The following is a 55,782-nucleotide window of genomic DNA, read 5'->3' as shown; positions in this document are numbered from 1 at the left end:
TTCGCGAGCCAGCTGTCCACGAAGTCCCGTTCCGTCGGGCTGAAGGGGTACGCCTCCGCCTCCTCGGGCGTCGGGACGAGACCGGGCCGGCCCGTGCGCAGCCGCAGCATCGACAGCGCGCCCGTCATGACCTGACGGCGGGCCTCCTTCGGGGCCTCGTGGGCGAGCGCGGCGACGCCGATGAGCGCGTACGGCGCGTCGAGCACCTGTGAGGGACGGAAGGAGTCCCGGTAGAGGTCGAGCGCGGGGATCGTGTTCTGTGCCGAGAAGTGGTGGGCGAAGGCGAACGGCAGGCCGAGCGTCCCGGCGAGGCGCGCGCTGAAGCCGGAGGAGCCGAGCAGCCAGACCGGCGGGCGCCCGGAGGGCCCCTGCACCGGGCCGGGCACGGCGTGGATCCGGGCGTACGGGTGCCCGTCGGGGAAGTCGTCGTCCAGGAAGCGGGTCAACTCGGCGAGCTGCTGCGGAAAGTCCTCCGCGCCCTCGTTCAGCGTCCGGGTCCGGCGCAGCGCGGCGGCCGTGGCCCCGTCCGTGCCGGGTGCGCGGCCGAGGCCGAGGTCGACGCGGCCGGGGGCGAGGGCCTCCAGCGTGCCGAACTGCTCGGCGATCACCAGCGGGGCGTGGTTGGGCAGCATGACACCGCCCGAGCCGAGCCGGATGCGCCGGGTGTGGGCGGCGAGATGGGCCAGAATCACGGCCGGCGAGGAGGAGGCGACGCCGGGCATGGAGTGGTGCTCGGCGACCCAGTGGCGGTGGTAGCCGCGCCGTTCGGCGAGCTTGCTGATCTCGACGCTGGTGGCCAGCGCCTGGCCCGCGGTCCGCCCGCTGCCGACGGTCACCAGGTCCAGTACGGACAGCGGTACGGGCGAGTCCCCGTGTGCCGTGCCCCGAATCGCGTCGCTCACCGTGTGACGACCCTTCTGCCCATAGACGTACGTACGGAGGTGAGAACAGGAGGCTGTCTCCGCTTATTCCGCAGGAATGACCGGTTCAGCTTCGGGTAGCCGCGCGCCCATGCCTCGAACAACGAACCACATACGGCGGCGGACGGTGCTGTGGGGCACCGCGGCCGCTGCCGGTACGGCGACGGTCGGCGCGGCCGGCTGCGCCCGTGTCGCCTCGGGCGACACCCTCGGCCGGCTCAGATCCCAGGGCACCGTCCGCCTCGGCATCGCGGGCGAGGTTCCGTACGGCTACGTCGACGAGCAGGGCGCCTTCACCGGCGAGGCTCCCGAGCTCGCCCGGGTGATCTTCGGGCGGCTCGGTGTCCGGGACGTCCAGCCCGTGGCCACCGACTTCGCCTCGCTCATCCCCGGCCTCGGTTCGCAGCAGTTCGACGTCGTCTCGGCCGGGATGTACATCAACAAGGAACGCTGCGCGCAGGTGCTCTTCGCCGACCCCGAGTACCAGATGCTCGACTCCTTCATCGTGCGCAAGGGCAACCCGAAGAACCTCCGCTCGTACGAGGACGTGGTGCGTGCCAAGGCGCGGTTCGCGACCGGCAGCGGTTACGCCGAGATCGCCTACGCCGTCGCAGCCGGATACCCGGAGAAGGACATCGTGATCCTCCAGGACCAGGTCGCCGGCCTGAACGCGGTGGAGTCCGGCCGCGTCGACGTCTTCGCCGGCACCGCCCTGACCGCCCGGGCGGTGGTCCGCAAGTCCACCAGGGCCGAGGCCACCGCGCCCTTCGCCGCCGTCGTCGACGGAAAGCGGAAGGTCGACGGCGGAGGCTTCGCCTTCCGTCCCACCGACACCGCCCTGCGGGACGCCTTCAACACCGAGCTGCACCGCATGAAGAAGAGCGGCGAACTCTTCCGGATCCTGCGGCGCTTCGGCTTCACGGAGGCCGAGATGACCACGCTGACCGCCGAGGAGCTGTGCCGATGACCGCCGGACTCTGGCAGAACTGGGTCCTGCCCGGCATCTGGATCACCCTCCAGCTCCTGGTCGCCTCCGCCGCGCTCGCCGCGCTGGTCGCCTTCACCGTCGGCACCGCCCGCACCCACCGCTCCCCCGCAGTCCGCTTCCTGGCCGGGCTCTACACCGAGGTCTTCCGCGGCACGTCCGCGCTGATCCTCATGTTCTGGCTGTTCTTCGTGCTGCCGCCGCTGGCCGGCTGGCAGCTCGTCCCGATGTGGGCGGCGATCCTCGCGCTCGGCCTCTCCTACGGGGCGTACGGCGCCGAGATCGTGCGGGGCGCCCTGAACGCCGTACCGAAGGCGCAGCGCGAGGCGGGGGTCGCGCTCAGCTTCACCCCCTGGCAGCGGCTGCGGCTCGTCCTGCTCCCGCAGGCCGCGCCCGAGATGATCCCGTCCTTCTGCAACCTGCTGGTCGAACTGCTCAAGGGCACCGCCCTGGTCTCGCTGCTCGGCGTCGGGGACGTGTCCTTCGCCGCCTATCTGGTGCGGCTGGCGACCCAGGAGAGCGGCGGGATCTACACCGTGACCCTGGTCGTGTACTTCGTCATCGCGCTGGTGATCACCCGCTCGATGAAGGCGCTGGAACGGCGCACCAAGGCGAATCTGGGGGTGGTGGCCAAGTGAACTGGGACTGGTCCGCGGTGGCGGACTTCCTTCCGCGCTTCTGGGACGGCGTGCTCGTCACCCTCCAGGTGCTGGCGCTCGGCTCGCTGATCTCGTTCACGCTCGGCCTGGTCTGGGCGCTGGGCTTCCGGGCCCCCAGCAGGCTCGTGCGCTGGCCGGTGCACGCCGTCACCGAGTTCATCCGCACGACCCCCCTGCTCGTGCAGCTCTTCTTCCTCTTCTTCGTACTGCCGGAGTGGGGCGTGAAGCTCTCCGCCCTGGCCACCGGCACGCTGGCGATCGGGCTGCACTACTCGACGTACACCGCGCAGGTCTACCGGGCAGGTATCGACGCCGTACCGGCCGGGCAGTGGGAGGCGGCGAAGGCGCTCAGCCTGCCGCGCCACCGGACCTGGCTGACGGTGATCCTGCCGCAGGCCCTGCGCCGGATCACGCCCGCGCTCGGCAACTACGTCATCGCGATGCTCAAGGACACCCCGATCCTGGCCGGAATAGGTGTGCTGGAACTCCTCCAGCAGTCCCGGCTGGAATCGGCGGCCACCTTCCAGTACACCGAGCCGCTCACGGTGGTCGGTGTGGCCTTCGTCCTGATCGCGTACCCCGCCTCCCTCCTCGTCCGCACCCTGGAGCGCCGCCTTGCCCACTGAAGAGCTCATCCGATTCGAGAACGTCACCAAGCGCTTCGGCGACCAGACCGTCCTCGACGATCTCAGCTTCTCGGTCCGTCCGGGCAAGCACGTCACCCTGATCGGACCTTCCGGTTCCGGTAAGACGACCATCCTCCGGCTGCTGATGACCTTGGAGAAGCCCGACGCGGGGACCATCCGGGTCAACGGCGGGAAGCTGTACCCGGCCGACGAGAAGCACCGGCGGGAGGTGCGGCGGAAGATCGGGATGGTCTTCCAGCACTTCAACCTCTTCCCCCACATGTCCGTGCTGCGCAACATCACGGAGGCGCCGGTGCGGACCCTGGGGAAGAGCCGGGAGGAGGCCGAGGCGCGCGGGCGCGAGCTGCTCGACATGGTCGGTCTGGCCGACAAGTACGAGGCCAGGCCCGCCCAGTTGTCCGGTGGGCAGCAGCAGCGGGTCGCGATCGCGCGGGCGCTCGCGATGGAGCCGAAGGTGCTCCTGCTCGACGAGGTGACCTCCGCGCTCGACCCGGAGCTCGTGGCCGGCGTCCTGGACCTGCTCAGGGAGATCGCCGCAACGACGGACATCACCATGATCTGTGTGACGCACGAGATGAATTTCGCCCGCGACATCTCCGACGAGGTCCTGATGTTCGACGCGGGACGGGTGATCGAGTCCGGTTCTCCGGAAAAAATCTTCTCCGCTCCGGAGCACGCGCGTACCCGTGAGTTTCTCGGCGCGGTGCTCTGGCCTCAGACTCTCTTAAGGTTCTTTGACCGTGGCATATGCCAGGGTGGTGCGCCCCAGCGTATGACGCTGGGGCGCCGCATCATTCTCGCCAACAGCCGCCCCGAAAAGGGAGCTTGACGGCTATCGTGGTACGGAAGCTTGCGGTCACAACCTGGTAGGGGGAAACCGTGGCGCTGAAGCCCGAGCCCACCGCGCCGTTCCACTCGGTGCAATACGCCCTGCGCGTCCTTGAGACGGTCTCACGGCACGGTGGCGGGGTGACGGACGTCCAGATCGCTCGTGAGACCGGTCTGCCCGTCGCCCATCTGTCGTCCCTGCTGCTGATGCTCCGCCGCGAGGGGTACGTCGAGCAGGTCGCCGACGGCGCCTATGTGATCGGAGACTCCCTGGTCCTGCTCGGTTCCGGCCTGACCCGTCGCGAGGCCCTGGAGGGCAAGCTCCAGGAGACGCTGACCGAGCTGCGCGACTCCGTCGGGGCGGCGGTGTACATCAGCCGGTACATCGACGGCGAGGTGAAGATCACCCAGTTCGCCGCAGGCCCCCGCACGCCCGCGGTCAACGAGTGGGTGGACTTCCGCTCGGCCGCCCACGCCAGCGCGGTCGGCAAGTGCCTGCTGACGCAGCTGGACCAGAACGGCCGCCGGGACCACCTCTCGCGTCACAAGATCGCCCGGCTGACGTCCCGGACGATCACCAACGAGAAGGTGCTCTTCTCCAAGCTGGACAGCCAGCCGCCGACCGTCCCGGTGCTCGACCTCCAGGAGTACGCGGTGGGCACGGTCTGCGCGGCGGTGCCGCTGACGGCCGGGGCGGCCGTGGGCTGCCTGGCGCTCTCACTGCCGATCGAGCACGCCCACCGGCTGCGCTCGGCGGCCGACACGCTGAACCGCAGGGCCGCGCCGGTGGTGCTCTCGCTGGCGATCTGAGACCCGTGACCCGGTCCTCGGAGTGGTGGTCGGAACCACTCCCGAGGACCAGGTAGTATTTTCTCTGTCAGCAGGCGCCGCTAGCTCAGTTGGTTAGAGCAGCTGACTCTTAATCAGCGGGTCCGGGGTTCGAGTCCCTGGCGGCGCACAGACGGAAGAAGCCCCTCGCGGAAGCGGGGGGCTTCTTCGTGCTCCCCCTTCGTGGCGTCCGCCGGTCACGCCCTGAGGTAGGTGAGGACCGCGAGGACCCGGCGGTGGGTCTCCTCCGCGGGCGGCAGATCCAGCTTCCCCAGGATGTTGCCGATGTGCTTCCCGACCGCCGCCTCCGTGACGAAGAGCCGGCGGGCGATCTCCCCGTTCGAGTGCCCCTCGGCGACAAGACCGAGGACCTCCCGCTCGCGCGGGGTCAGCGCCTCCAGCGGATCGCGGCGGCGGCGCAGCAGCTGCCGGACGACCTCGGGGTCCACGACCGTGCCCCCGTCGGCGACCCGGCTGAGCGCGTCCAGGAACTCCTCGACCTGGCCGACCCGGTCCTTGAGGAGATAGCCGACCCCGGTGCCGTCGCCCGAGTCCAGGAGATCGGCGGCGTAGGTCCGCTGTACGTACTGGCTCAGGACGAGGACGGGCAGCCCCGGCCGCTCGGCCCGCAGGGCGACGGCGGCGCGCAGCCCCTCGTCCTGGAATCCGGGCGGCATCCGGACGTCGGTGACGACGACGTCCGGGTCGTGCTCGGTGACGGCCGTGCGCAGTCCGTCCGCGTCGCCGACGGCGGCGACGACCTCGTGGCCGAAGCGGGCGAGGAGACCGATCAGCCCCTCACGGAGGAGGACGCCGTCCTCGGCGAGGACGACTCGGAGAGCTCGGACAGCGCTCGGCACGGGATCTCCACTCGTAGGACGGTCGGCCCGCCCGGCGGGCTCATGATCGTCAGTGTGCCATCGAGGACGGCGAGCCGGTCGGCGAGTCCGGTGAGTCCGCTCCCGGCCCGGGCGTCCGCACCGCCCCGCCCGTCGTCCTCGATGCCGACGCACAGCCGCCGGTTCGCGTACCGGGCGGTGATCCGGGCCCTGGTGGCGCCGCTGTGCCTGCCGATGTTGGCCAGCGCCTCGCAGACGGCGAAGTAGCCGGCGCTCTCCACGGCGGCGGGCAGCCGGGGCAGGTCGATGTCGGTGTCGACGGGGACGGCGGAGCGGTCGGCGGCGTCCGCGAGGGCCGCGCCGAGGCCGTAGTCGGCGAGCACCTGCGGGTGGATGCCGTGGATGAGTTCCCGCAGCTCGGTCAGGACCCGCCCGGCCTCCTGGTGGGCCCGGGTGAGCTGGTCGGCGAGCGGCCCCGGCGGGGCGTCGAGCCGAGCGATCCCGAGGGTCATGGTGAGGGCGACCAGACGCTGTTGGGCTCCGTCGTGGAGATCGCGCTCGATCCGCCGCCGCTCGGCCTCGAAGGCGTCGACGAGCCGGGCCCGGGAGGCGGTGACCTCGCCGATCCGCCGGCGCAGCTCGGCCTCACGGGGTGCGAGCAGGGCGCGGCTCAGGGCGGCGCGGGCCCCCGCGAGCGCGGCCAGCGGATAGAGCAGGGCGACGAGGAGGACGGCCCCGAGCAGGGCGGCGGCGAACGCCTGCGGATAGGAGGTGACCAGGTACGCCTTGACGACCTTGGCCTCCCGGCCGTCGACGGCGAGCTGGAGGGGCGCGCTCATCAGGGCGGCGGGCAGACCGAGGCCCACGGCGAGGACGATCAGGTCGAGCGGCCACAGGACGGTGGCGTGCAGGACGGCGTACGCGAACTCCCGCCAGGTGGCCTGCTCCCGGAGGCGGACGCGGAGCCAGGCCGGCAGGCCGGGGGCGTCGGGGAGACGGTGCGGATCGGTGGCGGGGTCGAGGTCGACGAGCCGGAGGCGGCGGCGTTCGACGGAGCCGAGGGCGACCCCGGCGAGGAGGAGCAGCGGGAGGCCGACGAGGACGAGGGAGAAGAGGGCGAGCAGCAGCAGGACGCCCAGCGCGGCCGCTCCGGTGACCACCCCGGTCGCCAGATAGCCGGCGGACCGCCAGGGCCAGACGGTCCGCGGATACCGGGCCCGGGTGAGGGCCTGCCAGGGAGTTCGGGGCGACATGGGGTTCACCGTAGGGGGCGGCCGCCGGGCGGGGCCATCGGTCTGGTGGGTGTACGGGGGTATGGCCGGCCCTACCCGGGGAGGCCGGGGCCTCGGGGTGAGCGGCCGTGGGCGGCGTACGCGGCGCGGATCCCGGTGAGGGCCTCCGGGGTCAGGGGCTCGTAGGGGCTCCCCGGCTGCGGGCGCCACCAGACCGGGTCCTCGCAGAGGAAGGACTCCCGGCGGAGGGACACGCGATGGATCTTGTTCGTGGCGGTCAGCGGAAGCCTCGGGACGATGCGTACGAACCGCGGGGGCATCTTCGTACCCAGGTCCGGCTGGGCGGCGAGGAACTCCTCGAACGCGCCCGGGTCGAAGGGGCGGTCCCCGGAGCCGTCCCCCGGGTCGTGCGCGCGCAGGGCGATCGCCGTCATCACCTGGTCGCCGGCGACCGGGTCGGGTATCGCGTAGACGGCGACGCCCGCCGCGCGCTCCCAGCGGGACAGGATCTGCTCGATCACCGCGGCCGCGAGGTTCTCGCTGTCGACCCGCAGCCGGTCGTCGTCCCTGCCCGCGAAGTACAGGAAGCCCTCGGCGTCGCGGTAGAAGAGGTCACCCGTCCAGTACCAGCCTCCGCGTAGCCGGGCGGCGTCCGCCTCGGGGTTGCGCCAGTAGCCCTCGAAGGGGTTCCGGCCGCGGTTGACGAGTTCGCCGATGGCCGCGGAGGCGTTGAGGAGCCGGCCGCCGGGCGCGAGGAGGGCGGCCTCGCACTCCTCGCCGGTCTCCGGGTCCACCACGGCGAGGTCGTCCCCCGGCGCCGCCCGCCCGATGGCTCCGGTCGGGGTGTCCGGGGTCCGCTGGATCGCCGCGCCGCCCTCCGAGGAGCCGTAGCCCTCCACGAGCCGGGCCCCGAACCGTGCCTCGAAGCGGGCCGCGTCCACCGCCCCCGCCTCCGTGCCGAAGCCCAGCCGCAGCCGGTGCTCGCGGTCGTCCGGTCGCGGCGGGGTGGCCAGCAGGTACTGGACGGCCCGGCCGACGTAGGTGAAGTAGGTCGCGCCGAACTCCTGGACGTCCGGAAGGAACCGGGAGGCCGAGAACCGGTCCCGCAGCGCCACGCCCGCGCCGGCGGCGAGCGCCGGGGCCCAGTCCGCGATGACGGCGTTGCCGTGGAACATCGGCATGCAGATGTAGTGGACGTCCTCGGGCCGTACGCCGAAGTGGTGGACGAGCGAGCGTCCGGCGGCCGCGAGCCGGCCCTGGCTGCAGATCGCCGCCTTGGGGGCGCCCGTCGAGCCGGAGGTGAAGTAGAGCAGCATCCGGCTCTCGGGGCGCACCGGACGGGCCGTGGCCTCGCCCGGCTTCGCGCCCTCGAAGGGGGTCAGGAGGTCCCGGTAGGCGTCGGTGTCGGTCACCAGGACGCGTACGCCGGGCAGGGGCAGCCCGTCGAGCAGGGGAAGGTACGCGCGCTGGGTGACCAGGACGCGGCAGTCGGTGTGGACGATGTCGCGGGCCAGCTCGGCGCCGCGCCGGGTGGGGTTGATGCCGGCGACGGCGGCCCCGGCGAGGGCCGCCGCGCTCAGCCAGAGCGGGAACTCCGGCGTGTTGTCGAGGAGCACCCCGAGGTGCGGCTCGGCACCCCGGGGCAGCAGATCGACGAGCAGCGCCGCCCGGGCGGCGGCTCCGGAGGCGATCTGGTGATGGGTGAGGACGGTGTCCCCCGTCCTCAGCCCGACCCTGTGGTCGCCCCATTGCCGGCGCACGAGCTCCGCCACGGTGGGTTCGGTCATACACCGGACGGTAACTGACGCTACGTCAGAACTGAACATCCGAGCAGGCGTAGAACGCGTTCGCGGTGTCCGCGACCGTCCAGACCGCCAGGATGAGATGCCGTCCGGTCTTGCCCGCCGGGATGGTCCCGGAGTGCGAGAGCGTGGCCGGCGGCTGTGCGTTGTTGTACGGGACGGTGAGGAACGGCTGGGGATCGAGCGAGGCCCTGGTGAGCTTCTGGCTGCCGTTCCAGCCGTTCTTGGTGATGTAGTACTTGAAGTCGGTGGTGCTGTGCCGGGCGGTGAACTGCCAGCGGAAGGTGTGGCTCTGGCCCGCGGTGAGCCGCGTGGTGGGCCAGGCGCCGCCCCGGGGGTCGTCGAGCTGGGCGAACTGGGAGTTGCCGCCGGCACAGATCGTGCCGTCGGCGGGTCCGGCGCCCGGGAAGCCCTTACGGCCCTCGACCGACTGCGGCTCCCACTGGATGTTGCCGCAGTTGGTCACGGTGCCGTTGGCGCAGAGCTTCTGACGACTGATCGGGGAGTCGGTGTAGCCATGGCTGCTGGCGCTGCTGGTGGCGAAGAGGGAGGCGCCGGCGACGCCGAGCGCCACCGCCGCCACGCCTATCTTTTTGCGCATGCTGTCGCTCCTGGTGAACGTGGGGGAGTTCGATGAGCCGTGCTGCACGCGTGCGGGTGGTGCGGGTGGTGCGGGTGGTGCGGTCGAGCGTGGTGCTGTCACGCGGGTGGTTCGCTTGTGCGGTAGTGCCTATTCCGGTCTAGACCAAGTACCAAGGTATTGACGGAAGTTGAGCATGTCCATACCAGTCACGCGCCTTCCACCGGCCCGGTACGGCCGGTGTAGAACGCCACCGTCAGGTCCTTGACCAGCGCCTTGCGCTCGTAGTCGTCCAACTCGACGAGACCACGCGTGGTCAGCCGGTGGACCACGTCGTCCACGGCGTCCACCACGGAGGTCAGCACGCTGTCGCGGTGCTTGGCGTCGATCGCGGCGATCCGGCGCCGCTGCATCGCCGCCGCGAGCTCGGGTGCGTACTCGATACGGGTCGGCTGCGCCGAGAACACGTCGATCCCCACCGGGGCGCACTCCGCCGAGAGCATCCGGGTCAGGGCCTCGCCGACGGCCTCCGCGTCGCGCAGGGTCGGGGCGTCCTCGTGGAAGGCGTCGGCCGGGAGCTGGGACAGGACCCGGGCCATGGCCGCCTCGACCTGCTCGCGCAGGTAGTCCTCGTGGCCGTCGACGCCGAGGGCGGCGCGGACGGTGTCGCGGATCCGCCAGACGACGAGGACGACGACGTTGAGCGCGGTGCCCTTGGCGTCGACCGCGGAGAGCGGCTCGCTGCGCCAGTGACGGAGGCGGATGTCGACGCGGCGGCGCAGGAGGAGCGGGCTCATCCAGACGAGACCGGTGCGGCGGACGCTGCCGCGGTAGTCGCCGAAGAGGGTGAGGACCCAGGCGTAGCCGACGCGACCGCGGCCGAGACCGCCGAGGGAGAAGAGGGTGAGCAGGACGCCGAGGGTGAGGAGGGCCCACTGACCGAGGTGGATGCCGTTGTACGGACGCGGGGGCAGCCGGAGCATGCGCGTGAACGGGTCGGGGACGGCCCCGACCCACCACACCATGGCAGCGCACCCGGTGAGCGCGAGCGCCCCTGCGACGACCCCGGTCCACCCGGGCAGCACGGCCCCGTCCCGCTCGACGAGCTTCGGGTCGGCGGTGGGCGCGGGCCGGGAAGGCTCGGGGCGGGTGGGGGCGGGGATGACGGCCTTGGGCGGGGCGGGTGCGACGGGTGCGGGCATGGCGACGGTGGCGGGGCCGCCGTCGTCGTCCGCGCGGGAGTCGGCGTCGGCGTCGGGCTGGTCCCGGAAGAGCAGGTGCACGGGGATCGACCCGGTCGTCTCGGCCCCGATCACGTTCTTCCGCCGTCCGACGGGCCGGGCGAGCACGGGCGCCTCGGCGACGACGGGCACGGCGACGACCCCGACCTCGCCACGGACGATCCGGTGCAGGTCGGGGGCGTGCTTGGGGCGACCGCCCGCTGCACGGGATCCGGCCTCCGGCCCCTTGGGCGTCGCCGCCTCCGCGGCGCGCGAGGGACCGGGCTCGCCGTTCGCGGCGGTCGGTGCGGGGGCGGCGGAGGCTTGCGGCGTACGGGGGGCGGTCGCCGAGCCGCCATGGGCGCTCGGTGCGGTGGCGGCCGAGGCTTGCGGCGTACGGGACCGCGCCGCGTCACTCGCGGCAACCGGGCCGGTGGCCCCCGGGGTACGGGGGTCGGACTCCGGCGAGGCGGGGAGCGGACCCGGGCCCTTGCCCGCCGCCGGGCGGGGTGCCCCGCCGGGCGTACCGGGGCCCGTCTCCACAGCGCCCGCGACGCGCGACGCCGTCGCCCCGTGGGCTTCCGGCGTACGGGGGCCGGTCGCCGAACCGCTCGTCACACCCGGCGCCGTGGCGGCTGTCCCGCCGGGGGATCCCGGCGTACGCGGTCCGGCATGCGGACCGGCTGGGGCACCGGACGGGCGGGCTGCCGCGTCCGTGACGCTCACCGGGGCGGAGGCGGCGCCGAGGGCACTCGGCGTACGAGGGCCGGCATCCGCGCCGGTGGGAGTGCCGGCCGGGTGGGCCGCCGCTCCCGGCGGGCGGGGGTCCGTCGCCGAACCGCTCGTCGCACCCGGCGCCGTGGCGGCCGTCTCACCGGGGGATCCCGGCGTACGGGGGCCGGCATCCGCGCCGGTGGGGGGCATCGGCGCCTCCGGGCGGGCTGTCGTGCCCTCAGGAGCCTTTGCCCCGGGGGCATCCGGGGCGGGCAGGGGCTCCGAGGCCCCGCAGGCGCCCGGCGCACCTGAGGGGGCGCCCGCACGCGCCTCGGAACCGCCCGGGGCCAGCGCGTTCGCGCCGGTCGGGGCCTGTCCCGTCGCCGGACCGGCCTCCGAGGCCACCGCCACCGCGTTCGCGTCGGCCGCACCGGTCTGGTCCGCCGGGCGCTGGACGGCCTGCGTCCCGTCGGGCCGGTCGGAGCCGCCCTCCTCGGCGGGCTCCGGTGGGCGGAGCGACGGTCTCGGGCCGCGCGGCTCCGCCGTCAGGCGCCGGGCCGTGCGGGCCGCGTCGCGGCTTGCCGCCGCGCCCGAGTCGGGCGTTGGCGTCGTTGCGGTCATGGGGTCCACCTCATGCTCTCGGGGTCATCGGAACAAGCGCCGCCAGGTCTCCGGGCCCGGGTAGCCGTCGGCCGCGCCGCCGCGCCATCCCTGTGCCCGCTGGAACGCCTCGACATTGCGACGGTCCGCCTCGCTCCAGCGCGGACCGGGACCCGACAGGTAGTGCTTGCCGTAGCCCCGCTTCACCAGCTGTTTGCCCAGCTTCTCCACATATGCGCTGGATTGGCCCGGACGGAAGTAGCCACGCCCGGGGAACCCCGGCACATTCGCGCTCGGGCCCCCCGAACCACTCGAACCGCCGATGCTCCGCCCCTTGCCGGTCACCAGCACGCGCCAGGTGTGCGGCCCGGGCATCCCGTCCGCCTTTTTGCCCTTCCAGCCCTGCGCCCGCTGGAACGCCGCCGTCGCCTGCCGGTCCGCCTCGCCCCAGCGCGGCCCCGGGCCCTGGCCGTAGTGCTTCTTGCCGCCGTTCCGGATGAGCAGCTGCCCGAGCCGGGTGACGTGCGCGTTGTTCGCGCCGGGGCCGAACATCGCCGAGCCCGGGTACACCGTCGCCGCCGCCGAGCCGCCACCGGTGCCGCCGCTGACCACGCCCTTGTAGCGGTAGGCGACGTAGCGGTCGGAGTCGACCCAGTACGCCAGCGGCGTCGCCTGCCGGCGCGTGCGCGGCTTGGTCTGCTCGTACGCGATGTACGACGTGTGCGTGTAGTCCGTCCAGCCGCCGAAGAGCGTGACGTGCGAGCCCGTCGTCGGGTTCGCCGGGTTGTGGAAGAGCAGGATGTCGCCGGCCTGGAGCTGTGTGCGGTCGATCCGCTCGGCGAAGCGGTCCAGGCTGCCGGTCCACTCGTTGCCGCGCAGGTTCCACACCATCGAGATGTAGCCCGAGCAGTCCTGGCGGTAGCCGTCGGACCAGTACCGCTCCATCGAGTACGGGACCTGGGCGTTCACCCACCGCTTGGCGCGGTTGACGATCTCGGCGCGGGTGGTCTTCCGCAGGGACTGGCCGGTGATCTGACTGATCGTCGGGGCGGCGTCGGGGGACGGCTGCGGGCCGGGGCCCGGTGCTCCGTGCAGCGGTCCCGCGCCGCCCTGAGGGGTGTCGGGGCTCGGTCCGGCGGCGGCCCGCGAGGCACCCGCCCCCTCGGCCCCGGTCGCCGTGCCCGCCGGTGTGACGGGCGTCACCGGGTCCGGCTGCCGGGCGAACGCACCCGCTCCCCCGCCGCCGAGGACCACTCCCGCCGCGGTCACCAGCACCAGCGCGCGGCGCGCTCCGTGCGCCGCCGGGTGACCGCCCGCCCGTACGGGCAGGCCAAGGGCGAGATCGCGCCGCCGCTGGGCGCAGCCCGCGCAGCCGCAGTCGGCCGCGGGCTCGAACTCCTCGAAGACCGGCACGCTCATGCGATTCCCCTCCACACTCGTCAAGATCTTTTGACCCTTGTGCACGGGCGTCAGTGTCTCAACTGTCTGGACATATCGCATTTTGACGGATCGAAGGCCTGATACGACCATCCGACAGGCCGATAGGGACCGGTAATGGTCCGGAGCACCCTCGAACGTCGGGTAGAGTTACGCAGGTCAGCAGGCGCCGCTAGCTCAGTTGGTTAGAGCAGCTGACTCTTAATCAGCGGGTCCGGGGTTCGAGTCCCTGGCGGCGCACGCAGAGTCGAGGCCCCCTCACCATCGGTGAGGGGGCCTCGACCGTTTCCCGCCCCGACACCGTCCCGACGACTCGCCTCGGACGCCGGGTTGAACCGCCCGTCCACGGGACCGTCCACCCGACCGTACGGAATCCGGTCGATCTCATCGTGTCGCGGGGAAATCTGGGCCCGGGCCGGACGCCCGTTCTACAGTTGCGGAACCCGAACCTCCCGCGGCAGCGCCGGGCTCCTCCCGCAGCCCGTGCGCCCGCGGTCGAGGACCGGCCCGGCCGCCGGGCGCGTGGTCCGCCAGGCGGACCCGATGAATCAGGTGCCCGCCGGCCGGGCCCGGGTGACCGGGCGCGGACCCTCACGCCCCCGCGGTCACGCCCGGCTCGCCCCGGTGAGGTACGCGGAGACCACCACGTTCGCCGTGTACGTACCGGATTCGCGGTCGAAGGTCCCGCCGCAGGTGATCAGGCGCAGCTCGGCCCGACCGGCCTCGCGCTGCCCGTACACCTTCCGCGCGTCGAAGCCCTCCCGGGGGAAGACCCGCACGTCGTCGACGGTGAACTCCGCGATCGAGCCGTCCGCGCGGGTCACCTTGACGACGGCGCCGGGGCGTGCGGCGCTCAGGCCGTAGAAGACGGCCGGCCGGGTCTCCGTGTCGACATGGCCGACGAAGAGGGCCGCGCCCTCCGCGCCCGGCCGCGTACCGGGGCGGAACCAGCCGACCGACTCGGGCATCTCGTACGGCGGCGGGTCCACCGCCCCCGTACGGTCCAGGCCGCGCCCGACGACCGGCGCGGCGATCCCGAGCGACGGGATCTCGACCCGGCGGGGCTCGGCGGGACGCAGGGGCGGGTGAGCCGGGGGCAGGGACGCACCGGCAGGGCGGCCGACCGCGGCTATGTCGCCGGTGGCGGGGGCGGAGGCGCCGCCGGGTCCGTCGGTGATCCCGCGGCCCCAGAGCCAGAGCCCCGAGAGGAGGACCGCCCAGGCCACACCGGTCAGCATCCGCCCGTTGCCGGGGCCGGCGGACACCTCAGTCGCCCGCCCCGCGACGGCGTGCGCTGCGGAAGGCGACGGCCACCGCGGCGATCGCGGCCATCCCCAGGCCGACCAGGGTGTACGGGGTGCCGAGGCCGTTCTCGCTGGTGGTCTGGGCGACGCCCGGCGCGACGGGTTCGGCCGGGACCGCCCGGGCCGCGCCGCCGCCACCGGCCCGGACCGGGGCGTACGGGCTCGGGTGATGCGTGGGCCGGTGGGTCGGCTCGTGCGTAGGCCGATGGGTCGGCTCGTGCGTGGGCCGGTGGGTCGGCTCGTGCGTGGGCTCGGGCTTGTGCTTCTCGACGTGGAACACGCCGGCGTCACGGTGCTCGCGGCCGTCGCAGACCACGCTGACCTTGTACGTACCGCTCTTCAGCCCCGACCTGACCGTGGTGTCCCCGAAGAGGACCCGGTCGCCCCCGCCCCGGCCGGTGAGCTCGGCGTCGGCGACGAACGCCCGGGACGTGGCTGCGCCGGTCGTGCCCTTGCAGCCCTGGACGCGGACGTCGACATCGGCGCCGGGCCGGGCCGTGGACGGGGTGACCGTGGCCCTGACGCCGTCCCCGGCGAAGGCGGTACCGGCCGTGGGCGCCAGCACCAGGATGGCGGCCGCCCCTGCGGCACGGAGAGCAATGGGACCTGAACGCATCGTGACCTCCTGATACTGGCAGGGTCACCCGTTTCGGCTGCTCTCGCATCCGCAGGGGGCCGGCTGGGCGTCCGACCTGGGGATTTCTAGACGCGGTCCACGATGTCGGCGATCGACTTGACGATCTTGGAGGGGCGGAACGGGTAACGGTCCACCTCCGTCTGCGTCGTCAGACCGGTGAGGACCAGGAAGGTCTGCATGCCCGCCTCCAGACCGGCCAGGATGTCGGTGTCCATCCGGTCGCCGATCATGGCGCTGGTCTCGGAGTGGGCGCCGATGGCGTTCAGGCCGGTGCGCATCATAAGCGGGTTCGGCTTGCCCGCGAAGTACGGCTCCTTGCCGGTGGCCTTGGTGATCAGCGCGGCGACGGAGCCGGTGGCCGGCAGCGGGCCCTCCAGGGAGGGGCCGGTCTCGTCGGGGTTGGTGCAGATGAAGCGGGCGCCGGCGTTGATGAGCCGGACGGCCTTGGTCATGGCCTCGAAGGAGTACGTCCGGGTCTCGCCGAGGACCACGTAGTCGGGGTCGTGGTCGGTGAGGACGTAGCCGATGTCGTGCAGCGCCGTGGTCAGGCCGGCCTCGCCGATGACGTACGCGGTGCCGCCGGGGCGCTGGTCGTCGAGGAACTTGGCGGTGGCGAGCGCCGAGGTCCAGATGTTCTCCACCGGCACCTCCAGGCCCATGCGGGCCAGGCGGGCGTGCAGGTCGCGGGCGGTGTAGATCGAGTTGTTCGTGAGAACCAGGAACGGCTTCCCGGTCTCCCGCAGCTTCTTGATGAACGCGTCGGCGCCGGGGATCGGGACACCCTCGTGGATGAGGACTCCGTCCATGTCGGTGAGCCAGGATTCGATCGGCTTGCGCTCTGCCATGTGCGGGGACTCCTGCCGTACAGAAATCGTGCGGTGTGCTGGGGGCGCCGCGACAGCGCTGTGGCGACGCCCCCAGCCTAATCAGGAAGCCGTGACCTTGACCCCGTCGATCACCCAGTACCAGTTGTTGGATCCGGTGTAGCGGAAGCGGAAGCTCACACTGGACGCCCCGGCGGGGACGTTCACGGTGAGGGACTGCGGCTGGGAGACGACGTCGGAGGTGTAGCTCTTGACGACCGTCGGCGTACCGCCGTTGAAGGAGGCCAGGACCTGGGCGGTCTGGCTGCCCTCCTGGCGGTAGAAGGTGGTGAAGTCGAGGGTCGCCCGCGTCTTGCCGGAGACGCTGTACGCCGGGGTGACCAGGGTCGAGTCGTACGTACCGGAGAAGGACTTGTCCGCCCACTCGTCGGAGTCGGCGACGGCGAAGACGCCCCGGGAGCGGACGTTGAGCTCGCGGGACTGGTCGCGCTGGGTGCGGGACCAGAACTCGTCGGTGGCGAAGGCCCAGCCGCGCCACTCGGTCATGCCGCCGGTCCCCATGGCGTTGTTGATGACGGACCAGCCGCCGGGCGCGGTGTGGGTGAAGCCGAGGACGCCTGCGGGGATGCCGGTCTCGTCGACGCGGCCGGTGAGGGAGGGGTGCAGCGCGTCGAAGGGGTCGGTGGAGCGCTGCTGGACCGGCTTGCCGTCCAGGCCCCAGGACGGGTCGGGGGTGATGCCCAGCTGGTGGAAGACGGTGGCGGCGACGTCGACGAGCCGGGTGTCGATGGGCCGGGCGCCGGCGGCGATGCCGGGGCCCTGGGCGAGGACGAAGGTGCGGCGCTCCTCGATGGCGGAGCCGCCGTGTCCGCCGCCGTCGGTGTGGCCGTGGTCGGTGGTGACGATGACCGTCCAGCGCTCGGAGGCGTAGGAGGGGCGGGCCTTGATGGCGGCGAGGAGGCGGCCGAGGTAACCGTCCTGGACGGCGATGGCGTCGAGGTACTTCTGACTGGCGGCGCCGTAGGAGTGGCCCATCTCGTCGGTCTCGCCGAAGTAGACGAAGAGGACGTCCGGGTTCTGGTTGCGGAGGATGGACTCGGTGGCGTCCGTGATGACCTTGTCGTTCACGGCGTAGTTGTTGTCGTACACCAGCTTGGCGTCGGCGCCGGGGGTGACCGTGCCGTGGGTGTCCAGCTCGGGCCAGTCGACGGCGGCGAAGAGCGAGAGGCCCGGCCGGACCTGGTGCAGCCGGGCGAGGAAGCCGGGGTAGGTGGCGTAGTTCTTGCCGGCGAAGGTGTTGTCCTTCACGCCGTGCTTGTCGGGCCAGACTCCGGTGGAGATGGTCGACCAGCCGGGGCCGGAGGAGGTGGCGGCCATCGGGTTGGCGTAGAGCAGCGACAGGCCGTACGTGCCGTTCGCCATCATCGACTTGAGCGTCGGGGCGTCGGCGGCGTCGATCCGGTCGTGACGCAGCCCGTCCATGCCGACGACGAGCACCTTGTCCTTGCTGGTGCCGTTCGGGAGCGTGGGGGCGGCGGCGTGGGCGGCGGGCGCGACGGCCGTACCCGCGGCGGCGAGGGCCGCGGTGGCACCGGCCGCGGCGAGCACGGTGCGGCGGGACATACCGGTGGACATGCCAGTGATCGGCATCTTCGGATCCTCCGTGGAAGGGGGTGAGGACGCGCCAACGCCCCCGATTCCTCGGAGGCGTTGGTCCGTACCCGTTATCATTCCGCTACATGCGGAGGGATTCCAGGACCGTGCGGTGAACTCTTGGAAGCCCGTGGTGAGCTTCCGGTGTCAGCTGCCGGTTGCCGTCTTCCACGCGTCGACGTACGTGGTCAGGTTCTTGTCGATGTCGGCCCAGTCGGGCTCGAAGACCTCGACGCCCTCGATCAGCTCGGCCAGCTCGATGGCGTTGGCGTCGGTCGCCTTGATGTCCTTGCGGGCCGGGAAGCCGCCGCCGATCGCACTGACCTCGCGCTGGGCCTGCTCGCCGAGCATGAAGTCGAGCAGCTTCTTGCCGTTCTCGGTGTGCGGCGCCTTGTTCACCAGTCCGGCGGCGTACGGCAGGGCGAAGGTGGTGGGCCTGCCGCCGTCCTTGGCCGGGAACCAGATGCCGAGGTTCGGCATGGACTTGGACTGGGCGAAGTTCATCTGGACGTCGCCGTTGGCGACGAGGATCTCGCCCTTGTCGACCTTGGGGGCGAGCTTGGAGGTGGAAGAGGACGGGCCGACGTTGTTGGCCTGGAGCTTCTTCAGGTACTCCATCGCCGGCTCCTGGCCGCCGAAGTCGTTCATCGCCTTGATGACGACGGCCGTGCCGTCGCCCGCGACACCGGGGGTGGAGTACTGGAGCTTGTTCTTGAACTTCCCGTCGAGGAGCTGCTCCCAGGTCGTGGGGGCCTCCTTCAGCCGCTGCTTGTTGTAGACGAAGCCGAAGTAGTTGTTGACGACGGAGGTCCACTTGCCGTCGGCGGCCTTGTTCCCGCCGTCGACCTGCTCGGAGCCCTTCGGGGTGTACGCCTGGAGCAGCCCCTTGGAGTCGGCCTGCTGGATGAAGGGCGGCAGGGTCACGATGACGTCGGCCTGGGTGTTGTTCTTCTCGCGGACGGCGCGCTGCACCATCTCGCCGGAACCGCCCTCGACGTACTTGACCTTGATGCCGGTCTGCTTCTCGAAGTCGGCGAAGACCTTGTCGTACCAGCCGTCGCCCTTCTCGCCCTTGAGGCCGTCGGCGCTGTAGACGGTGACGACCTTCTCGTCGGAGGCGGCGGAGGAGCCGCCGCAGGCGGTGAGGGTCGCGGCGAGGGCGAGGCTGCCGGTGAGGGCGGCGATCGGCTTGAGGATTCTGGACGAGGTACGCATGACGTCGTTCTCTCCTGGGTGGTTCAGCGGTAGGAAGCTCTGGTACGGATACGGGAGACGGCGAGCAGGACGAGCAGGGTCGTGGCCATGAGGACCACGGCGAGCGCAGAGCCGGTGAAGAGGGAGCCGCGGTCGGTGGCGGTGAAGATCAGCACCGGCAGCGGCAGCCAGTCCGGCGGGTAGAGCATCATCGTGGCGCTCAACTCGCCCATGGACAGGGCGAAGCAGAGCCCGGCGGCCGCGTTGAGCGACGGCAGCAGGAGCGGCAGCTTCACCCGGAGCAGGACGTACGCGGGGCGGGCGCCGAGGCTGGCCGCCGCCTGCTCGTACATCGGGTCGAGACGGAGGATGGCGGCCGAAACCGACTGGTAGGCGAACGCCGTGACAAGGACGGTGTGCGCGAGGATCACGATCCAGCGCGTGCCGTTCAGGAGCACGGGCGGCTGTGAGAAGGCGACCAGGACGGCCAGGCCGACCACGACCGAGGGCACGGCGACCGGCAGCATGAACAGCGCGTCGAGCACGCGACGACCGTTCTTCCGCAGGGCGTGGGCGGCGATCGCGGCCCAGGTGCCGGCGGTCAGCGCGAGCAGGCTCGCGGTGACGGCGGTGACGAGGCTGGTGGTCAGCGCCTGGAGGGACTCGCCGCGGACCGCGGCCGCGTAGTGCTCCGCGGTCGGCCCGGAGGGGAAGGCCCCGGACCAGTTCGTGGAGAACGAGGCGGCCAGGATCACCAGGAGCGGGAGGGCGAAGAGCGGCACGAAGAGGACCGCGAAGAGGGTCCACACCGTCCACCTGCCCGTACGGCTATGCACCAGCACGACGGCTCACCACCCGGTAGAGGCCGTAGAGGCCCACGGAGATCGCGACGTTGACGACGGCGACGACACAGGCGGCGGCGTAGTCGGACTCGAGGATGGCCTTGCCGTAGACGAGCATCGGGAGGGTCGTGACGCCCTTGGCGCCGGTGAAGAGGACGATCCCGAACTCGTTCAGGCACATGACCAGGACGAGGCTTCCGCCGGCGGCGAGCGCGGGCAGCGCCTCGGGCAGGATCACCTGCCGGACGATGCGCAGCGGCCTCGCCCCGAGGGAGGAGGCGACCTCCAGCTGGGCGGTCTCCATCTGCGAGAACGCGGCGAGGAGCGGGCGCATCACGAACGGCGTGAAGTACGTGATCTCGGCGAGGAGGACACCCCAGGGCGTGGTCAGGAACTGGAAGGGCCCGGCCTCGGCGCCCGTGAGGTCCGTCCACAGGCCGTTGGCCATGCCGACCGTGCCGTAGAGGAAGAGCAGGGCGAGCGTGATGAGGAAGGACGGGAAGGAGAGGAAGACGTCGATGAACTTCGACACCGCCTTCCCGCCGGGGAACGGCACGAACGCGATGACGAGCGCGAGCACGAACCCGAGGACCAGGCACCCGGCGGTGGACCCCACGGCCAGCCACACGGTGGTGACGAGCGCCTCCCGGAAGGCCTGGGAGCCGAAGACGTCGGCGTAGGCACCGGGGGCGAGGGACTCCTGGACGACGAGGGCGAGGGGGTAGAGGAAGACGAGAGCGAGCACGGCGACGGGGGGCAGGGCCCAGACCCAGGCGGGCACCTTCCGGGAGCGCGTCACGGGCGTCCGCTCCGCGGGGGCGGGGCGGACCGGGACGACGCCAGGTGGGCGCTCAGCCGTCATGACCAGCCCCTTCGGGTCACCCATCGGTCACCCCGGCGCCCAGCAGCACCCCGTCCTCCGGCGCGAAGTGCAGCGTGACCTCGTCGCCGAGCGCCGGCGTCTCCCGCAGCTCGCGTACGTCCGCCTTCATGCGGTGCCCTTCGACGTCGACGTACAGCCGGTGAGTCGAACCCCGCCACTGCACCTCGGCGATCCGGCCCCGCAGCGCGTTCGGGCCTTCGCCGAGGCCGACCAGGTGCGGGCGTACGCAGAGGGTGGCCGCCGCGCCCGGGGCCACGTCGTCCGTGGCGACCTTCAGCTCGGCGCCGCCGAGGGAGACCGTGCCCGTCCCGACCGTCACCGGCAGCAGGTTCGCGTTGCCGACGAACGACGCCGTGAACTCCGTACGCGGACGGCGGTACAGGTCCTGCGGCGTGCCGCAGTCCCGGAGCCGGGCCCTGTCCATGACGGCGATCCGGTCGGCGAGGGTCAGCGCCTCGACCTGGTCGTGGGTGACGTACAGGATCGAGACGTCCGGCAGCTCGCGGTGGAGCCGCGCCAGTTCGGCGAGCATCCCGGAGCGCAGCTGCGCGTCGAGCGCGGACAGCGGCTCGTCGAGGAGCAGGACGTTCGGCCGGATGGCGAGCGCCCGTGCGATCGCCACGCGCTGCTGCTGTCCGCCGGACAGCTCGCGCGGGTAGCGCTTGGCGTAGGCCGCCATCCCGGTCATCTCCAGGGCCTCGGCGACCCTGCCGGGGATCTCGGCCTTCGGCGCCTTCTGCGCCTTCAGACCGAAGGCCACGTTGTCCTCGACCCGCATGTGCGGGAAGAGGGCGTACTGCTGGACGACCATCCCGATCCCCCGCCGGTGCGGCGGGAGGGCCGTGACGTCGCGGTCGCCGATGAACACCCGCCCGGAGACCGGCCGCACGAACCCGGCGACGGCGCGCAGGGCGGTGGTCTTGCCGGAGCCGGAGGGCCCGAGGAGGGCCATGACCTCACCGGGTTCGACGGTCAGGTCGAGGGAGTCGAGGACGGTGTGGTTGCCGTACGCGACGGAGACGGAGTCGAAGCGGATGCCACTGCGCCGCGCGCCGGTCACGGCGGTGCCGGTCACGGCGGCCCCGACGGCGGTGCCCGTGGCGGCTGCGCCGGGCGCCGTCACCGGTCCGCCTCCGCTCGTGGCGGCCGCGCCGGGCGCCGTCACCGGTACGCCTCCGCCCGCGCCATCGCGCCCGGCAGCTCCGCGACCGAAGCGAGGACGTGCGTGGCGCCGTGCTCCTTGAGCGCGGCCTCACCGTGCGCCCCGGTCAGCACGCCCGCCACGATCCCGGCCCCCGCGCGGACCCCGCTGAGCATGTCGTACGAGGTGTCGCCCGCGACCGCGATCCGCCGGACGTCGTCGACGACTCCCGTACGGAGGAAGGCTCCGAGGACCATGTCCGGGTACGGGCGCCCCCGGCCGCCGGCGTCCGCCGGGCAGAGGGTCAGCTCGACCAGGTCGCGCCAGCCGAGCGCGTCGAGGATGGCGTCCTGGGTGACGCGGGCGAACCCGGTGGTCAGGACGACCGTCCTGCCCTCCTCCTTCAGCCGGCCGATCGCCTCGGCCGCGCCGGGGACCGGTGCGATCAGGCCGCCGGCCACCAGCTCTCCGTACGCCTCCTCGAAGGCCACGTTGGCCTGCCGGGCGCGGGTCTCGTCGCCGCCGAAGAGGTGGCGGAAGACGGAGATCTTGGACTCGCCCATGGTGGCGCGGACGTAGTCGATCATCGTGGCCGCGTCCTCGCCGAGACGCTCGGCGGCGGTGGCGAACGCCCTCTCGACGAGGCCTCCGTCGGCGACGGTGGTGCCTGCCATGTCCAGTACGACGAGGTCGTGCCTCAGGTTCTCGGTCACGGTGTTCACCAGCCCAGTTCGTTCGCGGTCGTCTCGGCGATGGCGGGCGAGCAGGTCATGCCGCGTCCGCCGGGTCCTGTCACCAGCCACACGCCTTCGCGGACCTTCTGGCGGTGCACGACCCGGCCGGTGTCGGTGCACTGCGCGTACACGCCCGCCCAGCGGCGCCGGATCCTCGGCAGCGGGCGGCCGAGGAAGGACTCGACGACGCGGACGAGGTGCTCGTAGGGGTCTTCGAGGGTGTCGAAGGCGAAGGGGTGCTCGTACTCGTGGGTGTCGCCGATGGTCAGCCCGCCGTCGAGGCGCTGCACCATCAGGAGCTGCATCTTGTGCGCGGCGGCGGTCGGGTCCTGCGCCTGGCCCGCGTTGAGGGCGTCCAGAGCGTCGGACCGGTACGCCGGGTAGTAGCGGAAGGAGTCGGCGTCGGCGACGGAGGTGGTCAGCGGCTCACCGAGCGGGTCGGTCTGCATCATCTGCAGCCGGACCCGGCGGACCGGGATGTCCCCGGCGACCTCACGGACGAGGCCGCCGAGCGCGGCTCCGGTGCACAGGACGACCGCGTCGCCGGTGTGGACCTCGCCGCGGTCGTCGCGGACCGAGGCGTACGCCCCGCCTTCGGCGCCGGAGACGTCGCGCACCTCGCGGTTGGGCAGGAAGGTGTACTTCCCCGAGGCCAGCAGGGCCTCTCGCAGGGCGAGTTGTGCCGTACGGGGCTCGACGGCCGCGTCGCGCTCGCACCACAGGGCGGCCTGGAACGCGCCCCGCAGGGCGGGGTTGACCTGGCGCGCCTCGTCGGCGGTGAGCAGCTTGTAGCCGCGGGCGGCCGCGTCGGGCCGGGCGAGGGCGGCCTCGGCGACGGCCAGTTCGAGGTCGTTGCGTACGGGGGTGAGCGAGCCGATGGCCCGGAAGCCGAGCCCGGGGACGCGGGCGCCGATGCCCTCCCAGAGTTCGCGGGCGCGCAGCGCGGTGTCCAGCTCCTCTCCGCCCGCGCGGCCGCTCACCCATATCTGGCCGAAGTTGCGGAGCGAGGCGCCGCGCGCCTCGGCCTCCCGCTCGATGTGTACGACCTCGTGGCCGCGTTCCACTGCGTGCCAGGCGTGCATGGTTCCCACCACGCCGGCTCCTACGACGATCACCTTCATGCCGTTCACGGTCCTGGCGACGGGTGACCCGGGGCGATCGGGAGGGCGACGGGACGGTGAACGGGGCGACAAGGTTGGCCTAGACCCGTTACGTTTCTGTTATCCATGGCGGTCGTCGCCCCGGGATCGGCGGCCGGCTGCCGGGTCAGCCCTGGCGCCCCAGGTGCGCGGTGAAGCTGAAGCGGTCGCCGCGGTAGAGCGTGCGGACGCGCTCCAGCGGGCGGCCGGAGGTGTCCCGGGAGATCCGGTGGATCAGCAGCATCGGGAGCGCGGGCGGAGTACCGATGAGCAGGGCCTCGCGAGGGGTGGCCAGCACGGTCTCGATCCGCTCGTCGGCGTCGCCGAAGGTGATGCCGAGCTTCTCGCTGAGGTAGCGGTAGAAGGAGGAGTCGGGGTCGAACTCGCCGTCCAGGCGCGGTGCGCGGGCCACGGAGACGTACGTGCTCTCCAGCCCGACCCGCTCGTCGTCGGCGAGCAGCACGCGCTCCATGTGCCAGACGGGCTCGCCGCGCCGGACGCCGATCTCGGGCGCCAGGGTGTCGGGGCACGGGAAGCGGTCGAGCGAGATGAGGGTACGGCCGGGCCTGCGCCCCTGCCGCCGTACGCCTTCGGTGTAGCTGGCGAGCGAGAGCGGCTGCTCCAGCTTGGGCCCGGCGACGACGGTCCCGCGCCCCTGGCGGCGCAGCCGCCCTTCGAGGAGCAGCTCGCGCAGGGCCTGACGGACCGTCTCGCGGGAGACCTCGTACCGGAGGGCGAGGTCCCGCTCGGTGGGCAGCAGCCCGCCCTCACCCAACTCGTCGATCAGCGAGGCGACCTTCGCCTTCACCGCGTAGTACTTGGGGATGCGGCCGTGCTCGGGGATGCCGGAGCGGATGGGGGCGCCAGGTGCCTGGTCGTTCGGGTAGTCCACGGGTGGATGCTCGCAGATGGGAATGAACGCGAAGGTGTACGGCGGGTGGCCTGACGGCTCCGGGCGGGGCCGTTCGCGCCCCGCGGGCCCGGGGCCCCGTGCCCGGGTCCGCGTCGTCCTACCGGCCCGTCCGGCGTCGGCGGCGGATCTGTGCGAGCTTCAGGGCGGCGCCGGCGAGGAGCAGGGCGCCGGACACGGGCACGAGAACGGCGGCGAACTCCTTGCCCGTGAGGGCGAGTTCGGGCGTCGCGAGCGTCGGCGGGAGGGTGCTGTCCGCGCGCGGCGGGGTGGTGGTCGGCCTGGGGGTGGGGCCCGCCGTCCCCTCCGCGTTCCCCTCGCCGTTCTCCTCCGTGTTCCCCTCGCCGTTCTCCTCCGTGTTCCCTTCGCTGGTCGCCTCCGCGCCCTCGGGCGCGATGGTCAGGCGGAAGTCGTCGGACTCACCGACCCAGTCGCCGTCGTCGCCCAGTCGCTGCACGATCGCCGCGTTGGCCACGACCTCGTTGGGGGCGGTGCCCTCAACGAAGGCAAGCCGGACGCTGACGGTCACCGTGCGGCCCGCGGGGACGGCGAAGCCGGAGAAGCCGGTGAACACACCGACGTTCTCGTCCTCCTCGGTCGCCTCGAACGCGACCGGGCGCCAGCGGCGGGCAGCGGAGTCGTAGAAGTCCAGCCGGATCTGCGCGGGCCGGAGGACCCGGTCGCGGTCGGCGAGGGCCAGGACGGGGTGGATGCTGTCGCAGGCCTCGGTGGTGGTGTTGGTGAGATCGACCGCGAAGGTCCGGAAGCCGTCGCCGGGAACGTACGCGCGGGGGCCGCCGTGGATCCGCGTGTCGATCGGGAATTCGGGGTCCGTGGCCTTGCCGCAGGTGGGCGGCTGGTCCTGGCGCTCGGTTCCGGGCCCGGGGCTGGGGCCGGGGTCCGCCACCGAGGGGGCGACGGCGAGCGCGAGGACGGCGGTTCCGGTCGTCGCCGCGGTCACGCCGAGGGCGAGGGCGTTGCGCAGTCGCATGGGACGGGTGCCTTTGCTGCTCGCGGGCGTACGGGACGGCCGCGACGCTGCCATGCCGACACGCCGGGGGCGGGGAGCGGCGCCGCAGGTACGCCCGGACGGCCCGCGCGATCCGCCCGATCAGCCTATGTTCGGATGATCGGAACGCCGCCTCCCGAGAGCCAGTACGAGACGACCAAAACGCCCTCCCGAAAGCCGGGCTACGCCTCAAACCGCCGGAGCTACGTCCCGAAAGCCGGGGCTACGCCCCACACCGCCGGAGCTACGTCCCGAAGCGGGGCACGCCCCAAACCCCCCGGGGCTACTTCCCGAAAGCCGGCGCGAGGACCAGCTGGGCGGCGCCCTCGGCGACGGTGTACGGGGTCACGGCGACCTCGACGGGCAGCCCGAGCCCTGCCAGCACCTCACGGGTGCCGTGCGTGAACTCCTCGGGCGCGGCCAGGACGACACGGCCGCCGAGGACGACACGGTCGATGTCGAGCAGCCGTACGAGGTTCGCGGCGCCCGTGCCCAGGATCCGCGCCGCCTCGGGCAGGTCGCCGCCGGCCACGGCCGCCAGGCACAGGACCTCCAGACAGCCGCGGCCGCCACAGCCGCAGAGCGGTCCGTCGAGCTGCACGGTCTGGTGCCCGAACTCCCCCGCCCCCGTCCTCGCCCCGCGGTGCAGCGCGCCGCCGAGGACGAGACCGGAGCCGAGCCCCGTACCGAGGTGGAGGTAGGCGAACGAGTCGGGCTCCGGGGCGCGGAGGGCGAGGCCGAGGGCGGCGGCGTTGGTGTCCTTGTCGAGCTCGACGGGCAGCCCGAGCCGCTGCGCGAGGAGCCCGCGCAGGGGCACCCCCTCCCACTGCGGATGACCGGTGACCCGTCCGGGCACACCGGTGAGGTGGTCGAGCGGTCCGGGCATGGCGAGGCCGACACCGAGGAGGGCGGGGGCGGGGACCTCGGCGCCGTCCGGCAGCGGGGTCACGGCCTGGTCCGGCGGCGCGCCCGGTACGGCCGACGAGCCGAGGGCGGACACCTCCGCCGCGACCGCGTCCAGTACCGCCTCCGTACCCGCCCCGAGATCGAACGGCGTCCGCCGCAGCGCCACCCGCGCCCCCGCCAGGTCGACCAGGACGGCGGTCAGTTCGTCGCGGTCCAGGTGCACGCCCACCGCGTACGCCGCCGAGGGGACCAGGCGCAGGAGCGTGCGGGGCTTGCCGCCCGTCGAGGCGCGTCGGCCGGCCTCCCGCGCCAGTCCTTCCGACCGCAGCCGGGCGGTGATCTTGCTGACCGCCTGCGGGGTCAACCCGGTCAGCTCCGCCAGCTCCAGCCGGCTGATCCCGGCCTCGCCGGCCGTCCGCAGCAGGTCGAGCACCAGCGCCGCGTTGTGGCTCCGCAGGGCGGGCAGGTTGACTCCCGCGACGCCCCTCGCGCTCCTCGTACCGCTGACACTCCTGTTCACCACCCCATTCTCCCCCTCGCTTGCACTTTGGCAACAGCGTTGCTTAAGTGGGATTCATGACTGGCTCCCTGACTGGCACCGACACCGCCCCCCTCCGCGTCGGACTCGTCGGCTACGGCCTCGCGGGCTCCGTCTTCCACGCCCCGCTGATCGCCGCCACCGAGGGTCTCGTCCTCGACACGGTCACGACCGGCAACCCGGAGCGCCAGGCGCAGGCCCTCGCCGCGCACCCCGGCGTACGGACGGCGGACTCCCCCGAGGAGCTGTGGGCGCGGGCGGACGAGCTCGATCTGATCGTCGTCGCCTCCCCCAACAAGACGCACGTCCCGATCGCCACCGCCGCCCTCACCGCGGGTCTCCCCGTCGTCGTGGACAAGCCGGTCGCGGGTACGGCCGCCGAGGCGCGTGAGCTCGCCGCCCTCGCCGAGGAGCGGGGCCTGCTCCTGTCGGTCTTCCAGAACCGCCGCTGGGACAACGACTTCCTGACCCTTCGCCGGCTCATCGCCGACGGCTCGCTCGGTCACGTCCAGCGCTTCGAGTCCCGGTTCGAGCGCTGGCGGCCGCAGCTCAAGGGCGGCTGGCGCGAGTCCGGCGCCCCGGAGGAGATCGGCGGTCTCCTCTTCGACCTCGGCAGCCATGTCGTGGACCAGGCCCTGGTGCTCTTCGGCCCCGCCGTGCGCGTCTACGCGGAGTCCGACGTCCGCCGCCCGGGCGCCGAGACCGACGACGACACGTTCATCGCGATCACGCACGCGAACGGCGTGCGCTCCCATCTGTACGTGAGCGCCACCACCGCCCAGCTCGGCCCCCGCTTCCGCGTCCTGGGGTCGAGCGCCGGATTCGTGAAGTACGGCCTCGACCCCCAGGAGGCCGACCTGCGCGAGGGCCTGCTGCCGGCGCCGGGCAAGCCGTGGGGCGTGGAGCCGGAGTCGCTGTGGGGCCGGCTCGGCGCCGGGGAGTCCCCGCTGACCGGCGGCGGCATCCCGGTCGAGACGTTGCCGGGCGAGTACCCGGCGTACTACGCCGCGGTCGCCGCCGCCGTCCGCGGCGACGGTACGAACCCGGTCACCGCCCACGAGGCGGCGGCCGCCCTGGACGTCCTGGAGGCGGCGAAGCGTTCCGCCCGCGAGGGAATCACGGTGACGCTGTGAGCGAGATCGCCACGCTGGAGGCCGACGAGGCCCGCCTGGTCCTGCCCCGGTTCACGTACGAGGACGCCTGGGCCCTGGGCTCGCTCCTCGTCGAGCTGGCGCGCGAGCGCGGCGCGCCGGTGGCGGTCGACATCCGGCGCGGCGCGCAGCAGCTCTTCCACTGCGCGCTGCCGGGTTCGAGCGCGGACAACGACGCCTGGATCGACCGCAAGCGGCGGGTCGTCGAGCGGTACGGCGAGAGCTCGTTCCTGGTCGGCGCCCGGTTCCGGGCCAAGGGGACGACGTTCGAGCAGTCCTCGCGCCTCGACCCCGATCGGTACGCCGCCCACGGCGGTTCGTTCCCGGTCGCGGTGGAGGGCGCGGGGGTGATCGGCTCGGTGACGGTGTCGGGGCTGCCGCAGGCCGAGGACCACGCGATGGTCGTCGAGGCGCTGGGGCGGCTGCTCGACGACCTCACGAGGTAGGGGCTACGCGTCCTTGAGCTCCTGGCGCTGACGCCCGAGGCCCTCGATCTCCAGCTCCACCACGTCACCCGCCCGCAGATACGGCTTCGGTTCGGGCTGCCCCATCGCGACGCCCGCCGGGGTGCCGGTGTTGATGATGTCGCCGGGGTACAGGGTCATGAACTGGCTGACGTACCGTACGACCTCCGCGACGCCGAAGATCTGGTCCGAGGTGTTGCCGTCCTGCTTGAGCTCGCCGTTGACCCAGAGCCTGAGCGGGAGCGCCTGCGGGTCCGGCACCTCGTCGGCGGTGACCAGCCACGGGCCGAGCGGGTTGAAGGTCTCGCAGTTCTTGCCCTTGTCCCAGGTGCCGCCGCGCTCGATCTGGAACTCGCGCTCCGAGACGTCGTGGGCGACGGCGTAGCCGGCGACGTGCGCGAGGGCCTGCTCGTCGGAGTCCAGGTAGCGGGCCGTGCGGCCGATGACGATCGCCAGCTCGACCTCCCAGTCCGTCTTGGTGCTGCGGCGCGGTACGAGCACGGTGTCGTCGGGTCCGACGACCGTGTCGGCGGACTTCAGGAAGACGACCGGCTCGGCCGGGGTCGCCGCACCGGTCTCGGCCGCGTGACCGTGGTAGTTCAGCCCGATGCACACGACCTTGCCGATCCGGCCGACCGGCGGGCCGATCCGCAGCCCGGTCGCGTCGAGCGCGGGCAGCACGCCCGCCCCGACGGCGGCCCGGATCCGGTCGAGCGCGGACGTGTCGGCCAGCAGGCTTCCGTCGACGTCGTCGACCAGGGCCGACAGGTCGCGGAGCGTCCCGTCCTGGTCGAGCAGGGCTGGACGCTCGGCTCCCGCCGGACCGACTCGCAGCAGCTTCATGGTCTTCTCCCTGTGGTCGAGGTGGGCCCGGGGAGCGGGCCCTGCAGAGCCCCGGCCGATGGAGTGCGGCCATCGGAGATATCGGAGGGTTGGTCGATCCTCCAAGAGTTTCGACCACTCGGCAAGACCCCGTTCACGGACTGGACCCTTACGCCTGAGTAGCCAGGGCCTCCATGGGGCGCGGGTCCCGGAAGAGGAAGGCCCGCTCGACGACGGTCCAGGTGGTGCTGGTGACGACGTAGAGCGCGGCGGCGAGCGGGACGACGGCGACCGTGATCAGGGTGGCGAAGGAGAGCAGCGGCATCACCTTGTTGATCGTGTCGGCGCCGGGCGTCGCCGGCAGTCCGGTGGTGAGCGGCTGCGCGGCGAGCTGCCGCTTCGTACGCCGGAAGTTGAACGCGGCGACGGCGGCCACGATCGCGAAGAGGACGAGATAGACCTGGCCGGCCGGGCCGAAGACCCCGCCGTGGGCGAGGGCGTCGGCCCAGTGGTCGCCGAGCGGGGCGGCGAAGAGGGTGTGTCCGGCCATGCGGTCGCCGGCGAACAGGTGGTACATGAGGAGGAACGCGGGCGCCTGGAGCAGGCTCGGGAGGCAGCCGGCGAAGGGCGAGACCTTCTCCTTCGCGTGCAGCTCCATGACCTCCTTCTTGAGACGCTCGGGATTCTTGGCGTGCTTGGCACGCAGCTCGGCGAGTTGCGGAGCGATGCGGGTGCGGGCCTTCTGGCCACGGGCGGAGGCCCGCGAGAGGGGGTGGATGGCGAGCCGGACGAGCATCGTGAAGAGGACGATCGCGGCGGCGGTCGCGGTGGTGGCGAAGAGCGGCTGGAGCAGGTCGGCGAGGCGCTCGACCAGGGTGGCGAAAACGGACATGGAGCCCTCCGAGGGGTCTCGTCGTGCCGGAAGAGGAAGATCTCGGCATGACGGATCCGCGCAGGTACTGGGGGGTGCGGGTACTCGGTGTGCGGGTACCCCTACGCGGCCGTCGGGAGGGCCCGTCCGGGTGCCCGGGGCCTGCGGCGCCCGGAGGCGTCGGGGTCGCGCTGCGGCAGGAAGGCGGTGCGCCGTTCCCGGTCGCGCAGGGTGGTCCGTACCCGTGTGGGAGGCACGGACGGGGCCGCGGGGGCGCCGATGAGGGCGCAGACGACGGTGGTCGCGGCGAGGGCGACGGCGGCGGAGACGCCCGACCCGTCGGAGAGGAGCAGATCGGCGAGGGCGAGGAGGAAGAACAGGGGGGCGAGCACGCGCAGGGCGAGTTCCCTGACCATCACGCCTCCTCTCTCCGTCTCGTCGTTCGTCTCCTGACGTTATACACGCTTGGCCCAGACGATAAGCCGGTAGGCGGAGCTGAACTCCGGGGTGCACGTCGTCAGGGTCAGGTAGGAACCGGGGTCGGAGTAGCCGTAGGAGGGCTTGACGAGCGAGCGGGGTACGGGCTGGATGACGCCGGTGTCGCGGGGAGCGGTCCGGGCCAGTACCTGGTCGACGACGTAGGTGTACTCCCGGTCCCTGGTCCGGATACGGATGGTGTCGCCCGTGCGCAGCCGGTTGATGTACCGGAAGGGCTCGCCGTGGGTGTTGCGGTGCCCGGCGAGGGCGAAGTTGCCGGTCTGGCCGGGTCCGGCGGTGTTCGGGTAGTGCCCGACGTAGCCGCGGTCGAGGACGGACCGCTTGCCGATGCCGCGGGCGATGGGGGCGGTGAGGCCGATGCGGGGGATGCGGATGATCGCGTACGCGGAGGAGGGCGGGCGCTCGCCGCGGCCGGGAGGCGGCGGGGCGAGCGTCTCCGTCCCGGCCTCGGCCCCGTCCTCGGCCGGGGGCTGCGTCGGCGTGACCGGTACCTCGGGAACGACGGGTGGTGATCCGGCCCACTCCCGCTCCAGGACGCGCACCTGCTCGCCGGCCTGGGCCCGGGCCTGCTGGTTGGTCCACCAGAGCTGGTGGACGACGAGGAGCAGGAGGACGACCCCGCAGGTGACGACGGCTTCGGCGCACACCCACAGCACACGGGCGGGCGTGCTCCGCACCCCGCGCGTCTGGACGACGACCGGCACCCTGCCCCGCACCCTGTCCCGCACGCGGGGCACGATAAGCGCTGACGCGCCAACTCTCCAGGGCCGTACAGCAGTACGGTGTTCAGCATGCGCCCCGACACGCCTGCCGCCCACGCCACCGAAGCCGAGCGCCTGCTGCGCACCGCCGACCTGTATCCCGAGGACCGGGAGGCCCTGTCCCTCCGGGCGGCGGCCCACCTGGAGCTGGCGGGCGACCGCGCGGCGGCGACGGCGCTGTACGACTCCCTGCTCTCCGGCCCTTCCGAGGACCCGCACCTGATCAGGGCGCTCAAGGCGGCGAACCTCTGGGAGTACGGCCACGAGGCGGAGGCGCGGGCGATCATCGAGGGCCTCAGGGCGTCGGCACCGGCGGACGCGGCGCCGTGGGAGACCATGGCGGAGACGCTGGAGGCCCACGACGAGCTGACGCTCGCGGAGACGGTGGCGACGGAGGCGGCGCGCCTGCTGGCACCGGAGTCCGCCCCGGCGGACCTCCCGCACCCGACGCAGTCGCTGCTGCTCACCCGCCACCGGATCCGCCGCATGCTGGCGCTGCCGCACGACGACTGGGACAGCCTGGCGGACGACCTCCACACGGCGGAGGTCCCGCTGGACGAGCTGCACGACCCGAAGCGCCTGTGGTCGCTCGGCTCCTCGGACCCGGCGGAACTCCAGGCCGAGATCACCCGCCTCCGCAGCGAACTGGGCTCGTACCGCACGGCCCTCTCCCGCCCCTTCCCGGTGGCGGTCCTCCACTGGCCGGAGGCGGAACTGGACGAGCTCGTGGCGGCCTACCCGGAACTCGAATCCGAGTACCCCACCTACCGCGCGCACCTCACGGACATCGAAGCCTCCCTCCGCGAACTGGCGACGGCAGGCACCCCCAACCTGGGCATCGTCCCGGCGACGGTCCCCTCCTACGAGGCCTTCGCCGCCTCGGAATCCTCCTCCCCGGCAAACGCGGACCTCCTCCCCCAGTACGCCACAACCCTGGCGGCACGAGGCCGAGCGGCATCGTGGCCGCCGGCGAGGGGGGCGGAGTGCTGGTGCGGATCGAAGAGGACTTACGGGGAGTGCCACGGGGGCCCGGGGGCCTGAGGGCCGACCACGAACAAGCACATCTGGCCATTTCCGATGCCCTGTCACCAATGTCGGCACCGTGCAGTACCGTCACGGTTGACCTTTGACGTTCGACTGGCCGCTCGTCCCCCCACGCAGGTCCAGTCCCCTGTGTGCGAGGAAGACCGATGCCCTACGAGCCAGGCGCCGGCTGGCAGTACGACGTTCCTACCAGTGGCAGCAAGCGTCTCCCCCCTGCCGCCCGCTATATGGAATCCCTGACCCACCAGGGGTACGGCTTCGAGGCGGCCATCGCCGACCTCGTCGACAACGCCATCGATGCCGACGCGCACAACGTCGTCGTCAGCTTCCTCAGGGATGACGACAGGCTCGTGAGCCTGCTCGTCATCGATGACGGGCGCGGTATGAACGATGAAACGCTCGACATCGCCATGACCGTGGGCGGACGCCAGGAGTACGCAACGACTGCACTCGGTCACTTCGGCGCCGGCCTGAAGGCGGCTTCGCTCTCCCATGCCGATGCTCTGACAGTCATCAGCAGGACCAAGCGCAGCCCGTCAACGGGCCGACGCTGGGTAACTGCCCAGGCTCAGTCGGACTTCACGTGCGACATCGTCGAGGCCCGTTACTGTCAGGACCTGATCGACCGCTACGACGGTGTCATCGGCTGGCATGGCACGATCGTCCGCTGGGACGGCGTGCGCCCCTTCTCCACCGTTACCACCGGTCAGACCGATCGCTACCTCAACGAGACGATCGAGCGCCTGGAGACCCACCTCGGCCTGTACCTGCATAGGTTCCTCAGCCGACCGGACTTCCACATAGACATCGTCGTGGAAGACGTTCGCACCAGAGCCGAACTCGACCACCGCGGTATCGAAGCAATCGACCCCTTCGGCTACCGCGTGCCAGGACGCGCCAGCTTCCCGCGGGTTTACACGGCCCCCATCGAGGGCGTGGGGAAGGTTCCCATGACCGCTCACATCTGGCCGCCCAAGTCTCCGCTTGTCGCGTTCCGCGGCATCGGACCCCTTGCCGAGCGCCAAGGGTTCTATATCTATCGGCATGATCGGCTGGTGCAGGCGGGTGGCTGGAACGGCACACGCACTGGCGAGACCCACCACAATCTCGCCCGTATCGCCATCGACCTGCCATCTCAGCCCAATGACGTCTTCTCCCTGACCGTCAAGAAGGACGGCGTCAATGTCACGCCTGCGTTCGCACGCGGCTTGGAGCAGGCCGCCGATGACGCGGGGAACACCTTCCTTGCGTACCTCGCCGACGCGGAGACGACCTACCGCGAGGCAGCCCGCCGCTCGACAGAGATCCAGCGCAAAGACGTTGTTCCGCCCGGCAAGGGCCTGCCTCCGAAGCTGAAGCGGACCCTTCGCGATGAGCTGCCGCAGCTAGAAGGCGAAGACCCCGTCACCTTCCGCTGGGAGAACCTGCCGCCGGAGGTGATGTTCGACATCGATCGTGATGAGCACGTGGTGCGCCTCAACAAGGAGTACCGCCAGGCGTTCAACGGCGACCGGCGGGCCGGCTCCAACGACGCGCCGGTACTCAAGGGAATGCTCTACCTGCTGTTGGAGAAGAACTTCCGCCTGGGCAGGTCAAGCGCCCAGCGGGACGACGAGATGGCGCTGTGGAACAGCGTCCTCGTGACAGCCATCCGCTGCGAGTTGGAGCGCTGAGGAACAGCCCATGACTGAGCACCTGCTGAACCTGCACATCGACGTGCTTGGCGCGATGAGCCGAGGCCCGAAGAACTTCGCGCGGGTTGCCTTCGCCGTATCGGAGGAGGAAGAGCCCTCAGACGCGCACCTTGGCCTCTTCCAGGACACCTTGTTGTCCGGAAACCCCGACCTCAAAGCTCTCTGGAGCCGTACCTTGACGGGCTGGGACGGCGCAGAGGCCGCTGACTGGTCCGACGCTCCGCCCAGCACCGAGCAGCGACGCTCCGATACGTACGAACGACTCGGCTTCAGCCACGAGCTGTGCAAAGTTCTCGACGCGGCGGTTCCTGTGGACACCGGGCAGCGGCCCGTCGTCATCAGCACGAAGTTCCAGCCCTGGTACACGCGTGAGAAAGCAGCAGCGCGAGCCTTCTACTGGTCAGCCTACGAGCGGCTACTACGGGACAAGGGCTGGAGCGACGCGGCTGTCGCCAGCCTCGACCAGGCATCCCACAACGTGGTGGAGCGCCTCTCGGACCCCACCAGCACGGATGCCTACGGTGCGCGGGGGCTCGTTGTCGGTTACGTTCAATCGGGCAAAACCGCCAACTTCACCGGGGTCATCGCCAAGGCCATCGACGCTGGATACCGTCTCGTCATCGTGCTCGGCGGCACATTGAACCTGTTGCGCAGCCAGACGCAACGCCGACTCGACATGGAGCTGATAGGTCAGGACAACATCCTCAGAGGTGCCGATCCTACGGACCTCGACGCCCTGGTTGGCATTGACTATCAGGACGACGAGGACTGGCCCCACAAGTTCGTTTCCCACGGCGGCCGGCCATCCGCCTGTGGCGCCTTCGACATCGAACGCCTCACCACGCGTGACGATGACTACAAGGGTCTGATGCAGGGGATTCGCGCCCTCGACATCGAGAAGCTGGATCGCACGCTTCCCCTGTTTGACCCGGCGAACCTCCACCACGCAGCGGCGCGCGTCATGGTGGTCAAGAAGAACAAGGCAGTCCTCCTCAAACTGGTCAACGACCTCAAGAAGATCGGTCCCATCCTCGGCGAGATCCCAGCCTTGATCATCGATGACGAGTCTGACCAGGCGTCAGTCAATACCATCGATGCAAGCAAGCAGCCCGAGGGGAAGGCCACTCGAACAGCAATCAACGGGCTGATCTCTCAGCTCCTCAAGCTCATGCCCCGGGCGCAGTACGTCGGCTACACGGCAACTCCATTCGCCAACGTCTTCGTCGATCCCGATGACGCGGAAGACATCTTCCCTCGTGACTTCCTGATCTCGCTTCCCCGCCCGGTCGGCTACATGGGTGTACAGGACTTCCACGACCTCGACACCACCATTCCCTATGACCAGCGAACTCTCGCCGACTCCCAGGAGAAGGCTCATGTCCGCGGCATTACTGCGGACACGGGTGATCGCCTCTTGGAGGCTATCGACGCCTTCGTGCTCGCTGGGGCTCTCAAGCTCTACCGCATCGAGAACGGTGCTGCAGAGAACAAGTACCGCCACCACACGATGCTCGTGCACGAGTCTGTCCGCATGGCCGACCACGCAGACCTCGCACTGCGGCTGAACACCATGTGGCATTCGTCGTACGGGAGCTCTGGGGCGCATCAGCGCCTCGCGGACCTCTTCAGCTCTGACTTCCTGCCAGTCTCCCAGGCACGTGCGGATGACCTCCTTGCCCCAACGTCCTACCAGGAGCTCCTGCCCCACATCAGCCGGGCGCGCCAGCTCATCAGCTCCGGCGGCAATCCGGTGATCATCGTGAACGGCGACAAGGAGCGGGACTACCAGCAGGCCGACCTTGACTTCGACCGAACCCCGCATGTCTGGAAAATCCTTGTCGGCGGAACCAAGCTTTCCCGGGGCTTCACGGTGGAGGGACTGACGACCACCTACTATCGCCGCAAGACTCAGCAGGCTGACACCCTGATGCAGATGGGCCGGTGGTTCGGGTTCCGATCGGGCTACCGCGACCTCGTGCGCCTCTACATCGGCCGGGAAGAACCGTTTGGGAGGGACAAGACCCTCGACCTGTATGAGGCGTTCGAAGCGATTTGCCAGGACGAGGAAGCCTTCCGCTCCCAGCTCACCCAATACGCGGAGCTGATCGACGGGGAGCCCCAGCTGACTCCGTCCCAGATACTGCCTCTGGTCTCCCAGCACCTGGCGCTGGTCAGACCTTCCGCACGGAACAAGATGCTTAACTCCGAACTCGTGGAGATCCGGTCTCCTGGCAAGCCCATCGAGCCCGCCGCCTACCCCCGCAGCCCCGAAGCCATCAGGCGCAACATTGAGCGTTGGCGCCCCCTGCTCCACATCTTCAGCAGCGAGCCGCAGACACTCACCCTGCCACCAGACGAAGGCAGCCCACTTACTCGCACCTTCCAGGCCAAGGTCGCGCGTGTGCCGCACTCGAGCCTGATCGGCGTGCTCAGCCAGCTTGAGTGGGAGGGAGACAATCACTTCACCCCTCACCTCAACTACCTGGCCCAGCTCGATGGAGGCTTGGCGAAGGTCGATGACTGGGTCCTGGTCTCGCCCCAGACAACACTCAGCCGACGCGTGGAAGCCACTGTTCTGGGCTCAGCACCTTGTTCTCTGGTCAGGCGAAAGCGGCAGCTCGGAAAGGTGTCCTTTGGCCGCATATCCGGTCTGGAGCATCGACGTTGGGCTCAGACACTGATCGATAACGCACATGCGGGCACATTCGACAGCCAGTCGGCCGAAGTGGCGATCGGCGCACGAACCGGAGTAGTCCTGCTCTACCCCGTCGTCGAGGCCGACCACGACGTCGAGCTGCAGTCTGCCGTCAGGGCAGGAGCTGCAGACACAGCGAGGGTCATCCTCGCCTTCACCGTCATCCCACCCACGGCAGCGAACAACCCTTCCCGTCGTCTTCTGCGATACCAGGCAAAGCGATCCGGCAGCTGAGGCATGCGGGGCGTCGCCATGCCGCCGACAGGCGACGCCCCGGACCCCTACGTCCCGCCACCGCGTTTGAGTTCACAGACAGGACCTGTCACGTGCTCCCCATGGATGTCTCCGCCGCCATCAACATCCCGAACCAGGCCACGCTGAGCGAGGACCCGGAGCTAGCAGCAGTACATTCCCATCTTCGCCTGCTGCCCCGCGCCGAGCAGCGTTTCGCCCGCACCCTCCGTGACACCATCGACCAGCTGCTCAACGGTGAAGAAACGGGACGATACGACTGGAGCACGCTTCATAAGACGGAGAAGACTCACGCCGGCACCCTGGTCGAGATCAAACTTCAGCGCGAGTTTCGGTTTGATGACGGAATCGACATGGACTATAAAATAGCCGGAATCGAAGTGGACTGCAAGTATTCGCAGCAGTTCGGTGGGTGGATGATTCCGCCAGAAGCCCGAGGTCACCTCTGTCTACTCGTATGGGCGAACGATGAGGAAAGTCGGTGGAGTGCCGGTCTTTTCCGAGTCAAAGACGAGTGGCTGAACCGAGGCAATAACCGCGACCTGAAGCTGACAGTGAAGGCCAACTACCGCGACAAGATCGCATGGCTCTGGCGTGATGCGGAGCTGCCGGAGAACACGCTGCTCCATATGCGGCCGAGTGACCGGGAGGCAGTCTTTTCGCATAGCTCAGGTCAGGCACGGCTCAACGAGCTCTTCCGGCGGGCACAGAGACGCCCTATCGGCAGGAACGTGGTTCGCACGGTCGCCCAGCAGAAGGACTACATGAAGCGGGTTCGCGGAAACGGTGGGTCCCGCTCAGCCCTGCGCAGCGAAGGAATAGTCATTCTTGGCGACTACGAGAGCCACAGGGCGATCGCGTCGCACCTCGGCATTGACCCGCCCAGGGAGGGCGAGTTTGTGAGTGTGCGAGTCGCGAGGATCAGGGAGCGCCAAAGTTCTCGGCCTGTAGCCCTCCTGGACGGCGAGTACTGGGCTGTTGCGACAGCCAAGGACCCCGTGGAGACAGCACCCTCGCTGCCCACCCACAAATCCATCACATAATACTGAAATCTCTACTGCCCCGCCCGCGGAAAGATGAGCATGACGCTAGACCCTCAGTATAAGAAACTGATCGATCAGTACGCCGACGACGCGGAAGCCGTGAGCGCCATCATCTTCGGCTTGTGCTGGCCGAATTTTTCTGCTCTGTCGGAAGCGGCGAGACTTCCCCTCCTCAAGGGCGAGTCGATGGATGAAGCCGCAACGCGCTTGAACCTGGGCTGGAATCCGGCGTGGCTCACAGACGCTGGTTTTACGGCGTTCGACAACAACGGTTCGGGACTGTCTGGGCAGTCATCCGCCTCGGGCCAGATTCACTGGGCTCCGACGGTCCGCACATGCAGGCTGGACGACCAGGTACCGGACACCGCCAGCCCCACCGGGCAGCCCTACCGTCGACGCACCTCCGGCGAAATTGCTCTGCTGAGCCTCTGGACCAGTGCTGTAAACAACAAGGGAATCGACATTGAGAGGCCAGTCCTTTCCCCGAATGCAAGGGGAGCGCGCTTCCGTGACTGCTTGATTCATTTTCTTCAGCGGAGCCTACCTGAGGGATGGAATGTCCGCCACGAAGTTCCCCTCACCCACATCCGCGGTCTGCACATGCGCAGAGATGTGAGCGACAGGAAGAGCGACATTCTCATCATCGACGGGGGAGGGAGGCTCGTCGCCGCGCTTTCCTCCAAATGGACCTGGCGTTCCGACCGGGGAACGGAGGCGGCCCAAATGGTTCCTCTCACCCGCTACAGGCCAGACGTTCCGTACGCCTTGGCTACTGCAGAGTTTCCCAGGGCTGCAAGCGTGACGCGGGAGAGCATCGAGGACCGGACCTATCACGTGTGCCCAGACTGGGTCGGCTCGTGGATGACGGTGAACGAACTGCCCGCGGATGCTTCCGCGCAAGAACACTGGCCAGACCTCGCTGCACTCAAGGAAGCGGGAAAGACTACCGCGCACAGGCTTTCCATCAACGGGCTGGATACCCTGGTGAATGACCTGAGAGACAGCGGAGACATTCTCTAGCGGCGAGGGATGAAAGAATGCCTGATGTGGAGTGGGTTCCTCCTAAAGGCTCCTGGGCATCCTCTGCAGCGCGCCGCAGGAACATGCAGGCCATCCGCAGCCGCGATACCAAGCCAGAACAGCTTGTCAGACGGCTTCTCCACGCGCAGGGGCTGAGGTACCGCGTGGCGACGAAGCCCCTGCCAGACCTTCGTCGAACAGCCGACATCGTGTTTCGGCCAGTGAAACTCGCCGTCTTCATCGACGGCTGCTACTGGCACGGTTGCCCCGAACACTATGTCCCGCCGAAGACAAACCCCGGCTACTGGTCTGACAAGGTCGCCCGGAACATGGCCCGCGACCGCGATACCGACAGACGGCTCGAAGAGGCTGGCTGGACCGTGCTGCGGTTCTGGGAGCACGAGCCGTCGGGAGACTGCGCCCTACGGATCGCAGCAGAAGTCGAGCGGCGTCGTGCCCTTACGAACGGCAAGGGCACGACGTAATCACTCCCCCTTAGCGTCCCTCTCGCGGGCGCCCCTTAGAACGTCGATGATCGAGCGGCCTACAGCCTCGGCGACCGGCGGCGGGAAGGCATTGCCGACCTGCCGGTACTGCGCCGTCTTCCCGCCGTCGAAGATCCAGTCCTTCGGGAAGCCCTGGATGATCGCTGCTTGCTCGACGGTCAACATCGGGCCGTGGGGGCCGAAGAGGTCGCGTTCCTCAGACCCCTTCTTGCTGCACGTCTCGATGTCGTTGGCCACACCGAGGCCCGAGACACCCAGCTGCTTCCAGGCAGCCTTGGCCCTGCTCGGGCCAAGGTCCGCCCCACCGTGCTTCTTCGACCCGCCAACAAGCGTGGGAGCGATGCCGGCGCTGCCCTTGGCCTTCAGCTCCTCGTGACGTTTTGTGGCCGTGCCGTGCCACTGCACAAAGGCTTCGCGCGCTTCCCGATCACGCGGCCCGTCGTAAAACGCCTCGTACCGCTCCTGCATCGACTTCCCCAGGGCCTCGACGACGCTCACTGCCTCCTCATGCGTCGGTGTCGGCCACTCGTACTTCACGTCCTTGAGAACGTCGTTGCGGATGGCGACGAGAATCGCCCGGGGCCGCAGCTGCGGAACACCAAAGTCGCTGGCTTCCAGGAGGCCCCAGTGGCACACCGTGTACTTGAGCCCCGGCTCCTTGACGAGGGAGCCGTCCTCCCCGCGGTACGTGCCCCCCTCAAGCCGGGCCTTGATGTAGTCGCGGTAGTCGGAGAACTTCGGATCCATGATCCCGCGCACGTTCTCGATCATGACGGCCCGCGGTCGCAGATCCTTGACAAGATCAAGCATCCGCGGAAAGAGATCACGCTCGTCGTCCTTACCCAGCTGCTTGCCTGCATGCGAGAAGGGCGGGCACGGCACACCACCGGCCAAGAGGTCTAGTTCCTCGGCCTCCAGCGGGCGCCCGTCTTTCTGGACGTCTCCCCACGGATCGAAGTCGTTGACGTCCTTATGCAGGAGGAAGCAGTTCCTCTTCTCCCACACCCAGTCCTTCCGCGAGTCAACGTTCCGCTGCAGCGTTGCCGCCGCGTGCTTGTCGATCTCCACGAGCGCAAGGTGCCTGAACCCGGCCGCATGCAGCCCAATGGCCTGCCCACCGGCTCCGGCACAGATCTCGATTGAAGTGAACTCCGCCTCAGTGCTGGTCATGCACCCTCCTTCGACCACGTACCTCGCTGGCGCCTTGCCCACCAGTCATCACAGAGAGTGACAGACCCCACTGACAACGCCTCCCTAGTGTGCGCCATCCCCCGGCCTTCCCAGACACTCCACACACAGGGCGAACACTTATACGATCTCTCGCATGGCGCAAATCTCGTGGGTGAAGGACGAGCTGCTGCTCGCATGCGCGCTCGTCATGGAGAACGGCTGGCGCGAGCTGCGTCAGAACGACCTGCGCGTGCTGGAGCTGTCTGACTTGCTCCGCGCTCTCCCCCTGCACGGCGGTGCAGCCGTGGATCACCGCTTCCGGTCCCCCAACAGCGTCAGCCGCAAGACCACCGACATCGCCACCGCGCATCCCGACCACGCCGGCCCGATGACCAAAGGGGGCCGCCCCACCCAAGAGATCGTCGCCGATTTCCTCGCACACCCCTCGGAGATGCTGGCCGCCGCTCGCGCCCTGCGCGACGGAATCGCCAGCGGTGAGCTTCACCGCATCCCCGTGCAGCCAGAGGAGATCGATGATGACGGAGGCCAGGGCGCCCGCGAAGGTCGCCTGCTGATGCGCCTTGCCCTCTACCGTGAGCGGGACCGCACTCTGCGCGACCAGAAGATCACGCAAGTACAGAAGCTGGGGAAGCCCATCCGTTGCGAAGTCTGCGCTTTCGACTTCGGCGAGACGTACGGAGCGCTTGGCGTGGGTTACGTCGAGGTACACCACATCACCCCCCTCCACGCGACTGGTCCGCGCGAGACCCGGCTCGATGGTCTCGCCCTTCTCTGCGCCAACTGCCATCGCATGTGCCACCGAAGCTACGCAGGCGCCGCCTGGCGCACTCCTGCCGCCGTCCGCGAGGAGATGCGTCATGGCGGGGCTCACGCGGCTTCTCCCGCCTCATAGAGCTGCTGCGCACGAATAAGCACCTCATCGGGGTCGCTGCCGTGCAGGGCAAGCCACACCAGGAGGTCTGCAATCAGCGTGGTGGCCGCCTCCTGGTTCACGCGAGAGCCGGGGGCGGACCCCGACACGCGCACGCCGAGCAGATCCCGGTAGCCATCGAGGGCTGTGAACGCACGTTGAGCCCGAGCGCAGACCGCGTCGGCCACGAGCGAGAGTTCGCACCACACGACCTTGCCCGACCTGGTAGGGAGGGCGCCCCAGTCGGCGGACATCGAAGCCAGCAGGTGCAGACCGCGACCGCACTCCTCGTCGCAGTCGGCCTGGCGGCCGCCGCGAGGGAGGACCGGGCTCCCGTCGTGGAGTTCCACTCGGAGACGACTGCCCCGGGGTTCAAGAACAAGTGTCGCCGGAGCACCTTCACCCACGTGCTTGATGACGTTCGTCGCCAGCTCAGTCGCGATGAGCTCGATCTCGTCGGCTGCGTCCATCGCGCCCCACTGGCCGAGCGTCGAACGGATCACCCTCCGCAGCGACTTCAGTTCGCCCGGCACCGCCTCGAAGGGCAGGACGCAGCGAAGCTTCGATCCGCCATCGTTCCCCAGCGCCATGATGACTCCCTCCCTGTCCACGACAGCGCTGCGCCCACCGCATCCGAACGGCGACGCTGCGTGACTTCGTGGTTGCGAGTATGGCAGCGAGAATTCTCCTCATGTAACTTCTCACGAGACTCGTTCGGGTGGATTCGCTGGCCTCAACGGCTCTGCTACATAGCCTGATTGGCGCCCGGAGTCGGGCGAGGAAGGAGGGCCGCCTTGTCATCGAGGACGACAACCCGCCGACGCCAGCTCGGCGCAACCATGCGCAAGCTCCGCGCGCGCTCAGGCATGACCTTGGAGGAGGCCGGTCGACTTGTCGGCGTATCGAAGGCCACGGTAAGCCGGTACGAGACCCAGGCCGGCCCGGTCAAGTGGCCCATCGTGGATGCCTTGTGTCGCGAGTACGGCGCAAGCGACGTCGAGCGCGAGGCCGTCGTCGGGCTGGCCAAAGACGCCAAACAACAGGGATGGTGGAACTCGTTTGCCGACTCCATCCCGGAGAGCATGAACCTCCTGCTCACGCTGGAGGACGAAGCGGTCCGTGAAGATCACTTCTCATGCGTCTACGTACCTGGACTACTCCAGACGCGGGACTACAGCACGGCACTGCAGCAAGCCAACGAACTACGCCTGGCTACCGAAGAGATCGAGCGGCTCGTCGACATCCGGATGAAGCGGCAAGAGGTCCTGACCAGAGCCAGGCCTCCCCACCTCTGGGCCATCCTCGACGAATCTGTTCTCCGCCGGGTCGTCGGCTCCCGGGAGATCATGAAGGCTCAGCTCCGACGGCTGCTTGAGGCGAATAAGGCCAACCAGATCACACTCCAGGTCCTCCCCTTCTCCAAGGGAGCCCACGCCGCAGCACTGGGTAGCTTCGTCATCCTCGGAGGTGCCGAAGCATCGCTCGACGTCGTCTACGTCGACCTGCATACCGGATCCCTCTTCATGGAGACGGAAGAGGAACTGGACCGGTACAGACTTGCGTTCGAGTACCTGCGTGCACAAGCGTTGGACATGGAAGCGTCCTCGTCCCTGATCCAGCGCATCTGCAAGGAGCTGTAGTGCTCGGCACACCGCCCGGACCCCATGACAACGGCTGGTTCAAGTCGTCCTACAGCGGTGGGAACACGACAGAATGCGTGGAGTGCGCGTGTACCGCCCATGCGGCGCTCGTCAGGGATTCGAAGTATCTCGACGGTCCCGTCCTCACCTTCGGGGCACGGGCATGGCGTGCGTTCGTCGTGGGCGTCACCAGCTCCAGGTGACCTTGTGGCCCGCCGAGGAGCGGAGCCGGCCGACCCCTGAGGCTTCGGCGAAGGTCAGCGTCATGCTTTCCAGGGCGGCCTCGCCCTTGTCAGAAGCACGGCGGCGGTCTGTCGCCTTGCGGGCTCAGCTCACGGCACAGAGGGAGGCGTACCGAGCTGAACCAGTCCAGCCAGTCAGGGGTGGGATGCTCTGAACCCGAGGCGAGAGTGTCCTCGGCGTGACCGATCAGGCGGAGCGCCCGGGACGGGGACGGGGTCGCGTGTGAGGGGTGAAGTTAGGCTCGTAGGCCGAGACCGTCGCCCTTGAGAGAGGCCCTCCCATGCCCCGCATCCCCTCCCCCGTCATCGCCGCCGCCGGGCTCGTCGGTGGTTATGCCGTCGCTCGGTGGACCAAGAAGCGGCCGCTCGGTGGGGTCGTGCTGGCCGCCGCCGGCGGGCTGGCCGCGCGGGAGTGGCAGCAGGTGGCCGGGGGCAGGACCGCCGCCGCGCTCACCGGCGCGTACGTCGCCGCGTTCGCCGGGTCCCACCCGCTCGCCAAGAAGGTCGGCGCCTGGCCCGCCGTCTTCGGGGTCGCCGGGGCCATGGCCGGGACCTCCTGGGCCGCCACCCGTCACACGGGCTGAGTCCGGAACAAGGGACGGAGGAAATGTCGGGGCCGTTGAACGTCCCGTCCCTCCCCCGCGTACTAGTGGGTGCCCTCCCCATGAGCGCTGGGCGGGCGGGTCCCTACCCCCTCACCCGCCCAGCGCGTGGCACACCGGTGCGCCCCGGACCCTCACTCACAGCGGGGCGCACCCGTGCGCACCGCCCCGAACCGCGGAACCCCCCCGCTCATCCCCCCAGCGCGTGGCTCACCGTGTAGATCAGCAGGCCCGCCAGCGCGCCCACCACCGTGCCGTTGATGCGGATGAACTGGAGGTCCCGGCCGATGTTCGCCTCGATCTTCTTCGAGGTCTGGTCCGCGTCCCAGCTCGCCACCGTGTCGCTGATCAGCGACGTGATCTCCGTGCGGTACGTCGTCACCACATAGGCCGCCGCGTCCTCCGCCCACCCCTCGACCTTCGCCTGCAGGCGGCTGTCCGTCACCAGCCTGCCGCCCAGGGAGATCAGGGACGCCCGGGCCCGCAGGCGGAGCTGGCTGCTGTCGTCCTCCGCCGCCGCGATGATCAGGCCGCGTACCGACGCCCAGGCCGACGCGATGATGTCCTGGATCTCCGGGCGCGCCAGCAGGTCCGCCTTCAGGCGTTCCACCCGCGCCCGGGTCTCGGTGTCCGCCTGGAGGTCGGCCGCGAAGTCCGTCAGGAAGCGGTCGATCGCGCCACGCGCGGGATGACCCGGCATGTCCCGCATCTCCGTGACGAAGCGCAGCAGCTCCTTGTAGACCCGCTCGCCCACCTTGCGGTCCACGAAACGCGGGGTCCAGCCCGGCGCGCCGCCCTGGACCGCGTCCATCACCGAGTCCGCGTGGAAGACCAGCCAGTCGTGCGCCCGCGTGCACACCAGGTCCACCGCCCGGTGGTGCGCCCCGTCGGCGACGATCCTCTCCAGCGTCTTGCCGATGCCGGGCGCGACCTCCGCCGCCTCGGCCCGCCGGGTGATCGCCTCGCCGACCACCGCCTGGACGTCGGAGTCCCGCAGGACCGTCAGGGCGCCGCGCAGAGCGGTCGCCAGCTCCCTCGTCACCCGGTCCGCGTGCGCCGGCTCCGCGAGCCACGCGCCGAGGCGGCCCGCGATGCCCAGCGCGTGCAGCCGTCCCCGTACGACATCCGCCGACAGGAAGTTCTCGCCGACGAACGAGCCCAGCGTGGCACCCAGCTGGTTCTTCTTCGTCGGGATGATCGCCGTGTGCGGGATCGGCAGGCCCAGCGGGCGGCGGAAGAGCGCCGTCACGGCGAACCAGTCCGCCAGCGCGCCCACCATGCCGGCCTCCGCCGCGGCCGCCACATAGCCGGCCCAGGCGCCCCACCCCGCGTTCTCCGCCCACGTCGCCAGCGCGTAGATGACCGCCACCACGACCAGAAGGCCCGTGGCGAGGGTCTTCATACGGCGCACGCCCCGGTGCCGCTCCGCGTCCGCCGCCGTGTACGAGAACGCGACCAGCGGTGTCTTCGTGTCGCTCATCACCCCACCTCCCTACATCAGGGACTTCCCGGGCGCACCTCAAGTTCCCGTTCCCCGTACATCTTCGCGATCACGGCCTCGATGTCCGGTTCCCGCACCGACAGATCCACCAGGGGGTACCGCTCCGCCACCGCCGCCACCAGAGGGGCGGCCGAGGAGGAGGTGGGGAAGGCGAGGACCTGCCGCGGGCCGTCCGACCGGACGAACCGGGCCCCCGCGACCTCGATCGGCGGAAGCTCGCGCTCCAGGTCCACCACCAGGAGACGTTCGCTCGACCCCGCCTCGTGCAGGCCCGTCAGTTCCCCGTCGTACACCAGCCGGCCGTGGTCGATCACCATCACCCGTCTGCACAGCTGCTCGATGTCCTGAAGGTCGTGCGTCGTCAGCAGGACGGTCGTGCCCCGGGTGGCGTTGAGCTCGCGCAGGAACTCCCGTACCCGCGCCTTGGACACCACGTCGAGGCCGATCGTCGGCTCGTCCAGGTAGAGCACGTCCGGGTCGTGCAGCAGCGCCGCCGCGATGTCGCCGCGCATCCGCTGGCCCAGGGACAGCTGCCGTACGGGGACGTCGAGCAGGTCGCCCAGTTCGAGGAGGTCCACGCAGCGGGCGAGGTTGGCGGCGAACCGCTCGTCGGGGATCCGGTACATCCGGTGCATCAGCCGGTACGAGTCCTTCAGCGGCAGGTCCCACCAGAGCGTCGTCCGCTGCCCGAACACCACCCCGATCCGCTGGGCGAGCCGCGTCCGCTCCCGCGACGGGTCGATGCCCGCGACCCGCAGCCGGCCGCCGCTCGGGGTGAGGATGCCGGTCAGCATCTTGATCGTGGTCGACTTCCCCGCGCCGTTCGGGCCGATGTAGCCGACCATCTCGCCGCGTTCCACGCCGAAGCCGATCCCGTCGACCGCCCGCACCTCACGCTTCTCCCGGCGCAGCAGCCCCGCCCGTCTGCGCACGGTGAAGACCTTCTCCACACCGTCGAGCTCGATGAAGGTCATGACTCAGCTCCCTGTACTCCGGTACGAACGCAGTCCCGTCCGCCACGCCCACCCCGCGAGGACGCAGCACACCAACGCCACCAGCGGTGACGCGAACGCCAGCCAGGACGGCACCCCGGCCGGGGCCGGCCGCCCCAGCACGTACAGCGCGGGCAGCCAGTTCACGAACGCCAGCGGTACGACGTACACGACACCGCGCACGAGGTCCTGAGCGAAGATCGCCGGCGGGTACTGCAGGAGCGTGTTCCCGCCGTAGGTGAAGGCGTTGGTCACCTCCGCCGCGTCCTGCGCCCAGAACAGCACCGACGCGCCCACGACCATCACCGCCGAGAAGATCACCGCGCCGCTCACCAGCGTCACCGGCAGCAGCGCCACCTTCAGCGCCGTCCACTCCACGTCCAGCAGGACCAGCGCCCAGACCAGCACGAACAGCCCCTGCGCCACCCGGCCGAGCCGCCGCAGCGCGAACTTGTCCGCCGCCACCTGTGCGAGCACGGGTGCCGGCCGCATCAGGAACGTGTCGAGCGAGCCGTCCCGCACCCGTCGGCCCATCCGCTGGAGCGAGCCCATGGTCAGGTCGGCGATCCCGAAGGACGTGCCGGCCGTCCCGTACAGGAAGGCCACCTCGGCGAAGGAGAAGCCGCCGAGCCCCTCCACCTGACCGAACATCAGCAGGATCACGACGAAGTCGAAGAAGGTGACGGAGAAGGACGAGAAGAGGGTCAGGGCGAAGGACGTGCGGTACGTCATCGTCGAACGGATCCACATCCCGGCCACCATCCGGTACGTACGCCAGGACTCGGCGACCATCCGGTACGCGCGCCAGGGCTCGGCGACCACGGACGGCTCGGCGACCACGGGGGGATCCGCGGTCCCCGGCGGTCCGGACGCCGCGTCCGACTCGGCGACGGCGGGCGACTCAGCCACCCTGCACCACCACCTTCCGTGTCGCGAGCGACTGCGTCAGCCGGCCCGCCGCGAGGAGGACCAAGGCCCAGGACAGCTGGAAGCCGTACGCCCCGAGCAGCCCCCACCCCTCGTACCGCTCCAGGTACACGTCCGCCGGGATCTGGAGCATCGACGCCCACGGCAGCATCTGCGCCACCTCCCCGAGCGTGCCGGGGAAGACGTTCAGCGGCAGCAGCATCCCGGAGAAGAACAGCCCGCCCAGCCACGCCACCTGCACCACCCCCTGACCGTCCATCAGCCAGAACGCGGACATCGCGACCAGGTACCAGATCGCGAAGGCGACCGTCGATCCCAGCGCGATCGCCAGCAGGAACGCGAGCCAGGTCGACGGCCGCGACGGCAGCCGGAAGTCGAAGACGAGCGCCCCGATCACCATCGGAACCACGCCACGGCCGAGCAACTGATACGCGCTCCGCCCCGCGTTGGCCGAGAACCACCAGGCCTGGAGGTCCGCCGGCCGGTAGAGGTCGACGGCGATGTCACCCGTACGGATGCGCTCGATCAGCTCGTCCTCGAAGCCGCCGCCCATCATCCCGCAGACCGTGATCAGACCCTGGCCGATCCACACATAGGCGAGCGCGTCCGCCATGTCGTAGCCACCCAGCTGCGGCCGCTCGTCCCACAGGGCCATATAGGTGTACGCCAGGATGAAACCGAAGACGGTGTTGGTGAACACCCCCGCAGCCGTCGCCATCCGATATGTGGCATGGCGCCGGAAGCCACCCGCGGCCACCGTCGCGTACAGCCGCAGCATGTCGCGCCCTCCCTTCCGGCATCAAAGCGCACGACCCTAGCCGCCCGCGCTCCGCCACCGCGAGTGGATTTCGAGTCGCATTCCTCAGGTTCTGTCCTGATACGTGCACTATGGGGAGGGCCATGCCTCCTTCATCCGGTACGGGAGTTCCAGACATGCGCGACGACCAGCCAGATCGTTCACACCGGCCCGGCTGGACGCCGAGAGACCCCACCGTCCCCGCCACACCCCCGCCCGCGGCCCCCCGGCGCGCACGCCGCTCACGCCCCCGGCGCATCCTGCGGACGCTCTTCGGCACGTTCCTCTTCGGCACCCTGCTGCTGGCCGCCGGCTTCGTCGCGGGCTATCTGCTCGTCGAGATCCCGCCCGCCAACGCCGCCGCGACCGCCCAGTCCAACGTGTACCTCTACCGGGACGGCACCCAGATCGCCCGCGACGGCGAGGTCAACCGCGAGAACGTACGCCTCGCCCAGATCCCCCTCACCGTCCGGCACGCCGTACTCGCCGCGGAGGACCGCGACTTTTCCTCCGACCGGGCCGCCGTCGACCCCAAGGCCATGGTCCGCGCCGCCTGGAACACCCTCACCGGCAAGGGCAGACAGTCCGGCTCCACCATCACCCAGCAGTACGTCAAGAACTACTACCTGGGCCAGGAACAGACCCTCACCCGCAAGGCGAAGGAGTTCTTCATCGCGATCAAACTCAACCGCGAGAAGAGCAAGGACGAGATCCTCGAGGGCTATCTGAACACCAGTTACTTCGGCCGCAACGCCTACGGCATCCAGGCCGCCGCCCGCGCCTACTACGGCAAGGACGCCGGCGACCTCGACACCGCCGAAGGCGCCTACCTGGCCTCACTCCTCAACGCCCCCAGCGCCTACGACGTGGCCACCCACCCCGAGAACCGGCCCAAGGCGCTCGCCCGCTGGAACTACGTCATGAACGGCATGGTCAAGGAGAGATGGCTCTCCCGCGCCGACCGGGCCGCCGCCGACTTCCCCACGCCCCAGACCGCGCGCCCCGCCACCGGTCTCTCCGGCCAGCGCGGCTACATCGTCCAGGCCGTCGAGGACTACCTCACCGCCCACGGCGTCCTCGACGAGAAGACCCTCGCCGGCGGCGGCTACCGCATCACCACCACCCTGGAGAAGGACAAGCAGGAAGCCTTCGTCACCGCCGTCGACGACAAGGTGATGTCCCGGCTCGACCCGGCACGCAACCCCATCGACCGCTTCGTCCGGGTCGGCGGCGCGGCGATCGAGCCGTCGACCGGCCGCGTCGTCGCGATGTACGGCGGCGTCGACTACACCAGGCAGTACGTCAACAACGCGACCCGGCGCGACTACCAGGTCGGCTCGACCTTCAAGCCCTTCGTCCTCACCGCGGCGATCGAACACACCTCGGTCACCCAGGACGGCGAGCCGATCACTCCCAACACCTACTACGACGGCACCGACAAGCGCCCCGTGCAGGGCTGGAGCGGCCCCTTCTACGCCCCCGCCAACGAGGACGACGCCTCGTACGGCGACATCACCGTCCGTACCGCCACCGACGACTCGGTCAACGCCGTGTACGCACAGATGGCCGTGGACGTCGGACCCGCGCGGGTCAAGCAGACCGCCGTCGCCCTCGGCCTGCCCGCCCGGACCCCCGACCTCAACGGCTCCCCCTCCATCGCCCTGGGCCCCGCCACCGCGAGCGCGCTGGACATGGCCGAGGCGTACGCGACCCTCGCCAACCACGGCCGCCACGGCACGTACACCCTCGTCGACGGGATCACCAAGGACGGCCAGGCCCTGACCGTGCCGTCCTCCGGTGCCCGGCAGGCGGTGAGCCGGGAGGCGGCCGACACGACGACCCTGGTCCTGCGCAGCGTCGTGGAGAGCGGTACGGGAACGGCGGCACTGGCGGCGGGGCGACCGGCCGCCGGCAAGACGGGCACGGCCGAGGACGACAAGGCCGCCTGGTTCGCGGGCTACACCCCGGATCTCGCGACGGTCGTCACGGTCATGGGCCAGGACCCCGACACCGGCGAGCAGAAGCCGTTGTACGGCGCGCTCGGACAGGCCCGGATCAACGGGGGCGGGACGCCCGCGGAGATCTGGGGCCAGTTCACCCGGGACGCGCTGACGGGGACCGAGCCGCGGGAGTTCGAACTCGAACTGGGCGAAGGGGCGCAGGAGTGGCTGGAACCACCGGCGCAGCCCGAGTCCGACGTCCCGCCGGAGACGGAGGAGGAGGGGCGGGAGACGGAAGGCCAGGAGGAGCAGGAGGACGAGTACGGCCAGGCCGGACCGAAGGCGCCGGGGCAGCGGCCGCCGGGACAGCGGCTCCCCCCGCGCCCGGAGCAGCAGCGCCCGCCCCAGCCGATGCCCGAACAGCAGCCGGGGCGGGAGCAGGGGCGGGAGGCGGGCCAGGAGCAGGAGCGGCCCGAGCGGGAGCCGGTACACGAGTCGGTACGGGAGCCGGTACGGGAGGAGCAGGAGCCGGTACGGGCGCCACGGCCGGAGGCCGAGCCCGTACAGCAGTCCCTGCACCACGAACCCCGGCCGGATCCGCGACAGCCGGAACAGCCGCTCCCGGAGCAGCCGCCACGAACGACCCAGCAGCCGCCGCGTCAGTGACCCGAGGTCGCCTTCAGCCCCACCACGGCCACCAGCAGCAGACAGACGAAGAAGATCCGCGCGGCGGTCGCCGGCTCACCGAGCACCACCATGCCGAGGACCGCCGCACCGGCCGCGCCGATGCCGACCCACACGCCGTACGCCGTACCGATCGGCAGCGTCTTGGCCGCGTGCGAGAGCAGCAGCATCGAGGCGACGATCCCGGCGCCCGTGAAGACGCTCGGCCAGAGACGGGTGAACCCGTCCGTGTACTTCATGCCGATGGACCAGCCGACCTCGAGCAGACCGGCGACGATCAGAAGAACCCAGGCCATGACGACGAACACCTCCGCGAGACGGATCAACAGGGGTGCGTCGTCTTTGCGTACTGCGGTGCAGCGAGCCCGGTACGGCGCGTCTCGTCGGGTGTGTCCAGCGTAGCAAGGAACAGACAGAAGGCCTGGTGACACCGGTCACCAGGCCTCAGCTCCGCACGTTCCGCGGATCCAGCTCTACAGATACAGCCCGGTCGTGTCCTTGGAACCCTCGAACCGGTCCGCGGCCACCGCGTGCAGATCGCGCTCGCGCATCAGGACGTACGCGACGCCCCGCACCTCCACCTCGGCGCGGTCCTCCGGGTCGTACAGCACCCGGTCACCGGTCTCGACCGTACGGACGTTCTGGCCGACCGCGACGACCTCGGCCCAGGCCAGCCGACGGCCGACGGCGGCGGTCGCCGGAATGAGGATGCCGCCGCCCGAGCGCCGCTCCCCCTCCGGGGAGTCGGTCCGGACCAGCACACGGTCGTGGAGCATCCGGATGGGCAGCTTGTCGTGGGTGTTGTCGCTCACGGCTCGAACCTACCTGTCCGGGCGCGCCGGCCGTACCCGGGAGCGGTCATCCCTTGCGCTTGCGCACGGACACCGCGAGCAGCCCGACGAGCGCCACGGCGACCAGCGCCACCGGAACCACCCGCTCCAGGCGCGGCGCGCCGTCGTCGTGGGTGAACCGGGCCTTCACGTCGGAGACGGTCCGGTTGACGGCGACGAACGCCCGCCCGGCCGTCTGGTCGACCGTGGAGGCGACCTTCGCCTTCGCGTCGCCGATGATCGTCTTCGGGTGCATCCGGATGCCGATCTCGTCGAGAGTCTCGGCAAGCTGCTCGCGCCGGCGGACGATGTCCGCCTCGATCTGCGCAGGGGTCCTGGACTCCGACACCGCGCTGCCTCCGTAGTCGTAATCGGTCGTTGACGGACAGTCTCTCAGTTTCTCCGTCCGCGGTCTGTCTCAGGCCCCCATTAGGCTCGGGCGTGTACGCGCAGACACCCCGAGGAGAGCCATGAGCGAGCGACTTCAGCCCGGCGACACCGCCCCCGCCTTCACCCTGCCCGACGCGGACGGCAACGACGTCTCGCTCGCTGACCACAAGGGCCGCAAGGTCATCGTCTACTTCTACCCGGCGGCGCTCACCCCGGGCTGCACCAAGCAGGCCTGCGACTTCACGGACAACCTGGAGCTGCTCGCGGGCGCGGGCTACGACGTCATCGGCGTGTCCCCGGACAAGCCGGAGAAGCTGGCGAAGTTCCGCGAGCAGGAGCACCTGAAGGTCACGCTGGTCGGCGACCCGTCGAAGGAGACGCTGGAGGCGTACGGCGCCTTCGGCGAGAAGAAGCTGTACGGCAAGACGGTGACGGGCGTCATCCGCTCGACGGTGATCGTCGACGAGGACGGCAAGGTCGAGCGCGCGCTGTACAACGTGAAGGCGACCGGCCACGTCGCCAAGATCATCAAGGACCTGGCCATCCAGGCCTGAGGGCTCCCAGACCTGAGGGCTCCCCGGACCCCGAGGCCTCCGTCGGCAACGTGACGGAGGCCTCAATTCCGCGCCATTTCCGTTTGTGATCGGCACGACCGCGCAGACGTCCTTCCTGGAGTTGCCCCCCGAGAAAGGACGTACGGTCATGTCGGCCACCGACCGCACCGCCCCTGCGGCCGACCAGGAAGCCCGCAGACGGCATCCGCGGCTGTTCCGGGCCGTCACACGGCGGCAGCAGCCGCCCCTGCGACGGTCGGACATCACGGTGACCGACGACGCGGCGGTCAGGCGCGCCGTGAAGGCGGCCTCCCTCGGCAATGCCATGGAGTGGTTCGACTTCGGCATCTACGCCTACCTCGCCGTCACACTCGGCCACGTCTTCTTCCCGGCCGGGAACGAGACCGCACAGCTGCTGTCGTCGTTCGCGACCTTCGCGGTCGCGTTCCTCGTGCGCCCCCTGGGCGGCATGGTGTTCGGCCCGATGGGCGACAGGATCGGCCGCAAGAAGGTCCTGGCCATGACGATGATCCTCATGGCGGTGGGCACGTTCGCCATCGGCCTGATCCCGTCGTACGCCTCGATCGGCTTCTGGGCCCCGGTCCTGCTGGTCCTCTTCCGGATGCTCCAGGGCTTCTCCACCGGCGGCGAGTACGGCGGCGCGTCGACGTTCATCGCCGAGTACGCTCCCGACCGCCGACGCGGCTTCTTCGGCAGCTTCCTGGAGTTCGGCACGCTCGCGGGCTACGTCGCCGCGGCGGGCCTGGTCACGGCGCTCACCACCTGGCTCGGCTCCGACACGATGGAGGCGTGGGGCTGGCGCGTACCGTTCCTGGTCGCGGGGCCGCTCGGCCTGGTCGGCCTCTACCTGCGGATGCGGCTCGACGAGACGCCCGCCTTCCAGAAGCTGGAGAGCGGCACGGCGCGCGCCTCGGAGGCGGCGGACCCGGTGGAGACCTCGGCCAAGGGCGACCTGGCGAAGATCTTCCGGCAGCAGTGGCCGACGCTGATCCTGTGCATCGCCCTCGTGGGCGCGTACAACATCACCGACTACATGCTGCTGTCGTACATGCCGACGTACCTCTCCGACGAACTCGGCTACAGCGAGACGCACGGCCTGCTGATCCTGCTGCTCGTGATGGTCTTCCTCATGCTGATCATCGCCCAGGTGGGACGGCTCAACGACCGCTTCGGACGCAAGCCGGTGCTGATGGCGGGGATGCTCGGCTTCCTCTTCCTCTCGCTCCCCGCGTTCCTGCTGATCCGCCAGGGCGGCGTCCTGGCCATCACCGCGGGCATGCTGATGCTCGGCCTGTCGCTGGTCTGCATGCTCGGCACGATGTCGGCGGCGCTCCCGGCGCTCTTCCCGACCGACGTGCGCTACGGCTCCCTGTCCGTCGGCTACAACCTGTCGGCCTCGCTCTTCGGCGGTACGACCCCGCTGGTCATCACGGCACTGATCGGGGCGACCGGCAGCGGCCTGATGCCGGCGTACTACGCGATGGGCGCGGCGCTCGTCGGCGTGATCGCGGTGGCCTGCATGAAGGAGACGGCCCAGCGCCCGCTGGAGGGTTCGCCCCCGTGCGTGGAGACCCCGGAGGAGGCGGCGGAACTGGTCCTGGCGCAGGCACCGGAACCGAAGTTCTGACCCCTCGCCCGTGATGGACGGCCCAACTGCCGTGCCGTCACCAGCACCTGGTGCAGGGGCGGGAAGCGCGGGTGACGCGCCCCGGTACCATTGCATGCGGCTGGCGGCGGTGGCGCAACGGCGACGCAGCAGACTTAGGATCTGTGGCCCTTGATCGGGCTTGAGGGTTCGAATCCCTTCCGCCGCACATAAGCGACCTGCGAATCGAAGGCTCGATTCGCAGGTCGCTTGCATGAGGGCCTCAACCCAGCAGCTCCCGGATCACCGGTACCAGCGCCCTGAACGCCTTCCCCCGGTGGCTGATCGCGTTCTTCTCCTCCGGGGTCAGCTCCGCGCACGTGACCTCGTAGCCCTCCGGCTGGAGGATCGGGTCGTAGCCGAAGCCGTTCGTGCCCGCCGGGGTGTGGCGGAGGGTGCCCCTCAGCCGGCCCTCGACGACGCGCTCCGTGCCGTCGGGGAGGGCGAGGGCCGCCGCGCAGGCGAAGTGGGCGGCCCGGTGGGGGGCGTCGATGTCGCCGAGCTGGGCCAGGAGCAGGTCCAGGTTGGCGCGGTCGTTGCCGTGGGTGCCGGACCAGCGGGCCGAGAAGATGCCGGGGGCGCCGTTCAGGACGTCGACGCAGAGGCCGGAGTCGTCGGCGACGGCCGGCAGGCCGGTGGCCTGGGCGAGGGCGTGCGCCTTGAGCAGGGCGTTCTCGGCGAAGGTGACGCCGGTCTCCTTGACGTCGGGGATCTCCGGGTACGCGTCCGCGCCGACGAGCTCGTGGGTGAGGCCTGCGTCGGCGAGGATCGCGTGGAGTTCGGTGATCTTTCCGGCGTTGCGGGTGGCGAGGATCAGTCGGGTCATGGTCCCGATTATCCCGGGGTGCAGACCTTGCCGATCTCGGCGGCCGCGTCGGTGACCGGCTTGATGTCCGGGGTGGTGTCGCCGTTGTTGACGGCGGTCTTCACGGATTCGACGCCCTTGCTCAGGTCGTCGACGGCCTTGGACAGGTCCGCGTTGTCGGTCGTGTCCTGGAGCTTGCCGAGCTCCGTGGAGATCTCGTTCAGGGCCTCGTTGAGCTGCGTCGGGTCGTTGGAGGCGTTGGAGACGGCCTGCGAGAGCTTGTCGA

The 55,782-nt window shown here is 70.4% G+C and carries 54 protein-coding genes, 3 tRNA genes and 1 pseudogene (2 of these 58 cut by a window edge); 23 read left to right on the top strand and 35 right to left on the bottom strand.

Annotation, left to right across the window (positions count from 1 at the left end; all coding sequences use genetic code 11):
• Positions 1-902, bottom strand: the 5' portion of a protein-coding gene (locus M5362_RS23530) for an LLM class flavin-dependent oxidoreductase (protein ID WP_260229697.1). Its footprint begins 178 nt before the window's first position; only the first 902 of its 1,080 coding nucleotides appear in the window; the start codon lies at positions 900-902; its stop codon lies beyond the left edge, outside the window.
• A gap of 109 nt (positions 903-1,011) precedes the next feature.
• Here M5362_RS23530 and ehuB point away from each other — a divergent pair, with 109 nt between their 5' ends.
• From ehuB to M5362_RS23500, 6 genes and pseudogenes are all read left to right on the top strand, one after another.
• Positions 1,012-1,887, top strand: coding sequence for an ectoine/hydroxyectoine ABC transporter substrate-binding protein EhuB (ehuB, locus tag M5362_RS23525; RefSeq protein WP_260229696.1), 876 nt, complete (start codon positions 1,012-1,014; stop codon positions 1,885-1,887).
• A complete protein-coding gene (gene ehuC / locus M5362_RS23520; RefSeq protein ID WP_260229695.1) occupies positions 1,884-2,543 on the top strand; it encodes an ectoine/hydroxyectoine ABC transporter permease subunit EhuC in 660 nt (219 codons plus the stop codon). The genes ehuB and ehuC overlap by 4 nt, the downstream gene beginning before the upstream one ends.
• Entirely contained in the window at positions 2,540-3,190 is a 651-nt protein-coding gene (ehuD, locus tag M5362_RS23515) for an ectoine/hydroxyectoine ABC transporter permease subunit EhuD (RefSeq protein WP_260229694.1), read from the top strand. The genes ehuC and ehuD overlap by 4 nt, the downstream gene beginning before the upstream one ends.
• Positions 3,180-3,920 (top strand): annotated as a pseudogene (ehuA, locus tag M5362_RS23510) (ectoine/hydroxyectoine ABC transporter ATP-binding protein EhuA); the annotation flags it as partial. The gene ehuD and the pseudogene ehuA, both read left to right, overlap by 11 nt.
• Before the next feature lie 170 nt (positions 3,921-4,090).
• Complete coding sequence (locus M5362_RS23505; protein WP_260229692.1) at positions 4,091-4,849, top strand: IclR family transcriptional regulator; 759 nt, start codon at positions 4,091-4,093, stop codon at positions 4,847-4,849.
• A gap of 74 nt (positions 4,850-4,923) precedes the next feature.
• Positions 4,924-4,997: transfer RNA gene (locus M5362_RS23500), tRNA-Lys, on the top strand.
• Between the two features lie 67 nt (positions 4,998-5,064).
• On the opposite strand, the gene M5362_RS23495 is transcribed toward M5362_RS23500, so the two are convergent.
• From M5362_RS23495 to M5362_RS23470, 6 genes are all read right to left on the bottom strand, one after another.
• Positions 5,065-5,727, bottom strand: a complete 663-nt coding sequence (locus tag M5362_RS23495; RefSeq protein ID WP_260229691.1) for a response regulator transcription factor — start codon at positions 5,725-5,727, stop codon at positions 5,065-5,067.
• Entirely contained in the window at positions 5,658-6,959 is a 1,302-nt protein-coding gene (locus M5362_RS23490) for a sensor histidine kinase (protein ID WP_260229690.1), read from the bottom strand. Before M5362_RS23490 ends, M5362_RS23495 begins: the two co-directional genes overlap by 70 nt.
• A gap of 71 nt (positions 6,960-7,030) precedes the next feature.
• Positions 7,031-8,725 carry an AMP-binding protein gene (locus M5362_RS23485; protein WP_260229689.1) on the bottom strand — a complete coding sequence of 565 codons (1,695 nt, stop codon included), beginning with the start codon at positions 8,723-8,725 and terminating at the stop codon, positions 7,031-7,033.
• Positions 8,726-8,750: 25 nt separating this feature from the next.
• Positions 8,751-9,341, bottom strand: a complete 591-nt coding sequence (locus M5362_RS23480; protein WP_260229688.1) for a lytic polysaccharide monooxygenase — start codon at positions 9,339-9,341, stop codon at positions 8,751-8,753.
• 188 nt (positions 9,342-9,529) lie between these two features.
• Positions 9,530-11,875 carry an SPFH domain-containing protein gene (locus tag M5362_RS23475; protein WP_260229687.1) on the bottom strand — a complete coding sequence of 782 codons (2,346 nt, stop codon included), beginning with the start codon at positions 11,873-11,875 and terminating at the stop codon, positions 9,530-9,532.
• 24 nt (positions 11,876-11,899) lie between these two features.
• The gene (locus M5362_RS23470) at positions 11,900-13,273 is read right to left on the bottom strand and encodes a peptidoglycan-binding protein (RefSeq protein ID WP_260229686.1); all 1,374 of its coding nucleotides are present in this window, start codon (positions 13,271-13,273) and stop codon (positions 11,900-11,902) included.
• Between the two features lie 184 nt (positions 13,274-13,457).
• Here M5362_RS23470 and M5362_RS23465 point away from each other — a divergent pair.
• A tRNA-Lys gene (locus M5362_RS23465) sits at positions 13,458-13,531 on the top strand.
• Between the two features lie 365 nt (positions 13,532-13,896).
• Here M5362_RS23465 and M5362_RS23460 read toward each other — a convergent pair.
• From M5362_RS23460 to M5362_RS23400, 13 genes are all read right to left on the bottom strand, one after another.
• Entirely contained in the window at positions 13,897-14,529 is a 633-nt protein-coding gene (locus tag M5362_RS23460) for a class F sortase (RefSeq protein ID WP_260229784.1), read from the bottom strand.
• 28 nt (positions 14,530-14,557) lie between these two features.
• Positions 14,558-15,211: a PT domain-containing protein gene (locus M5362_RS23455; protein WP_260229685.1), complete on the bottom strand. Its 654-nt coding sequence runs from the start codon at positions 15,209-15,211 to the stop codon at positions 14,558-14,560.
• A gap of 86 nt (positions 15,212-15,297) precedes the next feature.
• Positions 15,298-16,077 carry an HAD-IIA family hydrolase gene (locus M5362_RS23450; protein ID WP_260229684.1) on the bottom strand — a complete coding sequence of 260 codons (780 nt, stop codon included), beginning with the start codon at positions 16,075-16,077 and terminating at the stop codon, positions 15,298-15,300.
• Between the two features lie 81 nt (positions 16,078-16,158).
• Positions 16,159-17,691 carry an alkaline phosphatase family protein gene (locus M5362_RS23445; RefSeq protein WP_260229783.1) on the bottom strand — a complete coding sequence of 511 codons (1,533 nt, stop codon included), beginning with the start codon at positions 17,689-17,691 and terminating at the stop codon, positions 16,159-16,161.
• Between the two features lie 165 nt (positions 17,692-17,856).
• Positions 17,857-18,924 carry a 2-aminoethylphosphonate ABC transporter substrate-binding protein gene (locus M5362_RS23440; protein ID WP_260229683.1) on the bottom strand — a complete coding sequence of 356 codons (1,068 nt, stop codon included), beginning with the start codon at positions 18,922-18,924 and terminating at the stop codon, positions 17,857-17,859.
• 23 nt (positions 18,925-18,947) lie between these two features.
• The gene (locus M5362_RS23435; protein WP_260229682.1) at positions 18,948-19,745 is read right to left on the bottom strand and encodes an ABC transporter permease; all 798 of its coding nucleotides are present in this window, start codon (positions 19,743-19,745) and stop codon (positions 18,948-18,950) included.
• The gene (locus M5362_RS23430) at positions 19,732-20,607 is read right to left on the bottom strand and encodes a 2-aminoethylphosphonate ABC transporter permease subunit (RefSeq protein ID WP_260229681.1); all 876 of its coding nucleotides are present in this window, start codon (positions 20,605-20,607) and stop codon (positions 19,732-19,734) included. Before M5362_RS23430 ends, M5362_RS23435 begins: the two co-directional genes overlap by 14 nt.
• 16 nt (positions 20,608-20,623) lie before the next feature.
• The gene (locus M5362_RS23425) at positions 20,624-21,703 is read right to left on the bottom strand and encodes an ABC transporter ATP-binding protein (protein WP_374214517.1); all 1,080 of its coding nucleotides are present in this window, start codon (positions 21,701-21,703) and stop codon (positions 20,624-20,626) included.
• Positions 21,704-21,789: 86 nt separating this feature from the next.
• Positions 21,790-22,482, bottom strand: a complete 693-nt coding sequence (locus M5362_RS23420; protein WP_374214510.1) for a phosphonatase-like hydrolase — start codon at positions 22,480-22,482, stop codon at positions 21,790-21,792.
• Positions 22,483-22,487: 5 nt separating this feature from the next.
• Positions 22,488-23,624 (bottom strand): TIGR03364 family FAD-dependent oxidoreductase, encoded by a 1,137-nt coding sequence (locus M5362_RS23415; protein ID WP_260229680.1) that lies wholly within the window; start codon positions 23,622-23,624, stop codon positions 22,488-22,490.
• 145 nt (positions 23,625-23,769) lie between these two features.
• Positions 23,770-24,534 (bottom strand): GntR family transcriptional regulator, encoded by a 765-nt coding sequence (locus M5362_RS23410; RefSeq protein WP_260229679.1) that lies wholly within the window; start codon positions 24,532-24,534, stop codon positions 23,770-23,772.
• A 118-nt stretch (positions 24,535-24,652) separates the two neighbouring features.
• The gene (locus tag M5362_RS23405) at positions 24,653-25,543 is read right to left on the bottom strand and encodes a hypothetical protein (RefSeq protein WP_260229678.1); all 891 of its coding nucleotides are present in this window, start codon (positions 25,541-25,543) and stop codon (positions 24,653-24,655) included.
• A gap of 301 nt (positions 25,544-25,844) precedes the next feature.
• Entirely contained in the window at positions 25,845-26,987 is a 1,143-nt protein-coding gene (locus M5362_RS23400; RefSeq protein ID WP_260229677.1) for an ROK family transcriptional regulator, read from the bottom strand.
• A 56-nt stretch (positions 26,988-27,043) separates the two neighbouring features.
• On the opposite strand from M5362_RS23400, the gene M5362_RS23395 reads away from it, so the two are divergent.
• Positions 27,044-28,138 carry a Gfo/Idh/MocA family oxidoreductase gene (locus M5362_RS23395; protein WP_260229676.1) on the top strand — a complete coding sequence of 365 codons (1,095 nt, stop codon included), beginning with the start codon at positions 27,044-27,046 and terminating at the stop codon, positions 28,136-28,138.
• Complete coding sequence (locus tag M5362_RS23390; protein WP_260229675.1) at positions 28,135-28,602, top strand: heme-degrading domain-containing protein; 468 nt, start codon at positions 28,135-28,137, stop codon at positions 28,600-28,602. Before M5362_RS23395 ends, M5362_RS23390 begins: the two co-directional genes overlap by 4 nt.
• 3 nt (positions 28,603-28,605) lie before the next feature.
• On the opposite strand, the gene M5362_RS23385 is transcribed toward M5362_RS23390, so the two are convergent.
• The 4 genes from M5362_RS23385 to M5362_RS23370 form a co-directional block, all read right to left on the bottom strand.
• Positions 28,606-29,463: a fumarylacetoacetate hydrolase family protein gene (locus M5362_RS23385; RefSeq protein WP_260229674.1), complete on the bottom strand. Its 858-nt coding sequence runs from the start codon at positions 29,461-29,463 to the stop codon at positions 28,606-28,608.
• A gap of 148 nt (positions 29,464-29,611) precedes the next feature.
• A complete protein-coding gene (locus M5362_RS23380; RefSeq protein WP_260229673.1) occupies positions 29,612-30,334 on the bottom strand; it encodes a YidC/Oxa1 family membrane protein insertase in 723 nt (240 codons plus the stop codon).
• A gap of 101 nt (positions 30,335-30,435) precedes the next feature.
• Positions 30,436-30,729 (bottom strand): DUF6412 domain-containing protein, encoded by a 294-nt coding sequence (locus tag M5362_RS23375; RefSeq protein WP_260229672.1) that lies wholly within the window; start codon positions 30,727-30,729, stop codon positions 30,436-30,438.
• A 39-nt stretch (positions 30,730-30,768) separates the two neighbouring features.
• Positions 30,769-31,539 (bottom strand): class E sortase, encoded by a 771-nt coding sequence (locus M5362_RS23370; protein WP_260229671.1) that lies wholly within the window; start codon positions 31,537-31,539, stop codon positions 30,769-30,771.
• A 63-nt stretch (positions 31,540-31,602) separates the two neighbouring features.
• Between M5362_RS23370 and M5362_RS23365 the strand changes: the two genes are divergently transcribed.
• The 6 genes from M5362_RS23365 to M5362_RS23340 all read left to right on the top strand — a co-directional run bounded on the left by M5362_RS23365 (position 31,603) and on the right by M5362_RS23340 (position 39,805).
• Positions 31,603-32,613 carry an SEC-C domain-containing protein gene (locus tag M5362_RS23365; protein WP_260229670.1) on the top strand — a complete coding sequence of 337 codons (1,011 nt, stop codon included), beginning with the start codon at positions 31,603-31,605 and terminating at the stop codon, positions 32,611-32,613.
• 149 nt (positions 32,614-32,762) lie between these two features.
• Positions 32,763-34,289, top strand: coding sequence for an ATP-binding protein (locus M5362_RS23360; RefSeq protein ID WP_260229669.1), 1,527 nt, complete (start codon positions 32,763-32,765; stop codon positions 34,287-34,289).
• 10 nt (positions 34,290-34,299) lie between these two features.
• Positions 34,300-37,239 carry a Z1 domain-containing protein gene (locus M5362_RS23355; protein WP_260229668.1) on the top strand — a complete coding sequence of 980 codons (2,940 nt, stop codon included), beginning with the start codon at positions 34,300-34,302 and terminating at the stop codon, positions 37,237-37,239.
• A gap of 101 nt (positions 37,240-37,340) precedes the next feature.
• Complete coding sequence (locus M5362_RS23350; RefSeq protein WP_261366318.1) at positions 37,341-38,300, top strand: NaeI family type II restriction endonuclease; 960 nt, start codon at positions 37,341-37,343, stop codon at positions 38,298-38,300.
• A gap of 33 nt (positions 38,301-38,333) precedes the next feature.
• Positions 38,334-39,320: a hypothetical protein gene (locus tag M5362_RS23345; protein WP_260229666.1), complete on the top strand. Its 987-nt coding sequence runs from the start codon at positions 38,334-38,336 to the stop codon at positions 39,318-39,320.
• A 17-nt stretch (positions 39,321-39,337) separates the two neighbouring features.
• Positions 39,338-39,805: a very short patch repair endonuclease gene (locus tag M5362_RS23340; RefSeq protein WP_260229665.1), complete on the top strand. Its 468-nt coding sequence runs from the start codon at positions 39,338-39,340 to the stop codon at positions 39,803-39,805.
• Here the strand turns inward: M5362_RS23340 and M5362_RS23335 are convergent, their stop codons facing one another.
• The gene (locus M5362_RS23335; RefSeq protein ID WP_260229664.1) at positions 39,806-40,996 is read right to left on the bottom strand and encodes a DNA cytosine methyltransferase; all 1,191 of its coding nucleotides are present in this window, start codon (positions 40,994-40,996) and stop codon (positions 39,806-39,808) included.
• A gap of 154 nt (positions 40,997-41,150) precedes the next feature.
• Here M5362_RS23335 and M5362_RS23330 point away from each other — a divergent pair, with 154 nt between their 5' ends.
• Positions 41,151-41,909 carry an HNH endonuclease gene (locus M5362_RS23330; RefSeq protein ID WP_260229663.1) on the top strand — a complete coding sequence of 253 codons (759 nt, stop codon included), beginning with the start codon at positions 41,151-41,153 and terminating at the stop codon, positions 41,907-41,909.
• On the opposite strand, the gene M5362_RS23325 is transcribed toward M5362_RS23330, so the two are convergent.
• Positions 41,885-42,517 carry an ATP-binding protein gene (locus M5362_RS23325; RefSeq protein ID WP_260229662.1) on the bottom strand — a complete coding sequence of 211 codons (633 nt, stop codon included), beginning with the start codon at positions 42,515-42,517 and terminating at the stop codon, positions 41,885-41,887. The genes M5362_RS23330 and M5362_RS23325 overlap by 25 nt on opposite strands.
• Positions 42,518-42,721: 204 nt before the next feature.
• Here M5362_RS23325 and M5362_RS23320 point away from each other — a divergent pair, with 204 nt between their 5' ends.
• The 3 genes from M5362_RS23320 to M5362_RS23305 all read left to right on the top strand — a co-directional run bounded on the left by M5362_RS23320 (position 42,722) and on the right by M5362_RS23305 (position 44,393).
• The gene (locus M5362_RS23320; RefSeq protein ID WP_260229661.1) at positions 42,722-43,567 is read left to right on the top strand and encodes a helix-turn-helix transcriptional regulator; all 846 of its coding nucleotides are present in this window, start codon (positions 42,722-42,724) and stop codon (positions 43,565-43,567) included.
• Complete coding sequence (locus M5362_RS23315) at positions 43,567-43,770, top strand: DUF397 domain-containing protein (protein WP_260229660.1); 204 nt, start codon at positions 43,567-43,569, stop codon at positions 43,768-43,770. Before M5362_RS23320 ends, M5362_RS23315 begins: the two co-directional genes overlap by 1 nt.
• Before the next feature lie 320 nt (positions 43,771-44,090).
• Positions 44,091-44,393: a hypothetical protein gene (locus tag M5362_RS23305; RefSeq protein WP_260229659.1), complete on the top strand. Its 303-nt coding sequence runs from the start codon at positions 44,091-44,093 to the stop codon at positions 44,391-44,393.
• A gap of 208 nt (positions 44,394-44,601) precedes the next feature.
• Here the strand turns inward: M5362_RS23305 and M5362_RS23300 are convergent, their stop codons facing one another.
• From M5362_RS23300 to M5362_RS23285, 4 genes are all read right to left on the bottom strand, one after another.
• Complete coding sequence (locus tag M5362_RS23300; protein WP_260229658.1) at positions 44,602-45,891, bottom strand: DUF445 domain-containing protein; 1,290 nt, start codon at positions 45,889-45,891, stop codon at positions 44,602-44,604.
• Positions 45,892-45,908: 17 nt separating this feature from the next.
• On the bottom strand, positions 45,909-46,886 hold the full coding sequence (locus tag M5362_RS23295; protein ID WP_260229657.1) for an ATP-binding cassette domain-containing protein: 978 nt from the start codon (positions 46,884-46,886) through the stop codon (positions 45,909-45,911).
• 3 nt (positions 46,887-46,889) lie between these two features.
• Entirely contained in the window at positions 46,890-47,696 is an 807-nt protein-coding gene (locus M5362_RS23290; protein ID WP_260229780.1) for an ABC transporter permease, read from the bottom strand.
• A gap of 109 nt (positions 47,697-47,805) precedes the next feature.
• On the bottom strand, positions 47,806-48,606 hold the full coding sequence (locus M5362_RS23285; protein ID WP_260229779.1) for an ABC-2 family transporter protein: 801 nt from the start codon (positions 48,604-48,606) through the stop codon (positions 47,806-47,808).
• Between the two features lie 158 nt (positions 48,607-48,764).
• Here M5362_RS23285 and M5362_RS23280 point away from each other — a divergent pair, with 158 nt between their 5' ends.
• Positions 48,765-51,233, top strand: coding sequence for a transglycosylase domain-containing protein (locus M5362_RS23280; RefSeq protein ID WP_260229656.1), 2,469 nt, complete (start codon positions 48,765-48,767; stop codon positions 51,231-51,233).
• On the opposite strand, the gene M5362_RS23275 is transcribed toward M5362_RS23280, so the two are convergent.
• The 3 genes from M5362_RS23275 to M5362_RS23265 all read right to left on the bottom strand — a co-directional run bounded on the left by M5362_RS23275 (position 51,227) and on the right by M5362_RS23265 (position 52,430).
• The gene (locus M5362_RS23275) at positions 51,227-51,547 is read right to left on the bottom strand and encodes a multidrug efflux SMR transporter (protein WP_260229655.1); all 321 of its coding nucleotides are present in this window, start codon (positions 51,545-51,547) and stop codon (positions 51,227-51,229) included. The two genes, M5362_RS23280 and M5362_RS23275, sit on opposite strands and share 7 nt — an antisense overlap.
• Before the next feature lie 177 nt (positions 51,548-51,724).
• Positions 51,725-52,063, bottom strand: a complete 339-nt coding sequence (locus M5362_RS23270) for a co-chaperone GroES (RefSeq protein WP_260229654.1) — start codon at positions 52,061-52,063, stop codon at positions 51,725-51,727.
• A gap of 46 nt (positions 52,064-52,109) precedes the next feature.
• Positions 52,110-52,430, bottom strand: coding sequence for a DUF3618 domain-containing protein (locus M5362_RS23265; protein WP_260229653.1), 321 nt, complete (start codon positions 52,428-52,430; stop codon positions 52,110-52,112).
• Positions 52,431-52,551: 121 nt separating this feature from the next.
• On the opposite strand from M5362_RS23265, the gene bcp reads away from it, so the two are divergent.
• From bcp to M5362_RS23250, 3 genes are all read left to right on the top strand, one after another.
• Positions 52,552-53,025 (top strand): thioredoxin-dependent thiol peroxidase, encoded by a 474-nt coding sequence (gene bcp / locus M5362_RS23260; protein ID WP_260229652.1) that lies wholly within the window; start codon positions 52,552-52,554, stop codon positions 53,023-53,025.
• A gap of 148 nt (positions 53,026-53,173) precedes the next feature.
• Positions 53,174-54,673, top strand: a complete 1,500-nt coding sequence (gene proP, locus M5362_RS23255; RefSeq protein WP_260229651.1) for a glycine betaine/L-proline transporter ProP — start codon at positions 53,174-53,176, stop codon at positions 54,671-54,673.
• Between the two features lie 103 nt (positions 54,674-54,776).
• Positions 54,777-54,860, top strand: a tRNA-Leu gene (locus tag M5362_RS23250).
• 54 nt (positions 54,861-54,914) lie between these two features.
• On the opposite strand, the gene rdgB is transcribed toward M5362_RS23250, so the two are convergent.
• Together rdgB and M5362_RS23240 are read right to left on the bottom strand one after the other, a co-directional pair.
• Positions 54,915-55,517 (bottom strand): RdgB/HAM1 family non-canonical purine NTP pyrophosphatase, encoded by a 603-nt coding sequence (gene rdgB, locus M5362_RS23245; protein ID WP_260229650.1) that lies wholly within the window; start codon positions 55,515-55,517, stop codon positions 54,915-54,917.
• Between the two features lie 8 nt (positions 55,518-55,525).
• Positions 55,526-55,782, bottom strand: the 3' portion of a protein-coding gene (locus M5362_RS23240) for a hypothetical protein (RefSeq protein WP_260229649.1). Its footprint extends 124 nt past the window's final position; only the last 257 of its 381 coding nucleotides appear in the window; the start codon falls outside the window, past its right edge; it ends in the stop codon at positions 55,526-55,528.

This window comes from Streptomyces sp. Je 1-79, assembly GCF_025195125.1.
GTDB lineage: Bacteria > Actinomycetota > Actinomycetes > Streptomycetales > Streptomycetaceae > Streptomyces.
This window is presented reverse-complemented; position numbering and strand designations above follow the sequence as displayed.

Excerpts from the sequence above, each read along its gene's own strand:
- M5362_RS23445 (WP_260229783.1), bottom strand. The coding sequence starts at position 17,691 with ATGTCCACCGGTATGTCCCGCCGCACCGTGCTCGCCGCGGCCGGTGCC.
- M5362_RS23360 (WP_260229669.1), top strand. The coding sequence starts at position 32,763 with ATGCCCTACGAGCCAGGCGCCGGCTGGCAGTACGACGTTCCTACCAGT.
- M5362_RS23275 (WP_260229655.1), bottom strand. The coding sequence starts at position 51,547 with ATGGCCTGGGTTCTTCTGATCGTCGCCGGTCTGCTCGAGGTCGGCTGG.
- M5362_RS23355 (WP_260229668.1), top strand. The coding sequence starts at position 34,300 with ATGACTGAGCACCTGCTGAACCTGCACATCGACGTGCTTGGCGCGATG.
- M5362_RS23295 (WP_260229657.1), bottom strand. The coding sequence starts at position 46,886 with ATGACCTTCATCGAGCTCGACGGTGTGGAGAAGGTCTTCACCGTGCGC.
- M5362_RS23455 (WP_260229685.1), bottom strand. The coding sequence starts at position 15,211 with ATGCGTTCAGGTCCCATTGCTCTCCGTGCCGCAGGGGCGGCCGCCATC.
- M5362_RS23475 (WP_260229687.1), bottom strand. The coding sequence starts at position 11,875 with ATGACCGCAACGACGCCAACGCCCGACTCGGGCGCGGCGGCAAGCCGC.
- M5362_RS23395 (WP_260229676.1), top strand. The coding sequence starts at position 27,044 with ATGACTGGCTCCCTGACTGGCACCGACACCGCCCCCCTCCGCGTCGGA.
- bcp (WP_260229652.1), top strand. The coding sequence starts at position 52,552 with ATGAGCGAGCGACTTCAGCCCGGCGACACCGCCCCCGCCTTCACCCTG.
- rdgB (WP_260229650.1), bottom strand. The coding sequence starts at position 55,517 with ATGACCCGACTGATCCTCGCCACCCGCAACGCCGGAAAGATCACCGAA.
- M5362_RS23385 (WP_260229674.1), bottom strand. The coding sequence starts at position 29,463 with ATGAAGCTGCTGCGAGTCGGTCCGGCGGGAGCCGAGCGTCCAGCCCTG.
- M5362_RS23405 (WP_260229678.1), bottom strand. The coding sequence starts at position 25,543 with ATGCGACTGCGCAACGCCCTCGCCCTCGGCGTGACCGCGGCGACGACC.
- M5362_RS23485 (WP_260229689.1), bottom strand. The coding sequence starts at position 8,725 with ATGACCGAACCCACCGTGGCGGAGCTCGTGCGCCGGCAATGGGGCGAC.
- M5362_RS23460 (WP_260229784.1), bottom strand. The coding sequence starts at position 14,529 with ATGCTGACCGGTGTGGCCTGGGCGGTCCTCCTCTCGGGGCTCTGGCTC.
- ehuB (WP_260229696.1), top strand. The coding sequence starts at position 1,012 with ATGCCTCGAACAACGAACCACATACGGCGGCGGACGGTGCTGTGGGGC.
- M5362_RS23300 (WP_260229658.1), bottom strand. The coding sequence starts at position 45,891 with ATGAGCGACACGAAGACACCGCTGGTCGCGTTCTCGTACACGGCGGCG.
- M5362_RS23290 (WP_260229780.1), bottom strand. The coding sequence starts at position 47,696 with ATGGTCGCCGAGTCCTGGCGTACGTACCGGATGGTGGCCGGGATGTGG.
- M5362_RS23345 (WP_260229666.1), top strand. The coding sequence starts at position 38,334 with ATGAGCATGACGCTAGACCCTCAGTATAAGAAACTGATCGATCAGTAC.
- M5362_RS23430 (WP_260229681.1), bottom strand. The coding sequence starts at position 20,607 with ATGACGGCTGAGCGCCCACCTGGCGTCGTCCCGGTCCGCCCCGCCCCC.
- M5362_RS23365 (WP_260229670.1), top strand. The coding sequence starts at position 31,603 with ATGCGCCCCGACACGCCTGCCGCCCACGCCACCGAAGCCGAGCGCCTG.
- M5362_RS23380 (WP_260229673.1), bottom strand. The coding sequence starts at position 30,334 with ATGTCCGTTTTCGCCACCCTGGTCGAGCGCCTCGCCGACCTGCTCCAG.
- M5362_RS23280 (WP_260229656.1), top strand. The coding sequence starts at position 48,765 with ATGCGCGACGACCAGCCAGATCGTTCACACCGGCCCGGCTGGACGCCG.
- M5362_RS23415 (WP_260229680.1), bottom strand. The coding sequence starts at position 23,624 with ATGAAGGTGATCGTCGTAGGAGCCGGCGTGGTGGGAACCATGCACGCC.
- M5362_RS23340 (WP_260229665.1), top strand. The coding sequence starts at position 39,338 with ATGCCTGATGTGGAGTGGGTTCCTCCTAAAGGCTCCTGGGCATCCTCT.
- M5362_RS23490 (WP_260229690.1), bottom strand. The coding sequence starts at position 6,959 with ATGTCGCCCCGAACTCCCTGGCAGGCCCTCACCCGGGCCCGGTATCCG.
- M5362_RS23480 (WP_260229688.1), bottom strand. The coding sequence starts at position 9,341 with ATGCGCAAAAAGATAGGCGTGGCGGCGGTGGCGCTCGGCGTCGCCGGC.
- M5362_RS23305 (WP_260229659.1), top strand. The coding sequence starts at position 44,091 with ATGCCCCGCATCCCCTCCCCCGTCATCGCCGCCGCCGGGCTCGTCGGT.
- M5362_RS23325 (WP_260229662.1), bottom strand. The coding sequence starts at position 42,517 with ATGGCGCTGGGGAACGATGGCGGATCGAAGCTTCGCTGCGTCCTGCCC.
- M5362_RS23440 (WP_260229683.1), bottom strand. The coding sequence starts at position 18,924 with ATGCGTACCTCGTCCAGAATCCTCAAGCCGATCGCCGCCCTCACCGGC.
- M5362_RS23450 (WP_260229684.1), bottom strand. The coding sequence starts at position 16,077 with ATGGCAGAGCGCAAGCCGATCGAATCCTGGCTCACCGACATGGACGGA.
- M5362_RS23335 (WP_260229664.1), bottom strand. The coding sequence starts at position 40,996 with ATGACCAGCACTGAGGCGGAGTTCACTTCAATCGAGATCTGTGCCGGA.
- ehuC (WP_260229695.1), top strand. The coding sequence starts at position 1,884 with ATGACCGCCGGACTCTGGCAGAACTGGGTCCTGCCCGGCATCTGGATC.
- proP (WP_260229651.1), top strand. The coding sequence starts at position 53,174 with ATGTCGGCCACCGACCGCACCGCCCCTGCGGCCGACCAGGAAGCCCGC.
- M5362_RS23350 (WP_261366318.1), top strand. The coding sequence starts at position 37,341 with ATGGATGTCTCCGCCGCCATCAACATCCCGAACCAGGCCACGCTGAGC.
- M5362_RS23375 (WP_260229672.1), bottom strand. The coding sequence starts at position 30,729 with ATGGTCAGGGAACTCGCCCTGCGCGTGCTCGCCCCCCTGTTCTTCCTC.
- M5362_RS23470 (WP_260229686.1), bottom strand. The coding sequence starts at position 13,273 with ATGAGCGTGCCGGTCTTCGAGGAGTTCGAGCCCGCGGCCGACTGCGGC.
- M5362_RS23330 (WP_260229663.1), top strand. The coding sequence starts at position 41,151 with ATGGCGCAAATCTCGTGGGTGAAGGACGAGCTGCTGCTCGCATGCGCG.